56 protein-coding genes and 2 pseudogenes (1 of these 58 cut by a window edge) are annotated in these 55177 nt (G+C 67.8%); 24 read left to right on the top strand and 34 right to left on the bottom strand.

Annotation, left to right across the window (positions count from 1 at the left end; translation table 11 throughout):
- The 3 genes in view from ACJJVL_RS12675 to ACJJVL_RS12665 are tightly spaced (at most 60 nt apart) and all read right to left on the bottom strand, a layout consistent with a single transcriptional unit that may run on beyond the window.
- Positions 1 to 520 carry the 5' portion of a hypothetical protein gene (locus ACJJVL_RS12675; RefSeq protein WP_405219185.1) on the bottom strand. Its footprint begins 281 nt before the window's first position, so the window shows 520 of its 801 coding nt (coding positions 1-520); its start codon is at positions 518 to 520; its stop codon lies beyond the left edge, outside the window.
- A gap of 60 nt (positions 521 to 580) precedes the next feature.
- Positions 581 to 1480, bottom strand: a complete 900-nt coding sequence (locus tag ACJJVL_RS12670) for a transketolase family protein (protein WP_405219183.1) — start codon at positions 1478 to 1480, stop codon at positions 581 to 583.
- Positions 1477 to 2205, bottom strand: coding sequence for a transketolase (locus ACJJVL_RS12665; RefSeq protein WP_405219182.1), 729 nt, complete (start codon positions 2203 to 2205; stop codon positions 1477 to 1479). Before ACJJVL_RS12665 ends, ACJJVL_RS12670 begins: the two co-directional genes overlap by 4 nt.
- Positions 2206 to 2285: 80 nt before the next feature.
- On the opposite strand from ACJJVL_RS12665, the gene soxR reads away from it, so the two are divergent.
- Positions 2286 to 2765 carry a redox-sensitive transcriptional activator SoxR gene (soxR, locus tag ACJJVL_RS12660; RefSeq protein WP_405219180.1) on the top strand — a complete coding sequence of 160 codons (480 nt, stop codon included), beginning with the start codon at positions 2286 to 2288 and terminating at the stop codon, positions 2763 to 2765.
- A 123-nt stretch (positions 2766 to 2888) separates the two neighbouring features.
- Here soxR and ACJJVL_RS12655 read toward each other — a convergent pair whose 3' ends face one another.
- Entirely contained in the window at positions 2889 to 4352 is a 1464-nt protein-coding gene (locus ACJJVL_RS12655; RefSeq protein ID WP_405219703.1) for a SulP family inorganic anion transporter, read from the bottom strand.
- Positions 4353 to 4588: 236 nt separating this feature from the next.
- On the opposite strand from ACJJVL_RS12655, the gene ACJJVL_RS12650 reads away from it, so the two are divergent.
- A complete protein-coding gene (locus tag ACJJVL_RS12650; RefSeq protein WP_405219178.1) occupies positions 4589 to 5005 on the top strand; it encodes a MerR family transcriptional regulator in 417 nt (138 codons plus the stop codon).
- A 46-nt stretch (positions 5006 to 5051) separates the two neighbouring features.
- Here ACJJVL_RS12650 and ACJJVL_RS12645 read toward each other — a convergent pair whose 3' ends face one another.
- The 3 genes from ACJJVL_RS12645 to ACJJVL_RS12635 all read right to left on the bottom strand — a co-directional run bounded on the left by ACJJVL_RS12645 (position 5052) and on the right by ACJJVL_RS12635 (position 7966).
- Positions 5052 to 5819 carry a potassium channel family protein gene (locus ACJJVL_RS12645; protein ID WP_405219176.1) on the bottom strand — a complete coding sequence of 256 codons (768 nt, stop codon included), beginning with the start codon at positions 5817 to 5819 and terminating at the stop codon, positions 5052 to 5054.
- Between the two features lie 181 nt (positions 5820 to 6000).
- Entirely contained in the window at positions 6001 to 6195 is a 195-nt protein-coding gene (locus tag ACJJVL_RS12640) for a hypothetical protein (protein ID WP_405219175.1), read from the bottom strand.
- 268 nt (positions 6196 to 6463) lie between these two features.
- Positions 6464 to 7966, bottom strand: a complete 1503-nt coding sequence (locus ACJJVL_RS12635) for a PucR family transcriptional regulator (RefSeq protein ID WP_405219173.1) — start codon at positions 7964 to 7966, stop codon at positions 6464 to 6466.
- Between the two features lie 113 nt (positions 7967 to 8079).
- Between ACJJVL_RS12635 and ACJJVL_RS12630 the strand changes: the two genes are divergently transcribed.
- The 6 genes from ACJJVL_RS12630 to ACJJVL_RS12605 all read left to right on the top strand — a co-directional run bounded on the left by ACJJVL_RS12630 (position 8080) and on the right by ACJJVL_RS12605 (position 12502).
- The gene (locus tag ACJJVL_RS12630; RefSeq protein ID WP_405219171.1) at positions 8080 to 8988 is read left to right on the top strand and encodes an arginase family protein; all 909 of its coding nucleotides are present in this window, start codon (positions 8080 to 8082) and stop codon (positions 8986 to 8988) included.
- A 29-nt stretch (positions 8989 to 9017) separates the two neighbouring features.
- On the top strand, positions 9018 to 10457 hold the full coding sequence (locus ACJJVL_RS12625; RefSeq protein WP_405219169.1) for an MFS transporter: 1440 nt from the start codon (positions 9018 to 9020) through the stop codon (positions 10455 to 10457).
- 159 nt (positions 10458 to 10616) lie between these two features.
- Positions 10617 to 11378, top strand: a complete 762-nt coding sequence (locus tag ACJJVL_RS12620) for an LLM class flavin-dependent oxidoreductase (protein ID WP_405219167.1) — start codon at positions 10617 to 10619, stop codon at positions 11376 to 11378.
- Positions 11379 to 11460: 82 nt separating this feature from the next.
- Positions 11461 to 11730, top strand: a complete 270-nt coding sequence (locus tag ACJJVL_RS12615; RefSeq protein ID WP_405219165.1) for a DUF1778 domain-containing protein — start codon at positions 11461 to 11463, stop codon at positions 11728 to 11730.
- Entirely contained in the window at positions 11727 to 12239 is a 513-nt protein-coding gene (locus ACJJVL_RS12610; protein ID WP_405219163.1) for a GNAT family N-acetyltransferase, read from the top strand. Before ACJJVL_RS12615 ends, ACJJVL_RS12610 begins: the two co-directional genes overlap by 4 nt.
- A 104-nt stretch (positions 12240 to 12343) precedes the next feature.
- Positions 12344 to 12502 (top strand): ATP-binding domain-containing protein, encoded by a 159-nt coding sequence (locus tag ACJJVL_RS12605; RefSeq protein WP_405219161.1) that lies wholly within the window; start codon positions 12344 to 12346, stop codon positions 12500 to 12502.
- Here ACJJVL_RS12605 and ACJJVL_RS12600 read toward each other — a convergent pair.
- Complete coding sequence (locus tag ACJJVL_RS12600; protein WP_405219159.1) at positions 12468 to 13310, bottom strand: hypothetical protein; 843 nt, start codon at positions 13308 to 13310, stop codon at positions 12468 to 12470. The genes ACJJVL_RS12605 and ACJJVL_RS12600 overlap by 35 nt on opposite strands.
- 119 nt (positions 13311 to 13429) lie before the next feature.
- Here ACJJVL_RS12600 and ACJJVL_RS12595 point away from each other — a divergent pair, with 119 nt between their 5' ends.
- The 3 genes from ACJJVL_RS12595 (at position 13430) to ACJJVL_RS12585 (ending at position 16810) form a co-directional block, all read left to right on the top strand.
- Complete coding sequence (locus ACJJVL_RS12595) at positions 13430 to 13948, top strand: putative immunity protein (protein ID WP_405219157.1); 519 nt, start codon at positions 13430 to 13432, stop codon at positions 13946 to 13948.
- 103 nt (positions 13949 to 14051) lie between these two features.
- Positions 14052 to 15071: a hypothetical protein gene (locus ACJJVL_RS12590; protein ID WP_405219155.1), complete on the top strand. Its 1020-nt coding sequence runs from the start codon at positions 14052 to 14054 to the stop codon at positions 15069 to 15071.
- 284 nt (positions 15072 to 15355) lie between these two features.
- Positions 15356 to 16810 (top strand): hypothetical protein, encoded by a 1455-nt coding sequence (locus ACJJVL_RS12585; RefSeq protein ID WP_405219153.1) that lies wholly within the window; start codon positions 15356 to 15358, stop codon positions 16808 to 16810.
- 138 nt (positions 16811 to 16948) lie between these two features.
- Here the strand turns inward: ACJJVL_RS12585 and ACJJVL_RS12580 are convergent, their stop codons facing one another.
- Positions 16949 to 17557 (bottom strand): zinc-binding dehydrogenase, encoded by a 609-nt coding sequence (locus ACJJVL_RS12580; protein WP_405219151.1) that lies wholly within the window; start codon positions 17555 to 17557, stop codon positions 16949 to 16951.
- Between the two features lie 65 nt (positions 17558 to 17622).
- Between ACJJVL_RS12580 and ACJJVL_RS12575 the strand changes: the two genes are divergently transcribed.
- A complete protein-coding gene (locus tag ACJJVL_RS12575; RefSeq protein WP_405219149.1) occupies positions 17623 to 18114 on the top strand; it encodes a dioxygenase in 492 nt (163 codons plus the stop codon).
- Positions 18066 to 18649, top strand: a pseudogene (locus ACJJVL_RS12570) (hypothetical protein). Before ACJJVL_RS12575 ends, ACJJVL_RS12570 begins: the two are co-directional and overlap by 49 nt.
- Positions 18650 to 18852: 203 nt before the next feature.
- Here ACJJVL_RS12570 and ACJJVL_RS12565 read toward each other — a convergent pair.
- The 3 genes and pseudogenes from ACJJVL_RS12565 to ACJJVL_RS12555 all read right to left on the bottom strand — a co-directional run bounded on the left by ACJJVL_RS12565 (position 18853) and on the right by ACJJVL_RS12555 (position 23867).
- Positions 18853 to 22677 (bottom strand): WD40 repeat domain-containing protein, encoded by a 3825-nt coding sequence (locus ACJJVL_RS12565; RefSeq protein WP_405219700.1) that lies wholly within the window; start codon positions 22675 to 22677, stop codon positions 18853 to 18855.
- Positions 22678 to 23100: 423 nt separating this feature from the next.
- Positions 23101 to 23565 (bottom strand): annotated as a pseudogene (locus ACJJVL_RS12560) (serine protease); the annotation flags it as partial.
- Positions 23562 to 23867, bottom strand: a complete 306-nt coding sequence (locus tag ACJJVL_RS12555) for a CU044_2847 family protein (protein ID WP_405219147.1) — start codon at positions 23865 to 23867, stop codon at positions 23562 to 23564. The pseudogene ACJJVL_RS12560 and the gene ACJJVL_RS12555, both read right to left, overlap by 4 nt.
- A gap of 445 nt (positions 23868 to 24312) precedes the next feature.
- Between ACJJVL_RS12555 and ACJJVL_RS12550 the strand changes: the two genes are divergently transcribed.
- The 3 genes from ACJJVL_RS12550 to ACJJVL_RS12540 all read left to right on the top strand — a co-directional run bounded on the left by ACJJVL_RS12550 (position 24313) and on the right by ACJJVL_RS12540 (position 26763).
- Entirely contained in the window at positions 24313 to 25302 is a 990-nt protein-coding gene (locus ACJJVL_RS12550) for an IS481 family transposase (protein ID WP_405219146.1), read from the top strand.
- 182 nt (positions 25303 to 25484) lie between these two features.
- On the top strand, positions 25485 to 25661 hold the full coding sequence (locus tag ACJJVL_RS12545; protein WP_405219144.1) for a YjzC family protein: 177 nt from the start codon (positions 25485 to 25487) through the stop codon (positions 25659 to 25661).
- Positions 25662 to 25884: 223 nt separating this feature from the next.
- Positions 25885 to 26763: a hypothetical protein gene (locus ACJJVL_RS12540; protein WP_405219142.1), complete on the top strand. Its 879-nt coding sequence runs from the start codon at positions 25885 to 25887 to the stop codon at positions 26761 to 26763.
- On the opposite strand, the gene ACJJVL_RS12535 is transcribed toward ACJJVL_RS12540, so the two are convergent.
- From ACJJVL_RS12535 to ACJJVL_RS12515, 5 genes are all read right to left on the bottom strand, one after another.
- Positions 26760 to 26936, bottom strand: coding sequence for a recombinase family protein (locus tag ACJJVL_RS12535; protein ID WP_405219140.1), 177 nt, complete (start codon positions 26934 to 26936; stop codon positions 26760 to 26762). The two genes, ACJJVL_RS12540 and ACJJVL_RS12535, sit on opposite strands and share 4 nt — an antisense overlap.
- Complete coding sequence (locus tag ACJJVL_RS12530; protein WP_405219139.1) at positions 26937 to 27554, bottom strand: hypothetical protein; 618 nt, start codon at positions 27552 to 27554, stop codon at positions 26937 to 26939.
- A 114-nt stretch (positions 27555 to 27668) separates the two neighbouring features.
- A protein-coding gene (locus tag ACJJVL_RS12525) for an IS3 family transposase (protein ID WP_405219137.1) occupies positions 27669 to 28837 on the bottom strand; the annotation gives its coding sequence in 2 pieces (ribosomal slippage) (positions 27669 to 28550 and positions 28553 to 28837; 1167 coding nt in all).
- A gap of 235 nt (positions 28838 to 29072) precedes the next feature.
- A complete protein-coding gene (locus tag ACJJVL_RS12520; RefSeq protein ID WP_405219135.1) occupies positions 29073 to 30293 on the bottom strand; it encodes a hypothetical protein in 1221 nt (406 codons plus the stop codon).
- Positions 30290 to 30691 (bottom strand): hypothetical protein, encoded by a 402-nt coding sequence (locus tag ACJJVL_RS12515; protein WP_405219134.1) that lies wholly within the window; start codon positions 30689 to 30691, stop codon positions 30290 to 30292. The genes ACJJVL_RS12520 and ACJJVL_RS12515 overlap by 4 nt, the downstream gene beginning before the upstream one ends.
- Positions 30692 to 31095: 404 nt before the next feature.
- On the opposite strand from ACJJVL_RS12515, the gene ACJJVL_RS12510 reads away from it, so the two are divergent.
- Positions 31096 to 34206, top strand: coding sequence for a DUF3427 domain-containing protein (locus ACJJVL_RS12510; protein ID WP_405219133.1), 3111 nt, complete (start codon positions 31096 to 31098; stop codon positions 34204 to 34206).
- Positions 34207 to 34215: 9 nt separating this feature from the next.
- Here ACJJVL_RS12510 and ACJJVL_RS12505 read toward each other — a convergent pair whose 3' ends face one another.
- Positions 34216 to 34617 carry a (deoxy)nucleoside triphosphate pyrophosphohydrolase gene (locus tag ACJJVL_RS12505; protein ID WP_405219131.1) on the bottom strand — a complete coding sequence of 134 codons (402 nt, stop codon included), beginning with the start codon at positions 34615 to 34617 and terminating at the stop codon, positions 34216 to 34218.
- A 233-nt stretch (positions 34618 to 34850) separates the two neighbouring features.
- Between ACJJVL_RS12505 and ACJJVL_RS12500 the strand changes: the two genes are divergently transcribed.
- From ACJJVL_RS12500 to ACJJVL_RS12490, 3 genes are read left to right on the top strand one after another with little or no spacing between them, the layout of a single operon-like run.
- Complete coding sequence (locus ACJJVL_RS12500) at positions 34851 to 35837, top strand: methionine ABC transporter ATP-binding protein (RefSeq protein WP_405219130.1); 987 nt, start codon at positions 34851 to 34853, stop codon at positions 35835 to 35837.
- Positions 35834 to 36649, top strand: coding sequence for a methionine ABC transporter permease (locus ACJJVL_RS12495; protein ID WP_405219128.1), 816 nt, complete (start codon positions 35834 to 35836; stop codon positions 36647 to 36649). Before ACJJVL_RS12500 ends, ACJJVL_RS12495 begins: the two co-directional genes overlap by 4 nt.
- A gap of 10 nt (positions 36650 to 36659) precedes the next feature.
- Positions 36660 to 37487 (top strand): MetQ/NlpA family ABC transporter substrate-binding protein, encoded by an 828-nt coding sequence (locus ACJJVL_RS12490; RefSeq protein ID WP_405219126.1) that lies wholly within the window; start codon positions 36660 to 36662, stop codon positions 37485 to 37487.
- An 81-nt stretch (positions 37488 to 37568) separates the two neighbouring features.
- On the opposite strand, the gene ACJJVL_RS12485 is transcribed toward ACJJVL_RS12490, so the two are convergent.
- The gene (locus tag ACJJVL_RS12485; protein ID WP_405219124.1) at positions 37569 to 38795 is read right to left on the bottom strand and encodes an MFS transporter; all 1227 of its coding nucleotides are present in this window, start codon (positions 38793 to 38795) and stop codon (positions 37569 to 37571) included.
- A 184-nt stretch (positions 38796 to 38979) separates the two neighbouring features.
- On the opposite strand from ACJJVL_RS12485, the gene ACJJVL_RS12480 reads away from it, so the two are divergent.
- Positions 38980 to 40290 carry an MFS transporter gene (locus ACJJVL_RS12480; protein WP_405219122.1) on the top strand — a complete coding sequence of 437 codons (1311 nt, stop codon included), beginning with the start codon at positions 38980 to 38982 and terminating at the stop codon, positions 40288 to 40290.
- A gap of 122 nt (positions 40291 to 40412) precedes the next feature.
- On the opposite strand, the gene ACJJVL_RS12475 is transcribed toward ACJJVL_RS12480, so the two are convergent.
- The 5 genes from ACJJVL_RS12475 to ACJJVL_RS12455 form a co-directional block, all read right to left on the bottom strand.
- Positions 40413 to 40676 carry a type II toxin-antitoxin system prevent-host-death family antitoxin gene (locus tag ACJJVL_RS12475; RefSeq protein WP_405219121.1) on the bottom strand — a complete coding sequence of 88 codons (264 nt, stop codon included), beginning with the start codon at positions 40674 to 40676 and terminating at the stop codon, positions 40413 to 40415.
- A gap of 83 nt (positions 40677 to 40759) precedes the next feature.
- Positions 40760 to 41371, bottom strand: coding sequence for a DUF6596 domain-containing protein (locus tag ACJJVL_RS12470; RefSeq protein WP_405219697.1), 612 nt, complete (start codon positions 41369 to 41371; stop codon positions 40760 to 40762).
- On the bottom strand, positions 41284 to 41868 hold the full coding sequence (locus tag ACJJVL_RS12465) for a sigma factor (protein ID WP_405219119.1): 585 nt from the start codon (positions 41866 to 41868) through the stop codon (positions 41284 to 41286). The genes ACJJVL_RS12470 and ACJJVL_RS12465 overlap by 88 nt, the downstream gene beginning before the upstream one ends.
- Before the next feature lie 41 nt (positions 41869 to 41909).
- Positions 41910 to 42317 (bottom strand): YciI family protein, encoded by a 408-nt coding sequence (locus tag ACJJVL_RS12460; RefSeq protein WP_405219117.1) that lies wholly within the window; start codon positions 42315 to 42317, stop codon positions 41910 to 41912.
- Between the two features lie 108 nt (positions 42318 to 42425).
- Positions 42426 to 43484 (bottom strand): YhcG family protein, encoded by a 1059-nt coding sequence (locus tag ACJJVL_RS12455; protein ID WP_405219116.1) that lies wholly within the window; start codon positions 43482 to 43484, stop codon positions 42426 to 42428.
- An 84-nt stretch (positions 43485 to 43568) separates the two neighbouring features.
- Here ACJJVL_RS12455 and ACJJVL_RS12450 point away from each other — a divergent pair, with 84 nt between their 5' ends.
- The gene (locus tag ACJJVL_RS12450; RefSeq protein ID WP_405219114.1) at positions 43569 to 44243 is read left to right on the top strand and encodes a winged helix-turn-helix domain-containing protein; all 675 of its coding nucleotides are present in this window, start codon (positions 43569 to 43571) and stop codon (positions 44241 to 44243) included.
- Between the two features lie 19 nt (positions 44244 to 44262).
- Here the strand turns inward: ACJJVL_RS12450 and ACJJVL_RS12445 are convergent, their stop codons facing one another.
- Positions 44263 to 45687, bottom strand: a complete 1425-nt coding sequence (locus tag ACJJVL_RS12445) for a sensor histidine kinase (RefSeq protein ID WP_405219112.1) — start codon at positions 45685 to 45687, stop codon at positions 44263 to 44265.
- A gap of 180 nt (positions 45688 to 45867) precedes the next feature.
- Between ACJJVL_RS12445 and ACJJVL_RS12440 the strand changes: the two genes are divergently transcribed.
- Complete coding sequence (locus ACJJVL_RS12440) at positions 45868 to 46332, top strand: PepSY domain-containing protein (protein ID WP_405219111.1); 465 nt, start codon at positions 45868 to 45870, stop codon at positions 46330 to 46332.
- 11 nt (positions 46333 to 46343) lie between these two features.
- On the opposite strand, the gene ACJJVL_RS12435 is transcribed toward ACJJVL_RS12440, so the two are convergent.
- The 8 genes from ACJJVL_RS12435 to ACJJVL_RS12400 all read right to left on the bottom strand — a co-directional run bounded on the left by ACJJVL_RS12435 (position 46344) and on the right by ACJJVL_RS12400 (position 51644).
- Positions 46344 to 47243, bottom strand: coding sequence for a F510_1955 family glycosylhydrolase (locus ACJJVL_RS12435; protein ID WP_405219109.1), 900 nt, complete (start codon positions 47241 to 47243; stop codon positions 46344 to 46346).
- Between the two features lie 9 nt (positions 47244 to 47252).
- A complete protein-coding gene (locus tag ACJJVL_RS12430) occupies positions 47253 to 47843 on the bottom strand; it encodes a DUF305 domain-containing protein (RefSeq protein ID WP_405219107.1) in 591 nt (196 codons plus the stop codon).
- 91 nt (positions 47844 to 47934) lie between these two features.
- Positions 47935 to 48375, bottom strand: coding sequence for a DUF6153 family protein (locus ACJJVL_RS12425; RefSeq protein ID WP_405219106.1), 441 nt, complete (start codon positions 48373 to 48375; stop codon positions 47935 to 47937).
- Positions 48376 to 48385: 10 nt separating this feature from the next.
- Positions 48386 to 49177 carry a hypothetical protein gene (locus tag ACJJVL_RS12420; RefSeq protein WP_405219104.1) on the bottom strand — a complete coding sequence of 264 codons (792 nt, stop codon included), beginning with the start codon at positions 49175 to 49177 and terminating at the stop codon, positions 48386 to 48388.
- Positions 49178 to 49331: 154 nt separating this feature from the next.
- Complete coding sequence (locus tag ACJJVL_RS12415) at positions 49332 to 50093, bottom strand: ABC transporter permease (RefSeq protein WP_405219102.1); 762 nt, start codon at positions 50091 to 50093, stop codon at positions 49332 to 49334.
- Positions 50090 to 50902 (bottom strand): ABC transporter ATP-binding protein, encoded by an 813-nt coding sequence (locus ACJJVL_RS12410; protein WP_405219100.1) that lies wholly within the window; start codon positions 50900 to 50902, stop codon positions 50090 to 50092. The genes ACJJVL_RS12415 and ACJJVL_RS12410 overlap by 4 nt, the downstream gene beginning before the upstream one ends.
- Positions 50899 to 51264: a DUF1048 domain-containing protein gene (locus ACJJVL_RS12405; protein ID WP_405219098.1), complete on the bottom strand. Its 366-nt coding sequence runs from the start codon at positions 51262 to 51264 to the stop codon at positions 50899 to 50901. Before ACJJVL_RS12405 ends, ACJJVL_RS12410 begins: the two co-directional genes overlap by 4 nt.
- A 2-nt stretch (positions 51265 to 51266) precedes the next feature.
- Entirely contained in the window at positions 51267 to 51644 is a 378-nt protein-coding gene (locus ACJJVL_RS12400) for a PadR family transcriptional regulator (protein ID WP_405219096.1), read from the bottom strand.
- Positions 51645 to 51817: 173 nt separating this feature from the next.
- Here ACJJVL_RS12400 and ACJJVL_RS12395 point away from each other — a divergent pair, with 173 nt between their 5' ends.
- Positions 51818 to 53050, top strand: a complete 1233-nt coding sequence (locus ACJJVL_RS12395; RefSeq protein WP_405219094.1) for a sensor histidine kinase — start codon at positions 51818 to 51820, stop codon at positions 53048 to 53050.
- Here the strand turns inward: ACJJVL_RS12395 and ACJJVL_RS12390 are convergent.
- Positions 53037 to 55082: a cell wall-binding repeat-containing protein gene (locus ACJJVL_RS12390; RefSeq protein WP_405219092.1), complete on the bottom strand. Its 2046-nt coding sequence runs from the start codon at positions 55080 to 55082 to the stop codon at positions 53037 to 53039. The genes ACJJVL_RS12395 and ACJJVL_RS12390 overlap by 14 nt on opposite strands.
- Positions 55083 to 55177 lie beyond the last annotated feature (95 nt).

The following is a 55177-nucleotide window of genomic DNA, read 5'->3' as shown; positions in this document are numbered from 1 at the left end:
GGAGAGAGGTGAGCAGAGGAAGAGCGATGTCGACCAGGATCCAGGGCTCGGGATCGAACGCGAACTGCAGCGCACGCTGCATCCGCAGCCGGTCGGCCTCGACCCCGCTCGCGAGCAGACGCTGCTCCGCCTCGATGAGCACCGCATCCGCGAACCACGCGTGATCCGCGCTGAGCGACAGGGCTGCGTCATCGCGGTGCACACGCTGCGCATCGCGAGCGATCGGCTTCTTCAGGCTCGCCGACAGCGGATGGATCGCCCACAGCCACTGGTCGTCACCCTTGTGCCGGTCGGTGACGAATCGCAGCATGCTGACACCGTCTTCACGGTCGACCACGTCGACCCGGAGATTGCGCATGCGCACCCGGTTGTCGTGGTGCGCATGCAGCGAGACCTCGCCCGCGGTCACCCGGCGGGCGAAGTCCTCCAGAGCATCACGAGGAATGCTGAGACCGCCGTACGCCCGAATCGGCGCATCCGTCATGAGAATCCCGCCGGCTTTGCGCCACTCTGCATCCATGCTGCGAGCATGACCCGGGGCACCCACACGTCTGCGGTCGCGCACTTCCGAGTCGCCCGCTCAGCCCGTCCAGTCGCGGATCCGTCGCAGGATCCCGGCGGCCGTCAGGCCATGGGCAGCGGCGTGCTCGGCCGGCGTGCCGTAGTGCCGCAGCTCCCGCCGGGCGGTGCCGATCGCCAAGTAGCGGCGCGGGGCGTCGTCGAGCAGCTCGGCGACGGCACCGAGCGAGGTGCCCTCGAGCCACGGCTCGACCACGGCGACCTGCGGCCCGGCATGCCTGCGCAGCGCCGCCACGTCGAGCGGGCGCACCGTCGTCGCGGCGAGCACAGTCGCGTCGAGCTCTGCCGCGGCGGCGACGGCTGCGTCGCGCACCGGTCCGAGCGCCACGATCGTCACCGGGCCGCGCCCCTGCCGCAGCACGTGCATCCGCGCGAAATCCGGCAGCTCATGCGCATCGGCCTGCTCCGAGAGCCGCACGTAGTGCAGCCCGGTGTCGGTCACGGCGGCGCGGATCACCGCTTCGGCTTCCGCCGCCGTCGCCGGCGCGTGGATCACCATCGCGGGAACGGTCGCCGCCAGCGCCACATCCGCCGGCCCCTGGTGGGTGCGGCCGAGCGCCGACATGTCGAACGATCCGCCGGTGCTGACGAGCACACCCCCCATCCCTTGGTGCGCGAAGTCGAGCTTGATCTGCTCGAACGCGCGCTCGAGCAGGAACGGCGCGAAGGTGTGCACGATGGGCCGGATCCCGTTCAGCGCCAGGCCCGCCCCGGTGCTCACCAGCAGCTGCTCGCGAATGCCGACGTTGATCACGCGGCGCGGATGCGCACGCGAGGCGTCCTCGAAGTACTGGCCCGAGATCTCGGCGTAGACGAGCGCCAGGTCGTCCCGCTGGTCGAGCAGCTCGGTGACCACCTGCCCGAACCGGGCACGGGGCCCGGTGGCGGCAACCGCGCTCATGCGGCGGCTCTGTTCTTCGCTTCCACCTGCGCGACCACGGCGGTCGGCACCCCGTGCACCCGGCGTGCCAACGCATCCGCCAACTCGTCGTGGTCGCGCCCGTCGACACGGCGCGCATCCCACCCGTTGGCCGCCAGTCGACGTTCGATGCGCCCGTGCACGCCGTAGGAGGAGGAGTCGTTGTCAATCACCACCAGGGTGAGGCCCTCGAGCCCCACGGCGCCGGCGTACTCGACGGCCTCGATGGCGGAGCCCTCATCCACCTCGGCGTCGCCGGCGAGCACGATGACACGCGCGGGGCTGCCGCGTGCGGCGAGCGCGTGCGCGGCGCCGACCGCCAGCGGCAGTCCGTGCCCGAGCGATCCGCTCGAGATCTCGACGCCCGGGATGAGCAGGTGGTCGGGGTGCTGGCCCAGCGGCGAGTCGAAGGCGCCGAAGCCGTCGAGCCAGTCGACCGGGACGTACCCGTGCGCGGCGAGCGTCGCGTAGTAGGCCATCGGCCCGTGCCCCTTGCTGAGATAGAAGCGGTCGCGGTGGGGGTCGTCGAGCCGCTGCGGCGAGAGGTCGAGGATGCGGCCGTAGAGCACGTGCAGCACGTCGAGCGTCGAGGTGGCGGCGGCCGTGTGCTTCTCGTCGCCGGTCAGCCGCGTCATCAGCTGCGCGATGCGATCACGGGTGACAGACGAGGTGACGGATGCGGTGCCGGGCTTGGTGAGACTTGTCATGCGCATAGGTTCCAACCTCAAGGTAACTTGAAGTCAAGCGGCGAGTCGGGCCGCTCAGCCGAGACGAGGAGAGACGACCGATGGAGACTCCGCACGATCTGACGATCGGGCAGCTCGCCGACCGCTCGGGCGTCGCGACCTCGGCACTGCGCTACTACGAGGAGCGCAAGCTGATCCGCTCGCATCGCAGCACGGGCAACCAGCGCCGCTACGCGCAGGCGACGCTGCGGCGCGTGGCGTTCATCCGGGCGGCGCAGAACGTGGGGCTGAGCCTCGACGAGATCGGGGCGGCGCTCGCGTCGCTGCCAGAGGGGCGCACGCCGACGAAGCGCGACTGGCACCGGCTCTCGCGCGAGTGGCGGCCACGGCTCGAAAAGCAGGTGGAGCGGCTCATCCGACTGCGCGACAAGCTCGACGGCTGCATCGGCTGCGGCTGCCTGAGCCTCAAGGCGTGCGCGCTGTACAACCCCGACGACGAGCTGCGTGCGGAAGGCACCGGCGGCGTGCTGCTCGAGCCGGGCCACGACCGCGACGTGCGCGCCCGCCGCACCGGCCGCTGAGTGCTCAAACGCCCGCGTCCTTGCGCGACGCCCGCACTAGGCCTCGGGAGCGGCGGCGATGCAGGAGTCGTGATCGGCCATGCCAGCAACGTAGCCGACGAGGCACAATCGTGGCCGAGCGCGTCAGCCCTCGCCGCCGAGCTGCCCCGACATCCGCTCCCGCATCGACACCGAGGCGGCGTTCAGCCCGTGCAGCTCGACACGCTTGCCGAGCCGCTCGTACTTGGTCTCGATCGCGTCGAGGGCGGCGACGGTGGATGCGTCCCAGATGTGCGAGCGCGAGAGGTCGATGACGACGTGGTCGGGGTCGTCGGTGTACTCGAACTGCGTCGTGAGGTCGTTCGACGAGGCGAAGAAGAGCTCGCCCTCGACCGTGTAGTGCACGGCCGTGCCGCCGTCCGACGTGCGCACCTCGCGCGTCACCGACTGGAAGTGCGCCACCCGCCTCGCGAACGCCACCATCGCGGCGATCACGCCGACGATCACGCCGATCGCGAGGTTGTGCGTGGCCACGACGACCGCGACGGTCACGACCATCACGAGCGTCTCTGCCACGGGCATCCGCTTCAGGGTCGACGGCGTGATCGAGTGCCAGTCGAACGTGCCGACCGAGACCATGACCATGACGGCCACGAGCGCCGCCATCGGGATGAGCCCGACGACGTCGCCGAGCGCGACGACGAGGATCAGCAGGAAGAGCCCCGCCAGGAACGTCGAGATGCGCGAGCGGGCGCCCGAGGCCTTCACGTTGATCATCGTCTGGCCGATCATGGCGCAGCCGCCCATGCCGCCGAAGAGGCCGGAGAGCACGTTGGCGACGCCCTGGCCCCAGGACTCGCGCGTCTTGTCCGAGTGCGTGTCGGTGATGTCGTCGACGAGCTTCGCGGTCATGAGCGACTCCATGAGCCCCACGAGCGCCATCGCGAGCGCGGTCGGCCCGATGATGCCGAGCGTCTCGAGGTTGAGCGGCACGTCGGGGAAGAAGAACTCCGGCAGCGATCGCGGCAGCTCGCCCTGGTCGGCGACGTTCGGCACGCCCCAGCCGAACACCAGCACAGCAGCGCTCAGCAGCACGATCGCCACGAGCGGCGCCGGCACCACCCTCGTGAAGCGCGGCATCACGACCATGATCACGATGCCGACTGCGACGAGCGGGTAGACGAGCCACGGCACGCCCACGAGGTGCGGGATCTGCGCGAGGAAGATCAGGATCGCGAGCGCGTTGACGAAGCCGACCATGACGCTGCGGGGGATGAAGCGCATGAGCTTCGCCACGCCCAGCACGCCCAGCAGCACCTGCACGACGCCGGCCAGGAGGACGGTCGCGATGAAGTAGTCGAAGCCGTGGTCGCGCATGATCGGGGCGATGACGAGCGCGACGGCGCCGGTCGCGGCGGTGATCATCGCGGGCCGGCCACCGAGGAACGCGATCGAGACGGCCATGACGAACGACGAGAAGAGGCCGACGGCCGGGTCGACGCCGGCGATGATCGAGAACGAGATCGCCTCGGGGATGAGCGCCATCGCGACGACAAGGCCCGCGAGCGCCTCACGGGTGAGCAGGCGCGGATTGCGCAGCACGGTCATGACGGATGGGTTGTCTCGGTACCGCGCACGGCGGTCGAGGGCAGGGGTGCTGATGGCCAAGGGGACTCCTCGGTTCGGTGCTCGCGCGGGCGCACCGCGGCGAAGGGGACAAGGGTGTGGCGCGCGTCATCACGCGGGGCCGTCCAGCCGAGCGGGCCAGAATGGACAGCGGGGTCGCCGGAGCGACCACCATGAACTCTACCCTAACGTGACGGTAGAGTTGCAGAGGGAATCTCATGACCGACGACACCGCGCCCGAGTCCGCAGCCGACGACCGCGCCGCCACGATGCACATCGGCGAGCTGGCCGAGCGCACCGGCCTCTCGCTGCGCTCGCTGCGCCACTGGGATGAGGTGGGCCTCGTGCAGGCGTCAGGCGGCCGAACGGAGGGCGGCTTCCGCCTTTACACGCAGGCCGACGAGCAGCGCGTGCTGCTCATCATGAGCATGAAGGCCTTCGGCTTCTCGCTCGAGGAGCTCGCCGAGCTCGTCGACGCGATCGAGGCCTCCCCCGCCGATCCGCTCGCGGCGCTGCCGGCCGAGCGCGCCGAGTGGTTCCGCACCGAGATGCGCGCCCGCCGCGACAAGCTCGCGCGGCAGCTCGCCGCCGCCGACGAGGTGCTCGCGCGCGTGGAGCCGAAGCAGCAGGCCTGAGGCCAGGCGGGCGCCAGCACGCCGGCCGCGCGCGCGGACGGCTGAGTCAGCCGAGCGACTCGTGCCCGTGGTCGGCCGCGTAGGCGGCGAAGACCTCCTCGGTGGCCGTGCCCGAGCGCAGGAACTGCCGACGCAGCGCCTCGCCGAGCTGATCGAGCGCAAGGGTGAGCTGCGTCGCGCTCAGCCGCACCGCCGGCTCGGACCGGGCGTGTGCGGCATCGCGCAGCCGCAAAGCATACGGCAGGTGCCGGGCGAGGGAGAGCTCTTCGCTGCCCTCATAGAGGTAGAAGCCCTCGGCGTGCTGCTCGAAGTCCACCCGCACGGCCGCCACGTCGGCGGCGAGCGTGTCGAGCATCCGTGACAGCGACGTCGGGTCGACGCCGGCCAGCTCGTCGGCGTAGCGCACGTGCGCGAGCCGGTGCAGGCGCAGCGCGAGCGCCCGCCGCCGCGAGAGGGGCGGGTAGACCTGCGAGAACCACGCGAGCGCGGTCGTGAGCAGGGCGAATCCCGTCAGGGCCTCGAGCGGTGCGACGGCGCGGATCCACGGCTCGACGGCCACAACATCGCCGTAGCCGAGGGTCGTCAACGTGGTCACCGAGAAGTGCAGCGCCTCGCCGATCGCCGAGTAGTCGGAGCGCTCGACACCGGGGACGTACCAGAAGCCCTCGCGCATGTGCGGGAGGTAGATGAGCGCCCAGCCGATTGCCTGCGCTGCGATCCAGAGGCCGATGACGATCGCCATCCCCGCCGGACCTGCCGCCGACCCTCGACGATGCCGGGTCTTGCCCGAGAGCCACCAGGTGGCGGCGAGCACACGGCGACTGATCCCGCCGCGTTCCACCGGGATGGAGCAGCGTGTGGAACATGTCGCGCAGGCCCAGCACGATCAGCACCACGCCTGCGACCGTTAGCGCGATCTCCATGCGACCTCCTCGACGACATCGTCTTGGGCCATCGTGCACCCGTGCCGCCGCGGTCGCGCGCCAGCGGCGGCGTCAGTCCTTGCGGAAGTGCTTGCGGATGCGGTCGGCCTGCTCGGGCGTGAGGTGCCACTCGGTGCCGATCTCGTGCCCCTCGAACGGCCCCCCGCCATCGGTGGGGTTGCGGAGGAAGCCGCGGATCTGCCGCCCCTTGCGGTCCATGCCCAGCTCGCGCGACAGCTCCACCGGCGTGATCGTCGACTCGTCCATGCGCCGAGGCTATCGGCGCCGCCGGAGTCATGCAGAGCGTGACCCCGCCGTGCGCGGGTCGAAGTGCCCGTCAGCGCCTACTCCTGTGCTCGCTGGACCAGCGCCCGCGCGGCCCGTTGCGCACGTGCCAGACGCTCCACGGTGACGCGAGGCGCTCCGCGCCGGCAGCAGCGGCAGGGCGTCCTCGGCGATCTGGGTGAGGAAGCGGCGCTGGTCGTGACCGGGGCCGTGACAGACGAGGTGGCGGAATCTCGCCTAGGGCGCTCGACTACCTCGCCGGTGCAGCGCTGCGGAGCGCCAGCCACAGCGTTGCGCGGTCGTCGGGGTCGTCGAGATCCAACGCCAGGATGCGCTCCGCACGGCGCAACCGCACCGCGAGCGTCTGCCGGTGCACGCCGAGCTCGGCCGCAGCAGCCCCGGCATGCCCATTGCGGCGCAGGAAGGCGGCCAGCGCCCGCTCGAGCTCCTCGGCCTCAGGGCCCGCGGCTCTGGCGAGTCGGTCGCGGATGACCGAGCGCAGGCCGCTCGCCTGCTCGCGGTCGACGATCGCGGCCCCGTGCGACGACAGGAGCGCCGCCGCATCGAGCCGGGCCGCGGCCGCCCGCGCCGCCGCCCGCGCCGCGAGCTGCGCCTCTGCCTTCGCCGCAGCGAAGCGCTGCACGTCGACGGGGCCGCTCACTCCGGCGCTCCGACCGGCGGGCGGCTCCCAGGCCGCATCGAGCACGCCGGCCGGCAGCAACGCGACGACCTCTTCCTCGAACGCTGCCGCGGCGACCATGCCGGGCACGTGCAGCGGCTCGGCACCACCCGTCGCGTCATCGCGCCGAGCCGCACCTCCGAGCACGACCAAGACGAGCTCGGTGTCCCGCCCGAGCAGCCAACGCAGCAGTGCCTCGCGCAGCTCGTCCGACTCCGTGGTCCACACCTGCGCGAGCGCCTTCGCCCGCAGGTCGGCCAGGCGCTCGTCCGTCGCCGCGCGGCTCCGGGATCCGAGCTCGGCGATCGCCATCGACGAGCCGATGTACATCGACTCCAGCGCCGAGAATCGCTCCCGGCGCGCGAGCAGGCCGATGCCCTCTGAAGCCGCATCTCCGAGCCGCACCGCGCGCACGTACCACCCCGACGCCGCCACCGTCACGGCCGGCTGCTCGGCCTCGAGCAGCCGCAGCACCTGATCGCGCAGATGCTCGGAGGCGAACGGCGCATCCCCTGCATCGCCGGTCGAGGCCGCGTGCAAGCGCTCGAGCCGGTCGTCGGCAGGCAGGTAGACCGCGGCGTCTGCATCAAGCAGGACGGCGAGCCGTTCGGTGATCGCGGCCGCGCTCGTCGGAGCCAGGGCGAGCGCAGCGAACTCCGCCTGCTGCCGCAGCATGGCCTCTGCCCGACGGGCCTGCTCCTGCAGATCGCGGTCAGACACGAAGCGGGAGATGCCGATGAACGGCACCCCGAGCGGCACCTCGAGCAGCGGGATGCCGTGCCGCTCGGCCTCTCGGATCCAGGCCTTGGGCACCGCGTCGCTCGTGATGCCGACACCGAATCCGATGCCTGCCACGCCGCGACGAGCCAGCCGCCGGCAGAGCTCGGCGACGTCGGCGTCGTCGCGTCGGCCGAGGTCGACGGTGAGCAGAAACTCGCCGCCGGTCAGCCAGGGCGTCGGGTCGGTGGTCTCGAAGACATGCACCCAGTGCACCGGCGCGCTCAGGCCGGCATGGCCTGCGACGCAGGTGAGCCCCAACGCCGATCCCACGAGATCGGCCACCGTGACGCGCATGCGCTCCCCTTGCTCCGCCGAATGCGACACCTCGACAGATTGGTGAATCACCGCACCACGCTTCGACACATGTGACAGTACGGCATCGCCCGCACGGCACGCACAATCGGGGGATGGACCAGCCCAGCACCGACGTCGTCCGCAGAGCGTTCGAGCTGATCGGCGCGCCGTACGACGGCGCCTCGACCCTCGGCTTCCCCGGCTCCCGGTACGCGCCGGCGCGCATCCGAGAGGCCCTCGGCTGGATCACGATGCGTGTCGAGGACGGTCAGGTCTACTCGCTCGAGACCGGGGACCTGCACGCCGCACCCGTCATCGACGACGGCGGTGACGCGTCCGTCGTCGCCCACGACCTCGAGGCCACCCTGGAGCGCACGGCGGCGCAGATCACCGATGCGGTGCGCGCGGGGCGCGTGCCGATCCTGCTCGGCGGTGACGACTGCCTGCTGTACGCGGGCGCCAAGGGCCTGCACGACGCCACGGAGGGCTCGGTCGCGATCGTGCACTTCGACGCGCACCTCGACGTGATGGATGAGAACGAGCAGCAGGGCAGGTTCAGCCAGTCAAGCGGCATGCGACGCTCGCTCGAACTGCCGCGCACGAGCCGCGAGCACAGCATCCAGGTGGGGCTACGCCACTTCAACTTCCCGTCGTCGCGGCGCTACGTGCTCGAGGAGGGCCCGGCGCAGATCACGGCGCGTGCCTTCGACCGGATGGGCACGGACGCGGCGGTCGAGCGGATCCTGCAGCGCATCGAGGGCGCGGACCACGTGCACTGCAGCTTCGACATCGACACGATCGACCTCGCCTTCGCGCCGGGCTGCGGCGGCTACGAGCCCGGTGGGCTCACGTCCCGGCAGGCGCTCGACGTCATCACCGCCATCGCGCCGCACTGCGACTCCTTCGCCGTCACCGAGGTGAATCCGCTGAAGGACCACCAGGACATGACCTCGAACCTCGCGGCATACCTGGTCTACTACTTCGCCTTCTACGGCCAGGAACCGCCGAGCCTCGCGCACTGACCCGCCCTATCACAGAGAGCACCCACACCATGACGACGCAGTCCACCGATTCCGGGGCGCAGCAGCCTCGCCTCGACACCGGCACCGTGAACGTGATCCGGAAGCCCGAGCTGCGGCGCGCGGTGCGCGGCACCTTCGTCGGCAACGTCATGGAGTGGTACGACGTAGGTGCGTTCGGCTACCTGATCGTCACCCTCGGGCCGATCTTCCTCCCGGATGCCGACCCCTCGACGCAGGTCATCTTCCTGCTCGGCACGTTCGCTGCGACCTACGTCTTCCGGCCGCTCGGCGGCCTGTTCTTCGGCTGGCTCGGAGACCGCATCGGCCGCAAGCGCGTGCTGTTCCTGACCCTCACCCTCGTGGCTGCGGCGACCTTCCTCATCGGGCTGCTGCCCGACTACGGCATGATCGGCCTGGCCGCTCCCCTGCTGCTGGTGCTGCTCAAGGTGCTGCAGGGCTTCTCAGCCGGCGGCGAGTTCACCGGTGCCCTCACCTACATCGCCGAGTCGGCACCCGACCGGAAGCGCGGCTTCTACGCGGCGTTCCTCGACGGCGGCAGCTACCTCGGCTTCGCGCTCGGCGCCGTGCTCGTGACCGCCCTGCAGGTGGGCTTCGGGCAGGAGGCGCTCGAAGCGGGCCTGTGGCGCGTGCCGTTCCTGCTGGCCGGCCCGCTCGGCGTGATCGCGATCTACATCCGCCTGAAGCTGGCCGAGTCACCGCAGTTCACCGCGGAGCTGGCCGCGGCGGGCGTCGGCGAGGCGGGCCGCGAGCACCTGCGGGTGCGGCCGCTGCAGGTGCTCCTGGAGAACTGGCGCGGCATCGTGATGGTGATCGTGCTGGTCGCCGCCGCCAACAGCGCCGGCTACGCCTTCACCTCCTACATGCCCACCTACCTCGCGACTGTCGAGGAGTACGACGCGGTGCAGAGCAACCTGCTGACGGTGCCGCTGCTGCTGCTCATGGCCTGCTCGATGCCCTTCGTCGGCATGCTCTCCGACCGCGTCGGCCGCAGGCCCGTGCTCTTCATCGCATCCGCCTGGGTGATCCTGCTCAGCATCCCCGCCTTCCTGCTGATCGGCAACGGCTCGACGCTCGGCGTGCTGCTGGGCCTCGCGCTCGTGGGCGCGCCAGTGGCGCTCTACATGGGCACGCTCGCCTCGACCTACCCGGCGCTGTTCCCGACGCGTTCCAGGAGCACGAGTCTGGGCGTCGCCTACAACATCTCGATCGCGGTGTTCGGTGGCACCGCGCCGCTCGTGATCGACAGCCTCATCCGCTGGAGCGGCGACGACCTCGCCGCCGCCTACTACCTGATCGGCATGTCGGTCGCCGGCCTGCTTGCCGTGTGGTTCCTGGCCGAGAGCGCGCGCAAGCCGCTGCGCGGCTCGGAGCCGAACGTCGAGACCGAGCTCGAGGCTCACCAGATCCACAAGGGAAGGCTCGCCGTACAGCGCTCGTCGCGCGCTTGACTCTGCGCTGCCCTGGCTGGCTACGCTGGCGACCGACGCGGCCTGACGAAGGCGACCGCCGTCGGATGGCGCGCGCAGATCGAACAAGGCCCGCGGCGGTCATCACCACTGCCGCGGGCCCTGAGTCGCTACCGGGCCGAGCTGGCCCGCAGGTCACTGTTGACGGGCCATCGCGCTCACGAGCTCGTAGACGGCCGCTTCATCCTGGGCGTCGGCACCGGCGAGGCGCTCAACGAGCAGGCGATCGGCGTGCCCTACCCCGAGCTGAAGGAGCGCTTCGCGCGGCTGCGCGAGGCCGTGCGGCTCATGCCCGCGCTCTGGGACGGCGAGCGGGTCGACTTCGACGGCGACTACTACAGCCTGCAGGGCGCGACCATCTACGACCGACTGGACTCCGAGGACCCGGCGCAGCGCATCCCCATCTACGTCGCCGGCGGCGGCCCAGCCACGTCCAAGTACGCCGGCCGTGTCGCCGACGGCCACATCTGCACCTCCGGCAAGGGCGACGACTACTACACGCAGGCGATCGTGCCCAACCTCGAGGAGGGCATAGAGCTCGGCAAGCGAGACGATGCGGATGTCGACCGCATGATCGAGATCAAGGTCTCCTACGACCGAGACCCCGAGGCGGCGCGCGAGAACACCCGCTTCTGGGCGGCCCTGTCGCTCACGCCCGAGCAGAAGCAGAACATCCACGACCCCGCCGAGATACAGCGCCTCGCCGACGCCCTCCCCATCGAGCAGGTCGCGAAGCGCTGGATCATCAGCTCAGACCCCGCCGAGACCGCCGCCGCCATCAGCCACTACATCGACATCGGCTTCCGCCACCTCGTCTTCCACGGCCCCGGCCACGACCAGCGCCGCTTCCTGTCGCAGTTCGCCGACGACGTCATGCCGCTGCTGCCGACACGGCAGCCGTAAATGGCTGACGCCCCGCGCAAGCAAAGTCAGTGCCAGATGGGCCGCATTCGCGGATGCCGGCGTTTTGCCGTACATTGGGGACGTGTCTGTTGCCAAAGAGCGGATCGAAGTCCGCGTAGACGCCGACCTCAAGGAGTCCGTCGACCGCGCCGCGAGCATCCGCGGTACGACTGCGGCCGCCTTCATCAAGTCGACGCTGCGAGACGCCGCCGATCAAGTGATCGACTCTGAGCGGCGCGTCGCACTCGAAGAAGCGAGTTGGGAGCGCGTCCGCGCAATGCTGGACGAAGAGCCGGCACCGATCCCCGAGATGGTTGAGCTGTTCCGACGCAAGTCGGTCTTCGAGGCTTGAGCTTCAGCCTGCCGGCGCCGCTCACGGCCGAGCACGACCTCGATCGGTTCGAGTGCGGCAACGCCAGCATCGAGACGTGGTTGCGTGGCCAGGCGCTCAAGAACGAAGTCAAGGGCTTCTCGCGCACCTTCGTCACGCTCGATGAGACGGGCGAGGTTGCCGGCTTCTACACGCTCTCGAGCTTCGCGGTGGAGCGAAGGCTTGCAGGCAAGGATGGCACGGGAGGGCCGTCCCCGATTCCCGCCATCTTGCTCGGCAAGCTCGCCGTCCACCGAGATCACCAGGGCCGAGGGCTTGGGTTCAGTCTCCTCCAACACGCCGTGGTCCAGGCCGTGCGCGCAGGCGAGATCGCCGCAGCGAGAGTGATGTTCGTGCATGCGGCTGACGAGGAGGCCGTGACGTTCTACCGCAAGTTCGGCTTCCGCCCGGTCAACGGGGAGGCCCTCTCCCTGATTGCCGCGATCGACGATCTCCGGGAGTCGATCATCGAAGCGCAGCACGGCGCCTGACCGCAGGAGCACAGCGCCGCGACTCGGCGGCCCACTGCGCCTTCGGGGAGACGACGGATGCGTCACCGCAGCCCGGCGCGACCCACGGCATCCGTTGGGGCACCGTGCACCGCTACAAGGGCCTCGAATCCCCGATGGTGATCGTCACCGACATCGACGGCGCCTCGCCGGACGGGGAGGACCTGCTCTACGTCGGGATGACCCGCGCCACCGAGCGGCTGATCGTGCTCACCTCGCTCGAGGAGCTGCACCAGCAGATGTGAACGGGCCGTCCGACGGCGGCCACGTACTGCTGCGCTCGTCCCAGAGCGTCACCGGCCCGGACACGCTCGACGAGGCGGCGCTGTTGAGGAACGCCGCGACCGCTTGGTCGAGTGACTCGATGGCTCGCTGCGCCACAGCCTCATCGGCAGTGACCACAACGGCTGTCACCGCTCTGTCGCCGTCGGTGATCCTCACATTGACGACGGTCGCCGCGCCCGTGTCCCCGTGCGCAGGCGTGGTGCGCCCCGCGAAGAGCGCCTCGATCGCACCCCACACCCTGCTCGCTCCGACCGAGGTGAGCAGTGGCAGAACGATGTCGACGTAGATCCGCGGGTCGGGAGCGAACTCGAACTGCAGGGCTCGCTGCACCTGCAGCCCGTCGGGCTCGACCCCGCTCGCGAGCAGACGCTGCTCCGCCTCGATGAGCACCGCATCCTCGAACCACGCGTGATCGGCGCTCAGCGACAGGGCTGCGTCAGCGCGGTGCCCACGCTGCGCATCGCGAGCGATCGGCATCTTCAGGCTCGCCGACAGCGGATGGATCGCCCACAGCCACTGGTCGTCCCCCTTGTGCAGGTCGGTGACGAATCTCAGCAAGCTGACACCGTCTTCACGGTCGACCACGTCGACCCGGAGATTGCGCATGCGCACCCGGTCGTCGTGGTGCGCATGCAGCGAGACCTCGCCCGCGGTCACCCGGCGGGCGAAGTCCTCCAGCGCATCACGGGGGATCCTGAGACCGCCGTACGCCCGAATCGGCGCATCCGTCATGAGTATCCCGCCGGCTTTGCGCCACTGTGCATCCATGCCGCGATCATGGCGCCGGGCGCCCACACGCGCTCGCGCGTGCACGCTGCTCGACCGGGTGACCGGCCCAAGCCATCCCTCCCTCGGCGCACCCAGCCGCGTCCAGCACAATTGGCCGCATGCCGATCCTGCCGAAGGAGCGCGATCTCCGCCTCATCACCGTCCGCCGCGGCGGGAGCCTGACGGATGCGCACCACCGGCTGCTCGCCCATTGGTCGGTGATGTGCGCCGAGCGCGTGCTGCCCTTGTTCGAGCGCGAGGCGCCTGGCGACGCGCAACTGCACGAGGTGCTCGAGGTGGCACGCGCCTGGATCCGCGGCGAGGTGCCGATGAAGACGGCGCATCAGGCGGCGTTCACCGCGAACAGCGCGGGTCGCGACCTGCCCGACCCTGCAAAGTTCGCCGCGCTCTCGGTGGGCCAGGCGGTGGCAGTGGCGCATGTCGCGGCGCACGATCTCGGCGCGGCTGCCTATGCGATCAGGGCCACGGCCGCGGCAGCGCCGGAGGCCGAGCGCGAGGCCGTCCGGCTGGCCGAGCGCGATTGGCAGCGCGAGCAGGTGCCTGACGAGCTGCGCGGCCTCATGCTCGAGGACCAGGCCGCCCGCAGCGCGATCTGCTGGCACGTCTTCGACGACTGAGCCACGTGCCGCGCAGCGTTCGCCACTGCGGCACTGGCCCCTCCTCGCCCGCCGGCGCTACGCTCCGAGCAGCACGCCAGCGCAGCCGAACGCAGGAGAATCCATGGCCCGCGACATGCCGCCCGAAGAAGTCGCGGCCATCCGCCGCATCGCGGCTTCGCCGACCCCGACCGAGGCGCTGTTCGAGATGCTCGGCAGCCCAGTCACACTGATGCACGACTTCGTCATCACACTGCTCGACCGGGTTCCCGACGACGACCTCCCGGGGCTCGCCGAGGCGGTCGCCCAGCACCTACCCGAAGAGGTCGCTGACGAGCTCGGGCAGCAGCTCATGCTGCAGGCGCCGCACCTGATCGACGAGCACCGCGACCGCCTCTCCGACGACGAGCCCTACCTCTGGCTCGAGCAGCGATGGGACGGCGACCGCGATCTCGTCGCCTTGCCCGCCCACCACATCGTGCTGCAGCGCGGCCTCGGCGACGTCTCCAAGCCGTGGATGAACACGCCGCCATGGCAGGCCGATCAGTGGCCGGCGCTCGAACTGCCGGACCCCACCTGGCACCCTTCGGCCCCTGCGGTCGGCGAGGGCCGCGTCGGGGGCGAGGCCGAGGGCGACTGCTCCGCCTGCGGCTGGCAGCTGCAGCGGCTGCTCGACTTCGGCACCTACCCGGGAGTCGCCGACGGCACCGTGCCGCGCGAGACATCCCTCTGCCCCCGTTTCGACTGCATGTGGGACGAGCAGTTCTTCTCGCATGCAGATGGCACGCCGAGTTCGCTGCCACGGCAGAGCAGCGGGGCCTCCGACGGCATGCCCGTGCCTGAGCCGTTGCCTGTGCTGCCCGTCACCTTCCACCCGACGCCGCCCCGCTGGCAGGTGCAGGACTGGGGCGGCAGCAACGGCAACCAGAACCTCAATCGCGTCGGCGGTGCCGGGAGCTGGATCCAGGACGCGATCTACCCGCGGTGCCTCACCTGCGACCTCCCGATGCCGCTCGTCGCACAGCTCGACGCCTCCACGCCCCTCGAGGACTCACCCGGCTGGGAGCAGTGGACCGAAGGCATCATCTACGCCTTCTGGTGCCGCAACTGTCGCGTGAGCGCGGTCACCGCCCAGCAGACCTGAAGACGAAGACGACGGATGCGTTGCAAGGCGAAGTCGTCGGATTCAGAGCGACCCTCCACGGGCAGGCGAACGGCGTGCCCGAGCACGAGCGCCGATCCGCGTCGCCGGCGGCGGCCCCGCAACCCAGAACGACCCCTTCGCCGCGCGCAGGCTCGCGAACGAGCAGACGTCTACGGTTGCATCTGGCGAGCAAGCGAGAGAACGGAGCGTCGGTGGCGAATCAGCCGGAGAGTCGCGAGCGCCGAGACCCGCGATGCTTCGTGCAGGTCAGGCAGCGTCCCAGCGTGGGCGTCGAGACCTCCACGCGCCGCGCCTGGTTGGGCCTCGAGGTGGAGGTCGGCCACGGCTACGGCGATGCGCTCTTCTCCCTGACCGAGGAGCAGTACGCTGCGCTCCTCCGACCAGAAGCGACGAGCGAGCCTCTCGAGCGCGAGTTCCGCCGCGGCGAGCATGACGCCCAGCAGCTGTTCGATCCGCGCCGTGGGTCCGTCTGGCCCGAGCAGTGGCACCCGAGCCGCACTCGGATGCTGCGGCCGAGATTTCCCGGGGAGCTCTGGTGGCACGTCGACGCCCTGGGCGCGGCAGTGGAGAGCGACCTCGGCGAGATCTCCCGCGCGCTCGCCGCGGGCACGGGGCGCGTCTCGACCGACGCCGACGGGCACGTCGACAGCCTGGCGTTCCCTCTCGTCGGCGACGGCGCCTACCCTCGCCCTGCGGCACTCATCGGGGGCCTCGACGCGGGCAGCGACCGCGAGCGGGTGCGAGCCGTGCTCGGTGAGCCCGTGGACGCATCCGATGACGTCTTCGCGATCGAAGGCATGCGGATGCGCGTCACGTTCGTCGACGACCGTCTCGTTTCGGTCGCGCTCGAGCGCGCCGAGAGCCGGCAGGTGCCCGGCGGAGCGCTGGGCGTGCTCCTCGCGGCCCTCGGGGAGCCCGAGGAGGGCCCCAGATTCCGGGCCGCGGCCCGGCTCTCGGGCGCCAGCAGGCAGCGATGGATGATGTCGTCGGGTGCCGACCGCCGCCTGCTCGTCTTCGACGACGGGGTCGAGATGCAGGTGCAGGACGATCGCGTGCTGAGCGTGCGCATCGGCCTCGGCACCGGCACGGCCGAGCCGACCTACCGTCGCGCTGCCGAGCTGCTGCCGGGGCTCGAGTGGCCGACGACACGCGCAGCGCTGCGCGAGGCGCTCGGTGATCCGGCCGACGCGCGTGACGGCACCGACCTGCGCCACTACGGCGATCGCGAGCTGCTCGTCAGCTACGGGGGCGGCCCGAGCGGCGAGGCTCCCACCGAGATCACCGCGGTGCTGCGCGGCATCACCGTCTCGCACGGGTTCAATCGCTGGCGCTCGGGCGAAGTCACCACCTACATGGATGCGCTCGGTCGCGAGGCCTCGAATCCGCTCGTCGCGCATGTGCGCGGCCTGCCGGGCGTGCAGGTGCGGATGCGCGGCGGAGTGGTCGCGAGCATCGACCTCAGCGGCGAGGGCCTCGTCGGCTTCCTCGACGGGATCGAGCGCGACCCGAGACGCAACGAGCTGCGGTTCGGCGGCCCCGCCGAGTACGGCGCGCGCGATGACCTGTGGCCGTTCTCGCAGGGCTGGGTGCACGCGCGCTCGACGTGGCTCGGCAAGGTCAAGCGCATCGTGGTGAGCGCGGCGAAGCCGGCCGGGCTCGCGGTGCGGCCATGGGAGTTCGGTCGCGACCGCATGGACGATTGGCGCGCACTGTCGTGACTCCGGTGAGCCGCATGTCCGCTTCGTGGCATCGCAGCGCGGTCAGCACATCGTCCCGCCCGCCGGTCGAGGCGGCCGACGCCATCGCTTCGTAGGGTGCGCACCTCACAGGTGCACACCCTACGTTCACTCAGACCGTCACGCGGGCAGCGTCGCGTACAACCGCCCGGCAACCTCTCCGCGCTCGAGGCGACCCAGCCCATCTGGGATCTCGTCGAAGCCGATCTCCTCTGCACGGATGACGAGGTCACCCGCGGCGATCATGTCGATGACGGCCTGCAGGTGCTCGGGCTTGCCCTGCGGCGTCGAGCCCTGCAGCGTGATCGCCCGGCTGATGAGCTCGTACGAGTTGAAGCTGAACTCCGTCTTGCCGAGGCCGACCTGCGAGACGCGGCCGCCGGGCTTGACTGCCTTGATGGCACCCGCGGTGGTCGTGCCGAATCCGGCGAAGTCCACGACCACGTCGAGGTCGAGCCCTTCGAGCTCGGAGGCATCCTTGAACACTTCGGTGACACCCTGCTCGCGCGCCGTGGCCCAGGAGGATTCCTTCGGCTCAACACCGAATACGGTCGCGCCGGCGATCACTGCGATGCGCGCGCCCGTCATGCCCAGGCCGCCGAGGCCGATGATGCCGACGCGGTCGCCCGCCTTGACGCCACCATGGATCATGACGCCGATGTAAGAGGTCACGCCAGCGTCGGTCGCCGCGGCGGCCTGGCCCCACTCGATGCCGCCGGGCAGTTTCACCCGCTGAGCCAACCCACTGCACGGGTGCCTACGCATCCGCCCATGAACCCGACGAAGGAGTCGACATGACCATCGAGACCACCGCGCCCACCTGCCCTGTGCCGATTGGTACCGCTTCGCTCCGGCCACGAGGGCACGCGCACCGTCACGGTCTCCGCCGAGCAGGCTGCGCGCGAGCAATCGCTGGTGGAGGCCGTGATCGCATCCTTCGCAAGCACAGATTCGGCTCGGCTGCGGCAACTCATGCAGGCACTCGTGCGGCACATGCACGCCTTCGCCCGCAGGTGCGTCTGTCCGAGGCGGAGTGGGAGACCGCGATCGAGTTCCTGACCAAGGCCGCCCACATCACCACCTACACCCGCCAGGCTTTCGTGCTGCCCTCCGACGCCCTCGGGCTGTCGATGCAGACGATCACGATCAATAACGAGTCCGTCGGCGACGCGACAGAGGCGACGGTCTTCGGTCGCTTCTTCGTCGACGACGCCCCCAGATCGAGAACGGCGAAGACATGGCGTTCGGCACGAACGGGCAGCCCTGCTGGGTCGAGGGTCGTGTGACCGACACCGACGGCAACCCGATCGCCGGCACTCGCATCGAGGTCTGGGAGGCAGACGACGAGGGTTTCTACGATGTGCAGTATGGCGACGGACGCATGGCCGCGCGCGCTTTCCTCTTCAGCGAAGACGACGGCAGTTACCGCTTCCGGGACATCAAGCCCACGCCCTACCCGATCCCCACGACGGGCCGGTCGGCGCAATGCTGCAGGCCGGCGGCCGGTCACCGACGCGCCCCTCGCACCTGCACTCCATGGTCTCGGCCGAGGCCCAGCGCACGCTCGTGACCCACATCTTCGTCGAGGACTGCGAGTACATGCGCAGCGATTCGGTCTTCGGTGTGAAGGAGTCGCTCATCACGCAGGTCGAGGTGCAACCGGCCGGCCCGTCCACCCCCGTCAGTCCCGACATCGGCGACGTCGACTGGGTGAGGGTGCGCTTCAACATCGTGTTGGCACCGGCGATCGACATCGGCGACGACGACGTCGCGATCGTCGCCGTCAGCCCTGGATCGTGCCAAATCGGCCCAACTTCGTGACCTGATCGAGATGATCGAGTACGAGCGGTATCGCTCACTGCCTCGTCCCCTCCGGGATCTGCATCGCCATGGTAGCAATCTTCCTTGCAACCTCGAAAGTAGCCGGCATCAAACCGGGGCCGTTTCACTGACGCAAATCCGTACCGGCATCGGCACCGGTACCTACCGGCTTTAAGACACGACGCGCGATTGTGAAAAGCAAGCTAATCGCGCTCCCGAGAAGCCCATTGCTCGGCGAACTTCGAGAAGCGTCGCCAGGCCTCGGTTCTTCGCCGCACGGGGTCAGGAACAAAGTCCGCACAAGCGACAAATTTGGACATCACTGTCGATGAGTCCCAACCAGGATCCAAACTCTGACGAACCTCGGCCAGCGAGATGAGCTGATAAGGTCGCAGCCGCGCCCAATACTCATCTCCGCTATCCAGTGCCGAGCACACCCGCTCGAACGCGTCAGGTGCTAGTAAAGTGAGTTCACGCATCATCCGATCTCGCGACAGAGCGAAAGCGTTCAAATCGGCATTCTTGGCGATCTCGCGAGCAATCGGTAGGATCCGTGACGCCGCGTTGACAACGAGATCAGGCATCACTCGATCGAATCCATGTTGGCGAAGCATGGTCAAGCGGACTAACTCGCGCTGCGCCAACCACTCGCGCTCACCGCTTGTTGAAAACATCGAGTGCATTCCGATCAATGCCGACCATACCGTCACACCGGTGTCCGCAAGCTGAAGCGCGGCCCCCGCAAGCACAACTTCATGACAAAGCGCCGCGGAACCAAGAAGCCTACCTAGAATCTGTGCCGAGTCTGAATGGCGCGGTTCGCTCAGGCGCGGCAGTAACCCACGCAAAGTTGCGTAGTCACCAATACCGAACGCAGCGTCCGTCATTAGGGACAAATCTATCGAACTGTCCGGTAGGACTGCAGCAAGCCGGGAGACTTCATTGAAAGCGCGCTTGTTAAGCATTTCGCGGGCGAGAGCGCGAATATTACCGACGGAAGTGTAGGGCCGGGGAGAAGCTGCCCCTATGGCCAGGTCGATGCTGCGCTCCGGCGACCAAAGGTCCTCGCGGATCCCCGGGTGCACCTCAAAAGCCATCACTGCTGGCCCAGAAGCCGCAAAAAGTAACCCCTTGACTTGCGCCAAAGAGGAGACCGATTCTGCAGTTGGCAGCGCGTGAATGATCTGCTGCTCGATGTTGTTGACCTGAAGTCCGGCTGCTGATCCCGACGTGATAACACCAACATCATCGCCCAAGCTCACGACTGCTAGGCCACGCACGGCTCCTGTGGCGGCAGAGACCATTCGAGGCTGGTCCCACCGTTCCGAGCGCCAGAGAGTCGTGGCGGAGTACCCGCCGGCGGCGAGATGCGTCGTGTCGCCCGTGGCGAGCACCGCCAACTTTCGTACTGCACCCCCGCGGTTACGAAGCGTAACGAGGGCATGTCCCGTGCTGTCCCAGACGACAACGCGGCCGTCGCGCCCACCCGACGCGAAACCTGGTGTCCCGTTGTAGTCGAGTGCAGCGACAGATGAGGCGTCTCGTTGATGAGCATCTGCGATCGTGGAGGGAGTTCCTGTAGGCAGGTCCCACATGTGAAGGCTTCCATCCTTGGCCCCCACGACGACTACACCAGCCGCGTCGTGCAATGCGACACTGAGCAATTTGCTTGCAGAAAATGAGTAGTTCACCACAAACTCGCCAGTGTCGGCCTTGCAAATGTTCAATTGGGACCCCGATATTGAAGCAATCAAAAGACGATCGCTCATGTTTCCTAGCGCTAGTCCGCGCACGGGTCCCTTATGCAGCGATCGACTCCTGATGTGCTGGCCGTGCTCGTCCCATTGATGCACAACGCCATTCGCATCGCCAGCCACGAAGATGGGTCTCGCGTCAACACCGGTGCCGGCGCTGACGCTTTGAATCTGGGCGCCCGCGCCACCACGACGCAAGACTTCAGTCGCACCCCGCCATATTCGACCAGTACCGTCAAGACTTCCGGAAACCACGGCCGAGCGACGACCGACCCGTCCAATCGCGAGGGCTGATATTGAATCAGAGTGGCCCCGCAGCGGACGTGATATTCGCGTCCCCTGCTCGTCAAAAATGGTGACTTCTCTGGCTGAACCGCCCACTGCGATGGCCGGCGAACCGCGCAATTCGCCAATCGAAATCGCCCGAACTGATCCACTAAGTTTATGAGCATGCCGCTGCAGCTCATTGTTCTCTTCCACCTTGATAAGTGAGACTGCACCGTTATAGCTACCGACAACTACGAGCATCGATCCGAGTGCTGGTGCCACCGCGATCGTCTTCGCGAAGTTTGAAAAGGAAACAGTCTGAATGGGGTCAGTCCGGGACCACTTCGCGAACTGCGCACGACGATTACGAGCTACAATGACAAGATTCGCTCTCGCATTAAAAGATGAGACCGACTTTCCAACACTCCAAGATTCAAGGACTTCGCCCGCCCGAGAAATCGTTTTGATGCCGGCTCGCGTTGAAATCGCGTAGGCGGACTGGTCTCCCATTACCGCAACCGCGCGCGCGCCAAACCGCCCTTCTACCAGCCAAGTTGTCTCGCATCCGCCGATATCGAGTGCCGCCACAAATTTATCCCCGCAAGCAAGTACGGAACCAGGAGTCTCGCCTCGTGCGAGACCCAGCACCATGCCGGGAAGCACGACCAAACCGAGTTGCTTCCCATACTGATCCCAGACACGAACTGTGCGGTCAGCCCCACCGGTCACAACGACCTCTTGGCCAGCGCTCGTCTCATCGATGTGGACAGCCGTGACTCCTGCGACATGCCCGATCAACTTCACATGATCGAGGTCGAGGGGAGTCCCCCACCGTGGAGTGACCGGTGCACCAAGTGGCAGACACGACGCCGAGAACGCAGCCAACCCGGCGTGCATCGCCGCGCCGCTGAGTAGGAGCCGTCGGGAAACCTCATTCATCTGAACAAGTCGAGAACCCTCATTCTCGACGAGGCGTGCCAAGGGAGAGGACAGGCTATGGATCCGCGCGTCGACGGCTTCAACAAGTCGGACGGGGTCGGCAGCTACGATAAACCCCTCGGTTTCCAACAGATCGTCGATCGCGCCATCGCCTGGCGCGTGTTCAATCGCGAAGGTTCGGGCGTAATCGTCTGCTTCTACCCATCCTCCGGCGACCGCGACATTCTGCAGAATCGATCGAAACACCATTGTCCGCGCTCTCGTGCTCGCTGTGCGCGCGAGTTCATCGGCTAGAGCCTGATGGAACAGCTGGATCCTCTGCTCACCGGACTCACCACTGGAGGCGATGAGATAGTTCGATGCGCGCGATTTTGAGAACGACTCCAGCCCCTCTTCGCTTATCGGGACACCAAGCGCCGCCGAGAAGCGTTGCCACTGAGCGATGGATATGCCGTTGCCTTTTGCCAAGGCCAGGGCGGTGAGGAGCGTCGTAGCCTGCGGCTTCGCCTTGTGTCCAAGAGAGTCGAGGTATTTGCTGAGCGCTTCACCGACACTCGTCGGAAGGGATCTCGCGTCGAAAGAACTACTCCTAGGATCAGTCACTTCGGTCGCGCCAGAGAGAGCTGTTGCAGACAGTGCAGCGACTAGGAAGTTCCCGTCTGCCATACGCGCTATCGCCTGCGCTAGGAGCTCCGCCATCTCTGGCTCTAGTCGATAGGTAATCCACGCCGCTCCTGCGGGACCAGGAAGGTCAGAGTCCTCTTGTAGAAGTGCCGAATGAGCGAAACCTTGTACGGCGCTGTCGTCCCGATAAGTACCGTCATCAAGGTCGACGACCAGGTGCGCTCTGTCATCGACGCCCAATCGCTCTGTGATGCTTTGGTGCGTTCCTATCTCCCGACGCGTCCCTACCACCACCCGGATCTTGGGCAATGCGGCAAGTTCGAGAATGTCATCACAGACCTGAAGGGCCTCTTCTGCGGTGGGGGCTTCATCAAGCGCGTCCACAAAGAGATGTAGCGGTCGATCGACCGCTTGCAGGCCACTGACGAGTTCAGCAATGCTCACCGGAGTCGGTAGTCCCACAGTGGCGGCAACGCCGTCTAGCAGTTGATACTCGGTTGCACCCCGAGCATGGAAGATAGCGCCGAAGACAGACGCTGATTCTTCAGAAATTAATGCGCTTCGCGCGACAACTGCAGACTTACCACATCCAGGAGCGCCTACAACAACGAGAGGTAGGCCAGGTGAGTTGGGACTCGTAAGATAGTCGTCCACTGCTTTGAGGGCCCGATATCGACCGCGGAAGAGATCTCCACCGCGGCGGCTGTTTCGTTGACCCCGCGCACGTCGGTCGAAGTGACCTTCGGCATCTTGCCCGATTGCGGCCCAGGGACGAGGTAGTTCCGCCCAGGCCTCTTCAATGAGGTTGCAAGGCAAGAATCGGTCGAACGCGCCTTCTTCAGATCCACTGAGAATAATCCCGATCAATCTGCCCTCGCTGTCAACGACCGGCCCACCACTTTGTCCTCGTAGCGTACCTGACCCGTCGGACCAACTCACTTGGACGAATCCGCCCGACGTAATCCCGGTAAGCCGAAAGCCTCGCCAGATACCTTGCGGGTCAGTCTCGAGTAGAGGAAAGCCGAACGCGAGCGCGTCAGCCGGCAGCCGTCGCTTAGGTGAGACAGCGATAGCCTTCGGCAAAGTTATCGAAGCAGGTACATCTATGGCGAGTACGAGCAGATCCGTACGCTCAATCCGGAGAACCTCGTCCACCTGCTGACGAGGCGAAGCGAGGAGCGATGGGAACTGGATTTCAATGCGGCGTCCGGGCGGTGCAACATGAGCAGCCGTGATGAGGCGATCCTCGGAGACAAGGATGGCCGAACCGGACAACTTGCCGTCCACAAATACGCGCGCCGTAGCCGTGGCAGCGCGATGAGTTTGAATCATTTTGCGGCGGGAGTATTCCAGACCAGCGAGAGTTTTATACTAGCTTCGACCTGTGACTTCGCAACAAACCAACCAACCTCTGCGGACAGGCCGATTCCGACTTCCATTGCGAACTCATCTGGGCTGAGTTGCGACCGAAGACTTTTGCCAGCAGCCGCTACTGCTTTTGCTATCGGAGTTAGGCCTTCAACGGCTTCGATCGCCGCCTCCGCAACCCCGCCATGCTGCTCCACGAACGAGGTGTCGGTCGTCTCGAAAAGCACTTCCGTGCCGTCCTCCGTGCGAAATGAAGCGAACTGCATCAGAAGTCCTTCCAGCGGTGCCACCTGCCGGGTGGGCGAGTGCCCCAATAATAGGCATACACGGTCCCGGCGGGGCCAGCTGTGGGACGCGACAAGCTGGCGCGAGTTTCAGGAGCGCTGACTTGTTCCTCCGGCTTGAGGAGAGGACCGACGGATGCGCTCAACTGGGGATGGAGCTCTCCCACCTATGTAGGGCGAGGCCAGTCCACAGCTCGCGCCCCTCGGGACGCCGTTCCGAGCGGCATCCCGAGGGGCGTTCTCGCGGGTCGGGGTCGCGCACAGTGCGCGTCGCACGAGGTCGAGGTCGAGTTCGAAGTCGACACATATATCAGGCGAAGCTGGCGGCTAGTTGTTCTTCCCCGGGAGGTTGTGAGGGCGTGAACTGAGCGAAGGCCTCCATGGAGGATGTGGGTAACCACACTCACGTCCAACCACGGAGACCTTCATGACTCACGCTAACGCCCCTTTCGCCGAGCTCGGCAGACTCAAGCTCGCGCAGCTCGTCGTCGACGATGGTTGGCCCGTCGAACGGGTCGCGGACCGATTCCAGTGCGCGTCCGGCACGGTCCGCCGCTGGGCCGCACGGTACCGAGCGGGCGAGCCGATGACGGACCGCTCCTCGCGGCCGCTCTCGTCGCCGCATCGGACACCGACACGGCTGGAGCGGCGGATCATCGCGCTGCGCTTCACCCGTCGCTGGGGACCGCACCGGATCGGCTACCACCTGGGCATCGCCCGCTCGACGGTCGGGCGCGTGCTGGCGAGGTTCAAGATGCCGCTGCTGCGCGCCATCGACCAGGCCACCGGACTGCCGGTGCGGAAGGCCAAGCCCGTCCGCTACGAGATGTCACGACCGGGCGAGCTGGTGCATGTCGACATCAAGAAGCAGGGCCGGATCCCAGACGGCGGCGGGCATCGCAAGCTCGGCCGCACGGCCGGCAACCGCAACAACGGCAAGCGGGGGCTCGGCTACGCGTACCTGCATCACGCGGTCGACGATCACACGCGCGTCGGCTATTCCGAGAGCCTCGACGACGAGAAGAAGGAGACCGCCGCCGGCTTCTGGCAGCGCGCGAACGCGCACTTCGCCTCGATCGGCATCGAAGTCACCGCGGTGATGACCGACAACGGCGCCTGCTACCGCTCCCACGCCTTCAAAGACACGCTCGGCGAGGACATCAAGCACCGCCGCACACGCCCATACCGGCCGCAAACCGACGGCAAGGTCGAGCGCTTCAACCGCACCCTCGAAGAGGAATGGGCCTACGCGAAGACCTACCGCTCAGAACCCGAACGCATCGCCGACTACCCGACCTGGCTGCATCACTACAACGACGGTGTTCCTAGATCAGAGTTCAAAACGCTCGAAGTTGTCCAGAGACTGCGGCACACGCCCAATGATCCCAGCATTGAACTACAACGCTGTCATTCATAGCCGGTAGACTCGTGCACGACCGAAAGACCCCGGAGCACAAGGCTTCGGGGAAGAAGCAATGGCAGTCCAGGGCCGGCCGTTACTGGGAAGGCAACGACACGACCCTAGACCCGACCCCGAGCCGTCGACGAACCTCGTCGGCGTGTCGGCGCCGGAGACTGCCTCGGTCGGAAGGGCCAGAGATGGCAAGCAAGAATGTCGTGAAGCCGGGTCAGAAGACCCCGGTGAGTGGTCAGTACCTCGAGGTCGGTCCGCGCGGCGGTCGCACCAAGAACGAAGTCACGGCGGTGAAGGGCAAGCCGATGCGACCCACTTCGAAGTCGGGCAACGGCTACATCCTGGTGGATAAGACCAAGTAAGAACTCGGTCACCCTGGGCCGGGGCGCACCCGGCCCAGGGTTGCCCACTTCGAGAGACAACAGCATGAATCGACAGAACTCCTCACCGCACGTACCCTGGTATCACCGGGGCCTCTGGGCGGGGCTCATCAGCGGACCCATTTGGGCCGTCCTCTCATACCTCGGTGGCCTGGTCGGCCCGGCTCTCTTCACGGAAAGCGTCGACCCTAGGGCGTACGCGGCAGTGACAGGACTGATCCTGATCGTGCTGGCGTTCATCATCGGCCCGATCAGGCGCTGGTGGCTCGCGTTCTTTCGCAGGCTTCTGAGCGTGCGAATCACGACGTCCGGGCGCATCGCGATGAAGGTTCAGAACGCGCTAAGCGAGAGACCCACGCACGACGAGGTGAAGGCCGCATTCAAGCGCGGACAGAGCCTGGGCCGCGTCAGCATGCGCTCGGAGATTAACGAGCTCCAGGACACCATCGATGAGCGCGACGGCGCCCTGGCCAAGGCGAAGCAACGAATCGCGGACCAGGACCTTCGCCTCGCTGACGCTCGCCGGAACGTCCGGAAGGCGGAGTCGGGGACAGCGAACGCGGCCCAGCTGATTAGCAGCCTTCGAGAAGAACGCGACCAGATGCGTCACCGCGCACTTGCTGGTGAGCGCGCGGCGAAGAACTCAGAAGAGAGCATCACGAAACTTCGTAGCGAAGTCCAGCGCGCACACAACGAAGGCCTGTCCGAAGGACGTGAACTGGGACGGCAGATAGCAGCCGCGCGCGCGGCCAAGGAGACGCGATTGCCGCGTCCGGCTCCGCGTTGGAGTGTCGAGCGCGTCGGGCCGACTCACTGGGCGTTGCGAAATCTCGTTCCGCGCAGCATCGCGCGTGAGGTACGGATCGAGTCCGACAGTGACCTCACGATCGTTGACGCCGGCCACTGGCCGGATCTGTCTCCTGCAGGCAAGCCAGCGGCGGAGGGACTCTTCCAGGGCCACGTCACGTCAAGCGGCCTGGCATTCGGGGTCAAGTTCACGATCACGTGGTACGACGAGGCAGGCAAGGCGCACCAGGGGTCGACCTACATGAAGGGCTCGGACGAAGCGGTCCAACTGGCTTAGCAGTGCCCCCGTTCAGGAAGCCTGCCGGCAAGCACGGCCTGAACGGTCTGATGCGTCCACGATGCTGCACACTGAGCAGTCGGCATGGCACCCGCGGTCAGGTCACGAGCGATGGCGCGTGTCGACATTCTTTCGCTCGCCTCGCGCAGGATGGAGCGAGTACCGCGCGACACCTAGTCGGCGGAAGCCGTTGACTCTTCCTCAGCTGTATTGGAAACATGCCCGATGTCATGCATGCGAAGGAACAGCGGCATGGTAATCCGACCGATGCGAGCCTGCAGGCTTTCCAACCAGGCGACGAAAGCTGCGACGTCGACGTCGATGCCAAGCGAGTGGAGCGTGCCAGTCGTCGGGTCGTAGTTCAGATAGCGCCTCGTATCCTTCAGGAGCACTCCCCCGCCGCCCCACGCAAGCAGCGGCGCTGTCGGGTTATCGAGGTACAGCTCCTCCATCCGTTCGTCAACGTGTGCGAGGTCGTTCCGGATGCTGTCCAGCTGGCTGAATTCCGCTTCGGGCAGCCCTAACAAGTGCCGCAAGTCACGGGCGCGATTCGGAAATGCACTTGCGACGGGCTTCCTCCCGCGGCCGGGAGACGGCCAAAAGAAGTCGCCCACTACGCCTGCGGAAAACAGGAACGCCGATGCGGTTTCAGGAGAATAGGTACCCCCGATTATCTTTTGGCCCGCCGTGCTCCCCACAGCGACCTGTGGAGCGAGTTGCGAGACCAGGAGGAAGAGCAACTCTCCGGGCGTGTTGATGGTCTGCCACTCGACATGCCAAGTGTCCGTCATGCAAGCACGCTATCTCTGCTTCGACGCAGCCATGCGGCCTGGCATGGTATATGGGAGCTGAAGACCTCCTTCGCGCCTCGCTGGGTCTGCTGCACGAGTAGGTGACAGTTTCGGTTAGGCCGCAAGGGCCAGGTTCTTGGTCATGATGGTCTCGTACTCGACGGGCGTCAAACGGCCAAGGCGTGGCTGCCGGCGGCGTCGGTGGTAGGTCCGCTCGATCCAGGTGACGATCGCGATGCGCAGCTCTTCCCGGGTGGTCCACGCCCGCCGGTCGAGGACGTTCTTCTGCAGCAATGAGAAGAACGACTCCTTTGCGGCGTTGTCGCCGGCCGCGCCGACCCTGCCCATCGATCCGACCATGCGGTGACGGGCCAGCGCGCGGATCGCCTTCCGGGAGCGGAACTGGCTTCCTCGGTCGCTGTGCACCACGCAACCGGCGACGTCGCCGCGCAGCGCGGCCGCGTTGTTGACGGCGTTCACGACCAGCCGGGACTTCATCCGCGAGTCGATCGAGTAGCCGACGATCTTGTTGCTGAACACGTCCTTGACCGCGCAGAGGTAGAGCTTGCCCTCAGCGGTGCAGTGCTCGGTGATGTCGGTCAACCAGAGCCGGTTAGGAGCATCGGCAACGAACTCGCGCTGCACGAGATCGTCGTGGACGGGCGGGCCGGCCTTCTTGCCGTTCCCGCGCGCCTTGCGCTTGCCGAACGCCGACCACCAGCCGTGCCGTGACGCGATCCGCCACGCCGTCCGGTCGGCCATCGGCTCCCCAGCGTCTCGGGCCTCATCGGCCAGCAGACGATGTCCGAACTCGGGATCGTCGCGGTGAGCGTCGAACAGCGCGTCCGCACGATACGCCTCCACCAGGTCAGCGGCCGTGACGGGGTTGGCGAGCCAGCGGTAGTAGGGCTGGCGGGAGAGCTTCAGCACCCGGCACGTCACCGCAACGGGGACCCCGTCGGCGGCGAGCTCTCTCACGAGCGGGTAGGTCATTTTCCCGGCAGATGCGCCTGTGCGAAGTACGCGGCCGCGCGGCGCAGCACCTCGTTCTCCTGCTCCAGCAGCCGCACGCGCTTGCGCAGCGCACGCGCCTCGTCCGCTTCGGCCTTGGTCGCGCCAGGCCTCGCGCTGACTTCGATCGCGGCCTGGCGGACCCAGTTCTGCAGACAGGTCTCGCTGATCCCGAAGTCGGCCGCGATCTGACGCAACGGAACACCGGGCTCGCGGTTCTGAGCGACGCGCACGACGTCCTCACGGAACTCGCGCGGGTAGGGCTTGGGCATGATGACATCCTCCCAGCGGCACCTCACGGCACCACAGATCAGGTGTCACCTATCCGTGCAGCAGACCCGCTGACCACCCACGACTGAGTCGTTACGGCTTAGAACGCCGCGCCCGCAGCGACACGCGGCTGGTATGACCCACACTCAACGGCGAAGGTCCACCCAACGACAGGCGGGGTCGCGTACCTCGATGACGGTTGTGGGTCCGGATTCGGCCAGAGAACCTTGCTGTCGTTCAGACGGGCGAGGCGGCGACGAAAGGAGCGATCCGCTCCAGTCGATATTGCATTCGATCGCTCTCGTCCCCCGTGAATTGCGTTACGGAGAGGATTGTCGCGGTTACGAAACTCTCGTCGCCGACCTTGAGACCGTTCGCGTCAGCCGCAGCCCCTTCGGTCATGTAGCCAGCAAACCTGTCGGCCGTGGCGAGGTCGGTAATCTCAAAGCGATTCGTGCGCGTATTGAGCCCCACCAGCGCACCCCGGCGAACCTCGATTGTGTCTTCCTGAGGCTTGACCTGGGCGATCGCCCGCGCTGCCTCGCGGACCTGCTGTGCCGTGACCGTTGTCGCTTCGACCGCCTGCGAGAGGGCCTTGGCCGTCCACAGGGTGACACCGCTGCCGACCTCGGTGAGAGGCTTCAGCAGGTCGACGAATCGGTTTCGCACGCGAGATCCACCACCTTGAAGCCGACTAATCAGCTCGGATTTGTCTGGTTCCGCCGCTGCGCGAAGCATGCCGTTCAGGTCATCGAACACTTGAAACGTAATCTCCGTAGGCTCAAGCATGCGATCGCGAGAGTCAATGGCGAAGATGAGCACAAATGATGCAGCCTTCAAACCGATCACGGCGGGCTGCATGTCCTGGAGCACCTGCGCCGTAGCAGAGTGCTTACGCGCGAGTGCTTCGATCTCCTTGTGAAGTGCAACTTGCAGTTCGCCCGCCTGCTTCGCGGGGAACTGAGTTGTATGGTCACCGGCGGATTCGACCTCGATCGCAAAGATCGTGCGCCGCTGGGCTGCTGAGAGGGCGACGAGGTAATCGGCTTCGTAGCGCTCCACGGTGTCAGTGGGGAGATCCAGTAATGCCCGCTCTGTGGGCAGCCACCGCTCGGGCAGGTCACTTCCTCTCATGGACGAGATCTCAGCACGCATCGATCCGTGATCGTCGCTCCAACGCCAAGTGATCAGGCTCAGCCGGTTCCAGTTGGCCTCGGTGAAGACCTCTCGGAACGGCACCAAGCCTCCCCGCACCGCGCGGAATCGCTCGCCGCTCACGCCCACTGCCAGCGTGGAACGGGTGCCTTGATCTTCGTCTTCATCGACCGTGTTGACAAAGTAATAGAGGTCTGGGATGTCGCGTGAGCGCAGCGCGAAAGTGAGCGGACCCTGGTAGTAGACGTATGTCTCGACGAGGTCGAAAGGGGCACCGAAGAGATCGAGATTCTCGTAGTTCATTCCGAACACTTCGCTTCGATGACCGTCGCGGCTGGGATCAGGTCATATGGATCCGTCCACCAGTCGTGGTGGCTGTCGCCCAGATCGGCAGGTGTGTGCTTCAGCCACCCATCTTCCTGCCCCACCGAGACTTCGGCGATCGCCTTCCTGCGGGTCCAGGGGGCGATGTCGCGCGCACGGTAGAGGTCTCCTACGTCCTTGAAGACCGAGAGAGCGTTCGCGTCGATGTTCGAAGTCTGGCCCGCATAGTCCCCCGTCCGCTTCTCGTACGGGCGCTGCCAAGTCATGCGTCCTGTGGCGTCGCCGGGCTTCAAGTTGCCTTCGGCCAGCACGAAGAAGTCTCCCTCCATCGGGAATGTGTCATCAGGCGGACAGCCCTGGGGGAAATCAACAATCACTAGAGCAGTCAACCGGAAGATCGCTCATCACATCTACCGTCAGCGGCCCACAAGCCGGTTTTGCCTCGGGCTGGTTCGCTTCTCTGATGCGGCTGGCACCCAGCATCCGTACACGACGATGAGCCCGAAAACGAGGGAGCCGACCGCTTCGACCGCATCCGGCATGTGATTGCATGTCCGACTCCACCGGCGAGGTGCGTGGCTCTCTCAACGCTGAGCCCCCAGCGCGCGCGGGTGCGCGTGCCAGCGACCGTCGGTGGTGCCGTTCCGGCAGCAGCTGGCACGAGCGCGTCCAGATCGAGCTCGGTTTGCCCGCACAGCTCTGGCAGCAACCTTCGCCTCGTGCCGCAGCCTCCGAAGCAGATGCGAGGATGTGGGAAGTCGATCCGTAGGGGAGCCGTAATTTGGACGACGTTGCGTTTGGAGTTCACGACTCGCTGCTGACCACAGAGCTGCGCAGTTCACTAGGTGAGCTATCTGAGGAGTTCGCGCAGGCGCGGTTCGGTTTGCTTGAACCTGCGACACTCACTGATCGCCTAACGCGGCACATCAGTGTTGCCGTCTCGCGACACTTGCACGGACTTGACAGCGACAGTGACCGTGTCGCTGCAGCGAACGCGATCATTGCCGGGCTTGACCTTGACGCCGTCGTGACGAGTGGAGACGAGGTTCTCGCAGGGATCGTCCGCCCGGTTAACACGTTCCGAGATGTGGACGTTTCTCGTCGGCCCCAGATTGGCTTCCACGACAACGCCCTCATCACGAACGCACCGAAGGAACCGAGTCTCGCCTCGCAGTTGAATTCGGAGTTTGCCACAGCCGAGAGCGTCGATCTGCTGTGCGCATTCGTGAAATTCTCTGGCATACGGCTCATCGAAAAAGACCTTCGTCGCGCAGTCGAGCGGGGTGCCCGAGTCCGCGTCATCACGTCGACCTATCTCGGGGCATCTGACCCGGCTGCAATCAATCACCTGACCAACTTGGGCGCAGAAGTGCAGGTCAACTACAACACCGCATCCACCCGACTCCACGCGAAGGCTTGGCTGTTCGACCGTCATGGGAGCCTCTCGACTGCATACATCGGCAGCAGCAACCTCTCTTCCGCAGCGATCGTTGATGGACTCGAGTGGAATGTCCGCCTCTCGGACTCCACTAATCACGACCTCGTCCGCAAGTTCCGCGCGACTTTTGAGTCGTACTGGAACGACAGCGCGTTCGAACGCTACGACCCAGCTATCGACTCGAAGCGGTTGAACGATGCTGTCGCCGCTGCGCGTGGGTACGGTGAGCCGCGCTTCGGCTTCGACAATTCCGCAGACACTCTCCCGGCACTCGACATCACTGCACTCCCCCATCAGATGGAGATCCTTGAGGACCTTGCCGGGGAACGTCTGCGCGGGAATCATCGCAACCTGGTCGTCGCGGCGACCGGAACTGGCAAGACCGTGGTCGCTGCGCTCGACTATCGACGACTGTCACTTGAAAACGGCGGACGACGGCCCAGACTCCTCTTCGTCGCTCATCGACGGGAAATCTTGCACCAAGCCCGGGCGACTTTTCGCGCTGTACTCCGCGACGGCAGCTTCGGCGAGATCCTCATGGGCGAACTGCGACCAACCGACTTCGAACATGTCTTCGCGAGTGTGCAATCTCTTCACGAGGAGCGACTGAAAACGATTGATCGCGACCAGTTTGAGGTCGTGATCCTCGACGAGGCACACCACGTAGCAGCACCGGGATGGCGACTCGCTGCCAACCACTTCCGATCCTCCGAGCTCGTTGGCTTGACAGCTACCCCGGAGCGTGGGGACGGACAGTCCATCCTTGATATTTTCGAAGGCCGAGTTGCCAGCGAGCTCCGCCTTTGGGATGCATTCAGCTCAGACCTTCTTGCACCGTTCCATTACTTCGGAATCGCAGACGACGTGGACCTGTCCAGCGTGCGTTGGACGAAAGGTGGCTACGACGCGAGGGAGCTGTCCGCGACGCTCGCAACAAATGCGCCGCGCGCAACAAAGATCATCGAAGCCACACATCGCTACCTCGGCGACACGTCCGCGATGAAGGCCCTGGCGTTCTGCGTCTCGGTAGAACATGCAACTTACATGCACCAGGCATTCACCGCTGCTGGCTACCGGAGCGTCACAGTTGTCGGCGACACGCCTCGTGCCGAGAGAGAGAGCGCCGTGCAGCGATTGCGCCGAGGAGAGGTCCAGATCATCTGCTGCGTTGACGTCTTCAACGAAGGCGTGGACATTCCCGAGGTTGACACCGTGCTCTTTCTCAGGCCGACGGAGAGTGTCACAGTTTTCCTGCAACAACTCGGCCGCGGTCTGCGACGCGCCCCGGGCAAAGCTGTCCTCACAGTGCTCGACTTCGTGTCGAAGCAGTCGGAGCGATTCTCCTACGCGGAGCGCTTCCGAGCTCTCACCGGCGTCGGCCGCCGACACATTGAGCGTGAAGTCACCCACGGATTCCCGACAGCTCCGCCCGGTAGCCAGATCATCCTCGACCGGGAATCTCAGGAGACCGTATTGGAGAACGTCCGCCGAGGGATCCGAGCGAGCAAGAAGACGATGGCTGCCGATCTGCGAGAGCTTGGATCGCCACGGCTCAAGCCCTTCCTTTCTGACAGTGGATGGCATGTGGAGGACGTCTACCGGAGCAAAGGCACATGGACCGACTTGCAACGTCTTGCTCGTCGAGAAGAGAGCACGATCGAGACTCGCACACGAGAGCTTCTGAGCCGTGTGCGCGCGCTTGCCCATGTAGATGACCCCGAACGAGCGGATGCCTATTCGCGCATCCTTAGGGGTGAAGCTGGCCACTACGACGACATGAATCCGCGCGACAGCGTGTTTGCGGAGATGCTCTTCTTCTCGGTGTGGCCGGGTAACACACCGCGTCACGACTCGTTTGAGGCCGGCTTGTCAACGCTTCGAGCGGATCGGCTACTAGTGGATGAAGTCTTGAACTTGCTCGAGGCAACGGTGGCCGAGAGCCACCTTGGAAACACGCCGGCGATCCGAGGTCGTGGACACCTCGCCCTCGCACTACACGCTAGGTATTCACGCGAGGAAATCCTCACAGCGATCCGCTACTCCAAGTTCGACGCCCGCAAACCCAACTCAATGAGGGAAGGTGTCGTCTTCTCGACGGACGAGCAACTCGATGCGTTCCTCGTGACCCTAGTGAAAGCTGAGAGCCAATTCTCGCCGACGACCATGTACAACGACTACGCGATCAGTCCTTCGCTGTTCCATTGGGAATCGCAGGCTGGGACCCGGGCGGCAAGTCCTACAGGGCAGCGCTACATCCGCCATGAGGAACAGGGGTCAGCGGTCTCCCTCTTCGTCCGCGAGGAGAAGGAGGGCGTGATCGGCACCAGTCCATATGTTTGCCTAGGTAGCGCCCACTATGCGAGTCACGAAGGAGAGCGCCCCATGGCCATCAAGTGGAAGCTGGACGCTCCAATGCCTACATCGCTCCACCGACTGGCAGCCGCGGTGGGCTGATGAGTACGGTCAGCGGACACGAGTGAAGTTGGACCGGATTCGGCGCACTGCTGGCACATCAGCGGGCGCCCACTCAAGTGTTTCAAGGTCGTGCGGCGCACGCCACATCACGGCGGAGTGCTCGGTGAGCTTCGGCTCGCCAGCAATTAGGTAGCAGTAGAACGTCGTCAGCATGACAACGCCGAAGTCGTACTCATGCGTCGTCGTCTCGACATGATCGCCGACCTCCACCCTGCACCTGAGCTCTTCATCGATCTCGCGTTCTAATGCGTCCTGCGGCGTTTCGCCGGGTTCGATCTTGCCTCCGGGAAACTCCCACATGCCTTGCAGTGTGCCTGGGCCTCGCTGCACACAAAGGATCTCGCCATCGCGGACGATGACAGCTCCCACAACGTTGATCTGCTTCTTCACGGACGCCTCCCCCGTTTGCTCTCCACCCTAGGCCGAGCTAGTGACTTGGTTCCGATACGCCGCGCGTTGCGCGGCCACTCATCCGGCGGAGCGCGGCCAGCGGCGAGCGTCACGGGACGTCACATGCTCGCACTTGCAACGCATCCGCGAGACAATGTCTGATAGCCCGTCGTCGGAGACGGGCACCACCAGACCACAGCCAGGGCGTCGGCCGCGCCCCTACTTGGAGTTCCATGATCTCGATCGAGCACGTCAGCCGCCGCTTCGGCGACGGCCCCGACGCCGTCGTCGCGCTCGACGACGTGTCGATCGAGGTGCCGCGCGGCTCGATCTTCGGCGTCGTCGGGCAGTCGGGCGCCGGCAAGTCCACGCTGCTGCGCACCGTCAACGCGCTCGAGCGGCCCGACAGCGGCCGCGTGGTCGTCGACGGTGTCGAGGTGACCGCGCTCGAGGGCAAGGCGCTGCTCAAGGAGCGCCACCAGATCGGCATGGTCTTCCAGCACTTCAACCTGGTCGGCAACCGCACCGTGGCGCAGAACGTCGAGTTCGCGCTCGAGGCCGTCGGCACACCGAAGGGCCAGCGCCGCCCGAAGGCGCTCGAGATGCTCGACCTCGTCGGCCTCGCCCACCGCGCCGACGACCGCCCCGGCCAGCTCTCCGGCGGCCAGCGGCAGCGCGTCGGCATCGCCCGAGCCCTCGCCTCCGGCCCCGACGTGCTGCTGAGCGACGAGGCCACGAGCGCGCTCGACCCCGAGACCACCCGCTCCATCCTCGAGCTCATCCAGCGGCTCAGCCGCGAGCTCGGCCTCACCGTGCTGCTCATCACCCACGAGATGGATGTCGTCAAGCGCATCTGCGACGCCGCCGCCCTCATGGAGCACGGCCGCGTCATCGAGCAGGGCTCGCTCGAAACGCTCATCCGCACGCCCGGCTCGGCCGTCGCCGCCGAGCTCTTCCCCGTCGGCGAGGCCCACTACATCCCCGGCCACCGCATCATCGACATCACCTACACGGGCCTCAGCGCCGACCGGCCGATCATCGCGCAGCTCACGCGCGACTTCGGCCTCGACGTCTCCATCCTCGGCGCCGCTCTCGAGACCATCAACGGCCACCAGGCCGGCCGCACCCGCCTCGCCGTGCCCGGTGACGCATCCGTCGCCCTCAAGGTGATCGACTCGCTGACCGCACAGGGCGTCACCGCCTGGGAGGTGCTCGCATGATCGACGTCAACTCACCCGACTTCTGGCCCAACCTGCTCGAGGTGATGCTCGAGGGCACGTGGGAGACCATCTACATGACGGCCATCGCCATGGCCATCACCTTCGTCGTCGGCCTGCCGCTGGGCATCGTCCTGGTGGGCACCGAGCAGGGGCGCTTCCTCGAGGCGCCCGGCGGGCAGCGCTGGCTCGGCACCGCCATCAACCGCGTGCTCGGCTTCATCGTGAACCTCGGCCGCTCGGTGCCGTTCATCGTGCTGATGATCGCGCTCATCCCCGTCACCCGCTGGCTGCTGGGATCGTTCATCGGCTCCGGCCCCGCGATCGTGCCGCTCACGCTCGTTGCCATTCCATTCTTCGTGCGCGTGGTCGAGATCGCCGTGCGCGAAGTCGACCCCGGCCTGTTCGAGGCGGCCGACTCGCTCGGCGCCTCCCGCTGGCTGCTCGTCAAGCGCGTGCTGCTGCCGCAGGCGTGGCCGGCGATCCTGCTCGGCACCGCCACCACCATCACCTCCGTCATCAACTTCTCGGCGATGGTCGGCGTGGTCGGCGGCGGCGGCCTCGGCAACGTCGCCCTCACCTACGGCATGCAGCGCTACAGCGTGCTCCACATCGTCGGCGTTGTCATCATCCTGTTCGTGCTCGTGCAGGCCATCCAGTGGGCACTGACCGTGCTCGCCAAGCGCCTCGGCGCCGTCCCCAATCGTCGCGGCCCCAAGAAGGACGCGACGGCGGATGCGCAGGCGCACCTGGATGCCGACGTCGCACCTCCCAACACCCGAGCCACGACGCATCCGTCTGGCCCTGACTTCTAAAGGAAGCCCCATGCACCTCACCCCGAAGCGCCGCATCGCGGCCACCATCGCCGCCGGCCTCGCCGTCGCCACGCTGGCGGCGTGCTCGTCGGCCGCACCTGCCGAGGCACCCGAGGACGGCTCGCTCGGCACCATCCGCGTCGGTGCCCTGCCGGTGCCGGCGGGCGACATGCTCACCTGGGTCGACGAGAACCTCGCCGAAGAAGCTGGCCTCGACATCGAGTGGGTCGAGTTCACCGACTACAACACGCCCAACCCGGCGCTCACCGATGGCTCCACCGAGGCCAACCTGTTCCAGAACTCCACGTTCATGGAGACCTACAACTCGCAGGCGGGCGGCGAGCTGGTCGCGATCGGCGAGGTCTACCTGCCGGCAGCCGCGTTCTACTCCGAGTCGCTCACCTCGCTCGACGAGCTCGAGGACGGCGCCACCATCGCCATCCCGAACGACCCGACGAACGAGGCGCGCGCGCTCGAGATCCTCGCGGCCGAGGGCCTGATCGAGATCGCCGAGGGCACCACGAACCTCGACGGCATCACGTCGAACCCGCAGGACTTCGCGTTCACCGAGGTCGAGAACGCCACGCTGCCGCTCGCGATCCCCGACAACGACGCCGTCTTCGTCACCGCCTCGTTCGCGCTGCCCGCCGGCCTCACGGGCGAGCAGGCGATCCTGGTCGAGGGCAACGACTCGAACTACTTCAACTCGCTCGTCACCACGCCAGAGCTGCAGGACGACCCGCGCGTGACCGCGCTCTACGACCTGCTCACGAGCGAGGAGACGAAGGCCTACATCCTGGAGACGTGGGGCGGCCTGATCGTTCCCATCGCCGAGTAGCGCTGAGCGGCCGACGCAGCCGCAGCCGGGGCCCGTCCGCCAGCCAGTGCTGGCAGGGCGGGCCTTTGGGCTGCGGCGCGACTACGCGTTCGGCCGCGCGTCGCGCAGCATGCCGGCGACCACGAGCGCCGCAGAGCCGACGAGCACGAGCAGCCACAGGCCGAGCGCGTACGAGTTCGTCTCGGCGTGGTACGTCGCACCCATGACCAGCGGCGGGAAGTAGCCGCCCAGGCCGCCCGCCGCGGCGACGACGCCGGTGACGGCGCCGACCTTGTCCGGCGGGGTCGACGGGCCGATCCAGGCGAACACGGCACCCATCCCGAGACCCATCGCCGCCGCCATCAGGATGAACAGCGCCCCCGTGAGCACGCCCTCGGGCGGCTGCTGGCCCACGCCGTACGCCGTCACGAGGATGCCGGCCAGCGAGGTGAGCGCGACGACCTTCGGCCCGACCCTGTCGGCCAGCACGCCGCCGATCGGGCGCGCGACCACGGCCGCGGCGGCGAACAGCGCCGTGCGCGTGCCGGCGCCGATCGGGTCGACCTCGTCGGGATAGATCGTGATCAGGTACTTCGGCAGGTACGTCGAGAACGCGACGAAGCCGCCGAAAACGATCGCGTAGAGGAACGACATCTTCCACGTGATGAGCAGCCGCAGCGCGCCGACGACCTTCGGGATGAGCTTCTGGTGGCTCGAAGCCCACGCGGGCGACTCGCGCATGCCGAACCACACCAGGAGTGCGAACAGCACCATGACGGCGACGATCACCAGGTGCGTCGGCCAGTAGCCGATCCACGCCACGAGCCGCGGCGTCAGGAATGCCGACACGGCCGTGCCGATCATGCCCATGCCGAACACGCCGGTCGCGAACCCGCGACGCTGCGGCGAGAACCAGGCGCTCGAGAACGGGATGCCGACGGCGAAGATCGTGCCGGGGATGCCGAGGATGAACGCCCCCACCAGCAGCAGCGGATAGCTGCCGATGCTGCCCGCCAAGGCGACCAGCAGCACCGCCGGCACGCCCATTAGCAGCAGCGCGCTGAACATGATGCGGCCGCCGAACCGGTCGGTCATCGCCCCGACGACGATGCGGCCCAGCGCGCCGACGAGCACCGGCATGGCGAGCAGGATCGACATCCGGCCTTGATCGAGCTCCATCGACACGGCATAGATGTTCTGCAGCGGAGCGATCGCCATCCAGGCCCAGAAGCCGACGGTCGAGGCGAGCGTCGCGATGACCACCTGCGTCATCCCGCCGCGCAGGTCCGGGGCGGCATCCGTCGGGGCAACCGGGGCGGTCGTCGACATCGTCGGCTCCGTTCGTGGGACGTGAGGGGCGTCAGGCTCACGGTAGTGGCGCGGATACGCGGTTGTCACCTGTCGCGATCGACCCGGGTTGCGGACGAAGCGCTCGCACCGCTCGCGGTCTCCGGGTCGCGAGAGAATGGGCTGTGCTCGACCCCGCTCCCGCTTACCCGCTCTTCTCGCCAGCGTGCTCACACCCCGGGTCCCGGCGGCATCGATCGACCCGAGCAGCGACGTGACGTTCTCGGGCGAGCCGACTCCGGCCGCGGGCATCGGGCTCGGCGGCCATGGCGTGCCGCCCGCTGGCGCGAGCGCGTCGCGGCAGATGGGCGGGCCCCGCCAGCTCGCCGCCTCCGTGCCGATCCGCGCCGCCGCCAGCGGCGCGCAGATCGCGATCCCGATCCTGGCGGTCGAGGTCACCGGCGACATCGCACTCGGCGCCGCGCTCGTCGCCCTCGCGCTCGTGCCCGGCATCGTCGCGGCGCCGCTCGTGGGTGCGCTGCTCGACGGCGCGCGCCGGCCGCGCGCGCTGCTGATGGTCGCCGCGGCCGGCACCGGCATCGCCTACGCGATCGCGGCCGGGCTCGGGCCCGTGCCGGTGTGGGCGGTGGCGACGGCCCTCATCGTGAGCGGTCTGCTCACCCCCTTCGGCTTCGGCGGGCTGTCGAGCTTCGTCGCCCCACCGGGGTCGGATGCGCGGCGCGCGTACACGCTCGACGCTCTCAGCTACAACGTGGGCGGGGTCACCGGGCCCGCGCTCGTAGCCGTGCTCGCCCCCACGGTCGGCGCGCGCTGGGCGCTGCTGGCAATGGCCGTGATCGCGCTCGCCTCGGTTGCGGCGTACGCCCGGCTGCCCGTGCAGCCGCGCGCCGCCGAGCGCAAGCGGCTGCTGCGATCGATGAGCGCCGGTATCGTCGCGCTCTCCACCCACCGTCCGCTCGCGGTCGTCACCACCTCCGGGACACTCGCCGAGCTCGGCCGCGGCGTCATGCCGATCGCTGCGATCGGGATCGCGCTTGCAGCCACCGGCGACGCCGCCATGAGCGCCTTGATCGTGGCCGCCTTCGCGGTCGGCGCGCTCGTCGGCGCGGTGATCGAGCCGCTGCGCCCCCAGCGCATCTCCCCGCAGCTGACGATGGCGATCGGCTTTGCGCTCACGGGGCTCGCGACGCTCGCCGCCGCGCTCGACATCGGCCTCGGCTGGACCATCGCGCTCGTCGGCCTCTCGGGGCTGTGCACCGCGGCTCCGACTGCCGCGATGCTGCTGCTGCGCCGCACCGAGAGCCCCGACGACGTGGTCGCGCAGGTGTTCACCGTCGGCTCTGCGCTGCGCACGGCCGCGGCCGCCGCCGGCACCGCGATCGCCGGTGCGCTCGCCGGCGTTGAGCCGCTGCTGCTGCTGGCCGGCTCCGGCGCGGTCTGGCTCGTCAGCGCCGCCGTGATGCTGGCGTTCCCGCGCCGGTCGGCATCGGGATCAATCGGTCATGTTCGGCGGTAAACGTCCCGGTCGTGGATCGTGGCCGAGTTCAGCGATCCATTTGAGAACGCGGACCCGGATCGCGCGTTCGAGCTTCCGGATCTCGCGGGCGGCCGATGTGGTGAAGTCGACCGTGGAGTCGGTTACTCAGAGAGCTCGGCGGTCAGTTCGTCGAGCGAGACCCGAGTGCCAGGGTCGTCGGCCTTCGCTGCGCGGAACTCGGCACGGTCGCGGGCAGCTTCGAGATCTTCGAGCAGTTCGAGGTCTTCGACGCTGATCACCACTGCCGCGAGCTTGCCATGGCGCGTCACTCCGATGCGCTCGCGACCGTAACTCACGCGCCCGACCACATCCGACAATCCATCGCGCAGTTCGCGCGAACTGATGCTGCGGTTGACGCTCTTCACGTGCCCACCGTAGTGCATTGTGTACACAATCGGCAGAACGTACCAAACGCTTCGGGACGACGCGAGGCAGCGCCTGACCGGGCTCACCCGGGGCTCTGCCTTGCGCGGAGGCGTTCACCCTCGCGCAGCAGGTGCTGCTGCTCGAGGGTGCTGGTGGCGCGGCGCGCGGCCTCCGCGTACTCGATGGCCGCTGCCTGCACATCACCGACCCGTTCGTGCAGGTATGCGCGCGCAGCGTAGTAGCGCGGCACGTCACTGCCGACAGCGTCGAGCGCTGCGAGCCCTGCGCGCGGCCCGGCTGCCTCACCGATCGCGACGGCGCGGGCGAGCCGGATCACGGGTGACTCGCCCAGCGCCAGCAGCTCGTCGTACCACTCGACGATCTGCACCCAGTCGGTCTCGGCGGCAGTCGGCGCATCCGCGTGCAGCGCAGCGATCGCGGCCTGCGCCTGGTACTGCCCTCGCCGGTCTCGGGCGAGGGCCGTCTGCAGGATGTCGATTCCTTTGGCGATCGCATCCGCGTCCCACAGGCCGCGATCCTGCTCGCCGAGCGGCACGAGCCTGCCGTCGACCACACGGGCGGGCCTGCGAGCATGGCTCAGCAGCATCAGGGCGAGGAGCCCGTGGGCCTCCGGCTCGTCGGTGAGCGAGGCGAGCTGCCGCGTGACGCGGATCGCTTCGGCGACCACATCGATCTCGCCGGAGTAGCCGTGGTTGAACAGCAGGTAGAGCACGCGCAGCATGCGGGAGAGATCGCCGGCTGATCCAGCGCGACGCCGACCAGCCGCTGCTTCGCACGGCTGATGCGCTGCGCCATCGTCGCCTCGGACACGAGGAACGCATCCGCAATCTGCCTCGTCGTCAGCCCGGCGACCGCGCGCAGCGTCAGCGCGATTGCCGACGTCGAGGTGAGTGCCGGATGCGTGCACAAGAAGTAGAGCGCGAGCGTGTCGTCACGCTGTGGCACGGCACCGGGTTCGGGCTCGGTCGCAACCCGTTCCTGCCGCGCGGTGCGTGCCGCATCGCTGCGCACCTGGTCGATGAACGCATGCCAGGCAACGGTGACGAGCCACGCCCGCAGATCACGCGCCCCCTCGAGGTCCGATCGCTCGAGAGCGCGCACCAGCGCCGTCTGCACGGCATCCTCGGCCGACGCGAAATCTGCGCCGCGTCGGACGAGGATGCCGACCACGTCGGGGATGGCGCGGCGGAGCGCCGTCGCATCCACCCGCGTCACCCCGCGTCAGCCGGCGGCGCGCTCATCACCTCACGCAGCTCCAGCCATTCACCAAGCGGCGTCCCGCCGGCCCAGGGTGCCGCCGACAGCTCGGACGCGAGCTCCAGTGCTCGGTCGTAGGAGTCGACCTCGACGAGCATCCATCCCGCGATGAGGTCCTTGGTCTCGGCGAACGGACCGTCTACGACGGGTGGCTTGCCGTCGCCATCGAAACGAACCCACGCGCCACCCATCGACAGTCCCTCCGAGGAGACCATCTCCCCCGAGGCGATGAGCCGCTGCTCCATGTCCTGCATGTACTGCACGTGTGCGTTCCACTCATCGGGCGTGAGCTGGTCCATCGCGACATCGTTCACCGCTGGGCGCCCGCCTCGGTAGTGCTTGAGCATCAGGTACTTCGGCATGTTCAGCCTCCTGTTCGGTGCGGCCCATTCTGGCCGCTTCAGGGAGGTGACGGATCTGGCGAACCGATCTCGACATCCGTTGGCGAGATTCGCGGTCGCGGTGCGCCGCTACTGCTCAGACTCGTCATCGTGCCGAGGCTGCGCACTGCCAAGCCCGTCAAGCGCACGACTGATCGTCTCCGCGTCGGGCAGCGCCTGCTGCTCCGCTGGCGGCAGCGTCTCGTAGGTGTAGGACGAGACGGCCAACGGTCCCGCCGAGGCGCCGAGCGCATATCGCACCACTGACTCGTTCTTGCCGCTGCACAGCAGGATTCCGATCGACGGCGCATGCTGCGGCCCACGGATCAGGTCGTCGACGACAGCGACATAGAAGCCAAGCTGCCCGGTGTACTCGGGCTTGAACTTGCCGGCCTTGAGCTCAAAGACGACGTAGCGCAACTGCTCGGTGTGGAAGAAGAGCAGGTCGATGGTGAAGTCGTCGCCGTCGATCTCGACGTGCTTCTGCCGGTCGACGAAGGCCCAACCGGGACCGAGCTCACGCAGCACGTCGACGATTTGGTCGATCATCGCCTGCTCGAGGTCTCGCTCTGCGGCACCAGCTGCGAGGCCGAGGAAGTCGAACACGTAGGGATCGCGGGAGATCGCCTGGGCAAGCCGCGCATCACGCTCCTCGAGCTGGCCGTTGAAGCTGCTCTGTGCGGCGCCTGTGCGCTGCCGCAGCTGGCCCATGATGTTGTGCTCCAGCACTGCCCGGGACCAGCCCTCGTTCACCGAGCGCTCTGCGTACCAGTCGCGGTCGTCGCGCCCGGTGAGCTTGTCGATCAGCAGGCGGATGTGGCCTGAGGGCAAATGTCCCACAGGCTGCGGGACAATTGAGAATCCGTCGGGCCACGCTTCCGCGAAACTTCGCATGTACAGCAGATTGGAGCGCGAGAGACCAGTCATCTCGGGGAACTCACGTCGCAGATCGTGGGCAAGCTGCTGCACGACCTTCCCACCCCAGCCAGCCATGCGCTGCTGCTCGAGGATGGTGTGGCCGATGTGCCAGTAGAGCCCGATGAGCTCGGTGTTCACGGCCCGCTGCGCACGCAGGTGTGCGCGGTGCACGCGTTGCTTCAGCTCGGCGAGCACCTCTCCGTACCGATCCGGCAGCTCGATCTCGGTCATGCTCTCGACTCCAGTGTCTGCATGGCCGCACCGTAGATCTCGCCACCCACACCGCGCGCCTCACGCTCACGCCAGAATGGAGGAGTGCGCGTGCTCCTGGTGGAAGACGAACGACGGCTCGCTCAGGCGGTGCAGCGTGGGCTGACGGCCGAGGGCTTCAACGTCGACTGGGTCGACAACGGCGTCGACGGGCTCTGGAAGGCGAAGGAGCAGCAGTACGACGTCGTCGTGCTCGACATCATGCTGCCGGGGCTCAACGGCTACAAGGTGTGCGAGAGCATGCGGGCGGCGGGCATCTGGACGCCGGTGCTGATGCTGACCGCCAAAGACGGCGAGTACGACCAGGCGGATGCGTTCGACCTGGGTGCCGACGACTACCTGATCAAGCCGTTCTCATTCGTCGTGCTCGTCGCCCGACTGCGCGCCCTGGTGCGCCGAGGCGGGGCGGCGCGGCCGGTCGCACTGCAGGTCGACGACCTCACCCTCGACCCGGTGCGGCATCGCGTCGAGCGCGCGGGCACGGAGATCTCGCTCACGCCGCGCGAGTTCGGGCTGCTGGAGTTCCTGATGCGGCATCCGGGCGAGGTGCTGACGAAGACGCAGATCGTCGAAGCCGTCTGGGATGCTGCGTTCGACGGCGACCTCAACGTGGTGGAGGTCTACATCGGCTACCTGCGCAAGAAGGTCGATCAGCCATTCGGACGCAGCTCGATCCGCACCGTGCGCGGCGTCGGCTACCGGCTGATGGGGCGCGAGTGACGCGCTGAGCTGGTTCGACTCATCCGTGCTCGACGCGCTGCGCCGGCAGCGAGACGCGGAACGCCGCACCTGTCTCGCTCTCCACCACCTCGACGGTGCCGCCGTGGGCGAGCACGACCTCCCTGACGATCGCGAGGCCCAACCCCGTGCCGCCCTCGTCGCGCGCGCGGCTCTCATCCAGCCGCACAAAGCGCTCGAACACGCGCTCGCGATCGGCGGCCGGGATGCCGGTGCCGTCGTCGCGCACCTCGAGCACCGCCCTACCGCCGTCCGCACGCACGCTGAGCACCACTTCGGTGCGGGCGTGCCGCACCGCGTTGTCGACGAGGTTGCGCACGGCCTGGCCGAGCTGCAGCGGCGACCCCGAGACCCGCACCGGCTGGATCGACGCGTCGACGCGCAGCGAGGTGGTCGAGCGGATGCGGTCGCGCTCGGCGCGGAGCAGGTCGTCGAGGTCGACGTCCTCGCGCTCCTGCGCCAGCCCCAGCTCGTCGGCCCGCGCGAGCAGCAGCAGGGCGTTGACGAGCCGCTCCATGCGGGTCGCCTCGTCGACGAAGCCCTCTGCCGTTGCCGCGTCGAGCGCGCGGTCCGGATGCGCGACGGCCGTCTCGCCCATCGCCTTGATCGTGGCGATCGGGCTGCGCAGCTCGTGGCTCGCATCGGCCACGAACCGTCGCTGCGAGCGCTGCGAGGCCTCGAGTCGCGCGAGCATCCCGTTCATGGTGGTCGCGAGCCTGGCGATCTCATCCCTCGCCGCCGGCACGGGCACCCGCTCCTGCAGCTCCCGCCCGCCGATCGCAGCCACCTTGGCGCGGATCGCCTCGACCGGCCGCAGCGAGCGACCGACGAGCCAGAAGGTCGACGCCGCGACGACCAGCAGCAGGAGCGGGAGGCCCACCGCCAGCAGCGGCAGCACCGCCTCGGTGCTCTCCTGCACCGGCTCGAGCGACTGCGCAACGAGCACCGTGAAGGTGCCGGAGGGCGTCTCGACCTCCTCGCGCAGCAGCCGGTAGCGCTCGTCGTCCTCGTCCGGCAGCACGGTGTCGCGCCATTCCGACTCGCCCGCGTCGCCCGCGACGTCGAGCAGCGGCCCATCGCCGTCGAGGTCGTCGGATTCGGCCACCACGCGGCCGCCGGCATCAAGGATTTGCACCGCCGTGCTCTGCCGCGACGCTGCCTCCACCGCGTCCCTGAGCGTGCGGGGCGGCTCGGCAGCGTTCGAGCCCGCGGGGAGCGCCTCGAGGACTGCCCCGACCTCCTCGGCACGATCCTCGATCGAGGTCTCGATGCCCGCGGTCAGCGACTGCTGCAGCGCGATCACGAGCGCCGCCGATCCGACCGCGAGGGCAAGAGCGACGATGAGCGTCGCCGCGAGCGCCGCTCGTGCCCGCACACCGATGCCGCCACGGTGCCGCGGGGCGCGCGTCGCATCGACGCCCGTCATCGCCCCGCCTCCGTCATGGCCGAACGATATCCCAGCGAACGGGGCCGGATGCGCCTGCCTGAGAGCGCTCTCAGGTTGTCTCAGAGTCGCCACAGTGCCCGAGCAGGAGCATCGTCATATCGGCTCGATCCGCGGGTCGGTCCGGATCGACTTCGACCCGGCGACCGAACAGGAGCACTCATGCAGAACAAGAAGAAGTACGCCGTCGCGACCGGCATCGTCGCAGCGACGCTCGCCCTCGGTGGCGCCGGCATCGCCATGGCGACGAGCGACTCGGAGGACACCGCGGTCACCGGCACCGTGGAGGCGCCGCCGGAGGAGACCGCAGCCGACGGCACCGAGGTCGAAACGACCGACGCCGAAGAGGATGCCACGCTGCGGGACCTCGCGACCGTCACGCCCGACGAGGCCGAGGCAGCAGCGCTCGCCGCCGTTCCCGGCACCATCCGCGAGGTCGATCTCGACGACGAGGACGGCTTCGTCGTCTACGAGGTCGAGGTGACCGCCGCCGACGGCACCGTCACCGGGGTGCTCATCGACGCCGGCGACGCCAGCGTGCTGGCGCAGGAGGCCGAGGACGCGGACGACGACGGTGACGACGCCGACGACGACGCCGACGACGACGACACCGAGGACACCGACTAGGACTGCCTCACTCAGCCGAAGGGCGTCAGCACCACCGCCTCGTCTTCGGTGAGGTCGACGATGCCGCGGTCGTCGACGGCCAGGATGCGGTCGTCGCCGACCACGCCGAAGGCGCCGGCAGCGCCGACGACTGCACCGAGCTGCTCCCAGCCATCGGGCGTCTGCCGCTGCACGGCGCCGTTCGTGTCGACGCCCACGAGCGAGCCGTCGGCGAGCACCTCGACCGCGTACAGCAGCGGTGCGCCTTCGAGCGTCGCGAAGCTCGCCCCGCCGTCCTCGCTGACCTGCAAGCCTCGCTCGGTCGCGGCGAACAGCCGCCTGTCGGTGGCCGCCATGTCGACCGCCTCGAGCTGACTCCCGGTCGTCCAGCTGACGCCCGCGTCGGTGCTCGAGAGCACCTCGGGCGATCGCGTCGCGATGCCGTGGAGGGTGCCGTCGGGGCTCGCGGTCAGCACGTGGAAGTCGGCCTCCGAGGTGAGCGAGACCGGCGACCACGACTGCCCGCCGTCATCGCTGCGGATGATGCCCAGGTTCGGACTCCCGAGTTCCGCTGGAGTGTGCGAACCGGGGTGCCCCGATGCGAAGAGCGTGCTGCCGACGACGGTGAAGCCCATGCCGTCGAAGTCGTCGCCACCGACCGGTCCGTCGAGACCGCCGGTGTCGTCGAGCCGGTACAGGCCGTGGTGGCTGGCAAGCAGGATCTCACCGCTCGCTGTGCTGTCGATGGCGTGGATGTGGCCGAGTTCCTCGAGGCTCGTGCCGCTGGACTCCGCATCGGACGGGGCGGTGCTGGGCGGTGCGGTGTCGGCATCGGCAGCACCGGATGGTGCGGGCGCGCCACCCGCGCCGCAGCCGGCGAGGCCGAGGGCGAGAGCAGTCGCGATGACGGCGATGACGGGTGTCGATCTCATGGGTGACCGTCAGAGCTCGGTGAGCAGCTGCTGCATCGTGAGGATCTCCGCAGCCTGGTCATCGCGCATCTGCTGGGCGAGCTCGAGCACGTCCGGGTGCTGGCCGTCCTCGACCTGCATCTCGGCCATCTGCACGGCGCCCTCGTGGTGCACGATCATCTGTTGCAGGAAGAGCCGGCTCGCGTCATCGCCGGTCGCCTCCTCCAGGTCGGCCATGTCGTCCTCCGACATCATCCCGTCACCGGCCCCGTGACCCATGCCGTGGTCCCCGTCGGGCAAGTACGGCACGCCCCACTCCTCCAGCCATCCGAGCATCGTCTCGATCTCGGGCGCCTGTGCTGCACGGATCTGCTCCGCGAGCTCGAGCACGCGTGCGTCGGCATCCGTCTTCGAGAGCATGAGGTCGGCCATCTCGACGGCTTGCTGGTGGTGGGGGATCATCATCGTGACGAACATCTCGTCGGCCTGATTGGCCGATGATGATGCTGCCGATGCGGGGGCGCTGGCAGCTGCGGGTGCCTGTTCGGCTGCGCTGCAACCGGTGATGGCGAGCGTGAGGGTGAGCGCGCTGACTGCCAGCGCGCGACGGTACTGCTGCATGGTGGTGGTTCCTGTTCTCGATCGATTGGTCGGTCTGACGGCACCGCGGATGCGGTCGCCGTGCGGCCTGGCCGGGGGCCAGGCAGACCGATCAGGTTCGACTGATCGAGAGCTGGATGAGCGATGGCGTCGGCGACGGGACCTGTGTCCAGCCGGCCGCGAGCGCGGTGATCGCCGACACGGTCGGCAGCCAGGCGCGTGCGATCGAGCGGGGCGGCGTCAGCAGGAGCAGCCCGGCGAGCAGCGCCAGCACGCAGGCGACAGCGGCGTGCTCGTGACCGAGCGGGGCGGCGCACGCCTGGGCGCACTCGGGATCTGCATGCGCGGCCGCCGCCTCGACCGAGGTGCTGCCGTGCGTGCCGCCGCTGTGGGCTGCGACGGATGGGGTGTGCCCGCCCGTCGAACCGGCCAGCGCATGCATGCCCAGCAGGCCGACGATGAGCAGCACCACGAGCGTGCTGAGCAGCAGCAGCGCGCGCAGCGGGATGCCGCGCGCACCCGCACGGGCCGGCCTCAGCTGCCAGGTTGCCATCGGCTCCAGCCTACGGCTCGACGCCCGGGGGCATCGTCGTGGGATCGACAGCCGTGAGCTCGAGCTCGGCCATCACGTCGAGCGCCGCCACGACGGCGGCGCTGCCGAGCAGCTGCTCGGCCTCCGCCTGCGAGCCGACGAATGGCTGATCATCACCCAGCAGCAGCATCGTGAACGTGTGGTTGCGCTCCACTCCCGGCAGCACGAACTCCGGCACCGGCTCCGTGCCCGCGGAGGCCGCGGTCGCCACCGCCGCGTGCACGAAGTAGCGGCCCGAGTCATGCGCCCACCACGACCGCGCGGCGACGCCGTCGGCGACATCCATCGGCCGCTCCTCGACCACGCCGAAATCGGTGCGCGTCAACCCGACGTTGCTGCCGAATCCGTCGTAATAGGTCAGCAGCGTTCCGTCGGGCGAGGTGAAGTCGATGGCGTTCTCCCACCAGGGTTGGCCGCTGTGATCGGCGGACAGGCGGCTCTGGTCGTCGACGATCCAGCCCGCCGGAACCGGCAGCCGCATGGTGCCGTTCTGCGTCTGGAAGACGTTGCCGCTGGGCTCGCTGCTCGCTGGCGTTCCCGGCGGAGCGGTCGAGGGCGCGGGCGACGGCGTCATGGTCGGCGTCTGCGCGGGAGACGACGTCACGGTCGCGGTCGGCATCGGCGTCGCGGTCGCGGTGGGCGGTGCGGTCGTGGCGCCGGGCGGCGCGCCGGACGGTGCGCAGCCCGCGAGCGTCCCGATCGCGAGGATCAGCACGACGGTGGGAGCGGCGGCTCGAACGATCGAGCGAGAGCCGTTGTGCATGGCGTGCTCCTCAGGGTCCACGTGGACCGGCACCAGCATGCGCCTGATTCGGGCCATCGAAACGTCACAAATCGGTAACGCACGTGGGCCGGCCGCACGTGGACCGAACGCGAGCGTCCAGCGGCCGGATCAGTGCCGTCTCGCGCGGGTGTCGTCAGCGCAGCCGCCTGCGGTAGACGACCATCGCGAGCGCGTAGACGAGCACCAGGATGCCCACGAGCCAGGCGAGCGCGATCCAGATGCTGCTGCCCACCGGCTGCTCGGCGAACAGCGCGCGCAGCGCGTCGACGATCGCCGTCACGGGCTGGTGCTCGGCGAACCACGCGACGGGCGCCGGCATCGACTCGGTCGGCACGAACGCCGAGCTGATGAACGGCAGGAAGATGAGGGGATAGCTGAAGGCGGACGCACCGTCGATCGTCGTTGCCGACAGGCCCGCCAGCACGGCCAGCCACGTCAGCGCGAGCGTGAACAGGATCAGGATGCCCGCGACGGCGAGCCACGCGCCGATGCCCGCGCCGGTGCGGAAGCCGATCAGCAGCGCCACCCCGAGCACGCTCGCGACCGCAACCAGATTGGCGACGAGCGAGGTGAGCACGTGCGCCCAGAGCACGCTCGAGCGTGCGATGGGCATCGACTGGAAGCGCTCGAAGACCCCGCCCTGCTTGTCGAGGAACAGCCGGTAGGCGGTGTACGCCACGCCCGACGCCACCGTGATGAGCAGGATCCCGGGCAGCAGGTAGTCGATGTACGAGCCGCCGCCGATGTCGATGGCACCGCCGAACACGAACACGAACAGCAGCATCATCGCGACTGGCGTGAGCGCGGTGGTGACGATGGTGTCCGGGCTGCGAACGATGTGGCGGAGCGAACGACCGGTCAGCACACCGGTGTCACGCACCAGATGGGTGGTCATCGGTCGTCCTCTCGGGGATGCGGGGCCGCGTCGGGCGAGTCGGCGTTGCCGCCGACGAGGGCGAGGAAGACCTGTTCGAGCGAGGGCTGCCGCTCGACGTACTCGACCGTTGCTGCAGGCAGCAGCCGCTTGAGCGCTGCGAGAGTGCCGTTCTGGATGATCCTGCCCTTGTGCAGGATGGCGATGCGATCGGCGAGCTGCTCGGCCTCATCCAGGTACTGGGTGGTGAGCAGCACCGTGGTGCCACCGGCGGCCAGGTCGCGAATCGTCTGCCAGACCTCGATGCGCGACTGCGGATCGAGCCCGGTGGTCGGCTCGTCGAGGAAGATCACCGGCGGGTTGCCGATGAGGCTCATGGCGATGTCGAGGCGCCGGCGCATGCCGCCGGAGTAGGCCGCCGCCTTGCGTCCGCCGGCCTCGAGCAGGTCGAAGCGCGCGAGCAGCGTGTCGGCGACGGCGCCTGGCTTGGGCAGGTGCCGCAGCCGCGCGATGAGGATGAGATTCTCGCGGCCGCTGAGTCGGTCGTCCACAGCTGCCGTCTGACCTGCGAGGCTGATCGACTCCCGCACCCTTGCTGCCTCGCTCGCGACGTCGAATCCCTGCACGGCCGCGCTGCCAGCATCCGCGCGCAGCAGGGTCGAGAGGATGCGGATGAGCGTGGTCTTGCCGGCGCCGTTCGAGCCGAGCAGGGCGAGGACGCTGCCGGGCTCGACCTCGAACTCGACCCCGCGCAGCACCGGCACGCCCTTGAACGACTTCTCGATCCCCGCGACGCGGATGGCGGGCGCGCGGGAGGTGGCGGAGGTCATGGTGTCTCTCCGACGGCCCGGTCGATCGCGTCGTTGAGGCGCGCGCGCTCCCTGGCGATCCACTGGCCGTCGCGATAGTTCTGCATGAAGGTGTCGGCGAACTCGACCGGATCGTCGCCGACGATGTCACGGATGGCGGTGCCGTCGGCGACGGCACCCTCGAACAGCTCGAGCAGATCCTCGTTCATGCGCATGAGCACGTCGCCGTTCGTGATCGAGCCGGAGTACATCAGGTAGCGCTCGAGCCCGTCGATCGCGGCGCGGTAGCCGCCGGGGAGCTGCGCCTTGCGAGACGTGTAGGCGCGCCAGCGACGCTTGCCATCGAGCGAGCCGGTGATGCTCTCGATCCAGTTGCGGGCCATGGTCAGGCTCCTTTCGGGGTGCCGGTGGGAGCGGTATCGGGAGGTGCGGCATCGGTTGATGTGGCACGCAGGTGCTCGATGTGACCGACGAGGAAGCTCCACGTGCTCCAGAACTCGGCCAGGGCAGCGCGCCCCTGCACGTTGAGCGAGAAGACCTTGCGCGGCGGCCCCTTCTCGCTCGGCACCCGCTCGACATCCACCAGTCCGCGCTGCTCGATGCGCAGCAGGAGCGCGTAGATGGTGCCCTCGGCGATCTCGACGAAGCCCTCATCGCGCAGTCGAGCCGTGATCTCGTAGCCGTACGCGGGGCGCGCTGCGAGGATCGCCAGGATGATGCCTTCGAGCGTGCCCTTGAGCATCTCGGTCATGTGCCTGCCCATCGCCCACCCTTTCGCTACCCAGTGACGCTGGCTACTAGTACATAGTAACGCTGAGTAGCGAACGTGCAAGAGGGTGATGTGCGCGTCTCGTCCCCCGCGAGAAGGAGCCCGCCTCGGCATCCCCGCCGTGCGGGGGAGGCCGCGCTGGGCGCCCGCCGCCTACGCTCGGATGCATGCCCGTGCGCCCCGCCCCCGACGCGAGTTCCCTGCGCGCCGACGCCCTGCTCGCCGGCGCCCTCGCGCTCGTCGGGTGTGTGATGGTCGCCCTCAGCGCGATGACCGGGCTGCAGTTCGTCGACGTGCCGATCTGGCAGCCGATGCTCGCCGCGGCGCTGCTGGCTGCGCCGCTGGTGCTGCGCCGGCGGCATCCGGTTGCAGTCTCGATCGCGCAGGCCCTCGTCTACATGGTCGCGGGCGAGCTGGGCGTCATGGAGCTCTACGCCTCGCAGGTCTCGCTCTTCATGGGCTTCTACTCGATCGGCGCGTGGGACCCGGACCGCAAGCGTGCCCACTGGGTGCGCCTTGTGATCGTGATCGTGATGGCGGGATGGCTCGCGTCATCGGCGGTGCGCGGCTTCTTCGACCCCGAGACCGGCGAGCGCGGCGTCTCGGCGTTCTTCGCGCTGCTGATGATCCAGGTCGTCATCAACGTCGCCTACTTCGGCGGCGCCTGGCTGTTCGGCAACCGCGCCTGGGCGAGCGCGCTCGAGCAGGAACGGCTGGCGGCGGCACACGCGGAGATCCAGGCGCAGCAGGCGCAGCTGGCCGAGCAGGCCGTCTCGCTCGAGCGGCTGCGCATCGCGCGAGAGCTGCACGACGTCGTGGCGCATCACGTCTCGGCGATGGGCGTGCAGGCCGGCGCCGCTCGCCGGATGCTGACGGTCGACGCCGATCGCGCGGCGGATGCACTGCGGCACGTCGAGCAGTCGGCTCGCGATGCGATCGGCGAGCTGCGGTCGCTGGTCGTGACGCTCCGCTCGGAGGACGACGGCACCTCCTCGGCACCGGGACTCGACGCGCTCGCCTCGCTCGTCCAGGCCGCGACGACGAGCGGCCAGCGAGTGGCGCTCACCGAGATCGGCACGCCGCGCGCGGTCTCGCCGATGGCGGGCCTGACGGCGTTCCGCACCGTGCAGGAGGCGCTGACCAACGCGCGCAAGCACGCCGGCCCCGTCGCTCAGGTCGACGTGCGGGTGCGCTACCTGCCGGACGAGCTCGAGGTGGAGATCACCGACAACGGCCACGGCGCGGGTGCCGGCGCCGGCCAGCATGGCGCGGGCGCCGGCCTGGTGGGCATGCGCGAGCGCGTCGGCGCGATGGGCGGCTCGCTCGAAGCCGGCCCGCGCTCGCGCGGGGGTTGGCTCGTGCGGGCTCGGATGCCCGCCCCCGACCTCAGCCGCAGCTGACGTAGCGGGCGCTCGCCGTGCCGATCGTCGGTGGGCCGCCGAGCACGACCACCTGCTCGGGCATGGATCGGATGAGCGCGCTGCGCGTCTGCGATGGCATGCAGTCCCTGCCGGTCAGCAGCAACGGCGCGCCTCGCGCACCGGCGGCGGCCGCACCCGCCAGGGCATCGGCGAACCCCTGGCCGCTCGCGAGGTACGCGGTGTCGACATCGCCGAAAGCTGCAGCGAGGGCTGCCGCCGTCTCGTACCGGTTGCTGCCCGCATAGCGAACGACCTGAGCACCGGTCGCGCCGATGCCTGTGGCCATCCCCGCCGTCACCGAGGCCGTATTGCCCACGACGCCGACCCAGCGCACGCCCAGGCGCTGCAGCGTCGCACGGGTCGCCGCATCCAACGACGGCTTCGTGCCATCGACGAGCAGCACCGGGCCGTCGCGGCGAGCTGCCGCGGGGCCGGCCGAGAGCGCGTCCGGGAAGCGCAGCCCCGTGGCGACGAACGCCGAGGCGGCCCGGTCGAAGGCATGCTCAGCGATCAACCTGCTGGTCGCGTACCGGTTCGCACCACCGAGCCGCAGCACGCCGGTGGTGGATGCATCCGGCTGCGCAGCGGATGCGACCTGGGCATCCTCAGGCGCCTGCTCGCTGGGCGAGGGCGTCGGCTCGAGCGCCGGGTCGGTCGTGGCAGGTTCGGTCGTGGCAGGTTCGGTCGTGGCAGGTTCGGTCGTGGCAGGTTCGGTCGTGGCAGGTTCGGTCGGCGACGTCACCGAGTCAGGGGCAGCATCGGTCGGCATCGGTGTCGGAAGCGGCGTCGGCTGAAGCCCGTCGTCAGTGGGTGTCGTCGACGGTGTCGTCGCGGGCTGGGGCGTCGTTGCCACGCTCGGCGCAGTCGGCAGCGCCTCCTGCTCCGTCACCGCCGTGCGAATGCCCGGGACGAGGGACTGGACGGCGGCTTCGACCCGCGCCGAGACCGACTGCACGTCGCCGACGATCACCACCTGGCGCGGCCGCAGCCGCACGATCTCGTCGCGCACGCTCTGCGGCAGCGAATCGCGCGACGTCAGCAGCACCGGACCCCCCTGGTGCGCAGCCGCGGCGCCGGCGGAGAGCCCATCGGGGAACTTCGCACCACTCGCGAGGTAGACCACCGGCACCCCCGGCGCGAAGACGCTGCGGGAGACCGCTGCAGCGGTCTCGTAGCGATTGGCGCCAGCAAGACGCTTGGCGCTGGGCACGGTCAGGGTCGGGTCGCCGAACCAGTCGGTCCACATGCGCCAGGTGTTGCGGTTTCCGTAGGTGGAGCAGGCATCGCCCGTGCCATACAGATTGTTGAGAGCGGCCTGATTCGGGCGATACGGCGTGTAGTTGTACAGGCCAGCGGTCGCCGCGTTGCGAATGAAGATCGAGCTGCGCCCGCACGCCGTGTTCGGATGCCACCACACCCAGTTCTGTACGCCCGCCCGGTGCGCCCACTGCTCCGGGTGCGCGGCATAGCGGTTGAACTGCCGCGCCGCGAAGTAGACCTGGTAGTAGAAACCGCCGAGCGCCGGGTCGCATGGCGCGGTGTCGGGGCAGGCGAAACCGGTCGCCTTCTCGTAGCGGGCCGCGCTGGGGCTGGGGTGGGTGACGAGCGACTGCTCCTTCTGCAGCAGCACGAGCAGATAGCGCTGCGAGATGTCGCAGGCAGCACCGACGCGGGCGATGATGCTCGCGGCGGTCTCGTTCGACCGGCCGGTGAGCTGGTCGCAATAGGCGTCGGCGGGCATGGTGGAGGTGCGCTGCGCGTAGGTATCGAGGCAGATGTAGCCCGCCGAGCAGCCCGGGTGCTTCTCGTCGATGAAGGCCTGCACCTCAGTCGCCGTCATCGCTCCGCCGTCGTAGAACTGCTGGTCGGAGACCAGGAAGCCGGGGTCGAAGTTCGCGGCATTGGCGGCGCTGGCCGCACCGTCGGGGCCGGTCGGCGGCATGACCGTCAGCAGTGTGCCGACGAGCGCGGTCACGACAGCGGCGACGATCAGGCGGGGGCGCGAGCGCATCCTGCAGCCCTTCATTGGGAGCGACGGTTCTGCCACAGCGTACGTGCTCGCAGGCCCTCACGCGCCCCCTCAATCTCCCCCTCCGCCCCTCCCCT

It is taken from the genome of Agrococcus sp. Ld7 (genome assembly GCF_045064095.1).
In the GTDB taxonomy this organism is placed as follows: Bacteria; Actinomycetota; Actinomycetes; order Actinomycetales; family Microbacteriaceae; genus Agrococcus.
Note: the sequence above shows the minus strand (reverse complement) of the source record. Positions and strands in the feature narration are given on the sequence as shown.

What these genes read in the sequence shown, in the direction of transcription:
- ACJJVL_RS12400 (WP_405219096.1), bottom strand. Translation starts at nt 51,644, where the DNA reads ATGGGCAGGCACATGACCGAGATGCTCAAGGGCACGCTCGAAGGCATC.
- ACJJVL_RS12485 (WP_405219124.1), bottom strand. Translation starts at nt 38,795, where the DNA reads ATGTCGACGACCGCCCCGGTTGCCCCGACGGATGCCGCCCCGGACCTG.
- ACJJVL_RS12520 (WP_405219135.1), bottom strand. Translation starts at nt 30,293, where the DNA reads ATGAACTACGAGAATCTCGATCTCTTCGGTGCCCCTTTCGACCTCGTC.
- ACJJVL_RS12670 (WP_405219183.1), bottom strand. Translation starts at nt 1,480, where the DNA reads ATGAGCGCGGTTGCCGCCACCGGGCCCCGTGCCCGGTTCGGGCAGGTG.
- ACJJVL_RS12545 (WP_405219144.1), top strand. Translation starts at nt 25,485, where the DNA reads ATGGCAAGCAAGAATGTCGTGAAGCCGGGTCAGAAGACCCCGGTGAGT.
- ACJJVL_RS12630 (WP_405219171.1), top strand. Translation starts at nt 8,080, where the DNA reads ATGGACCAGCCCAGCACCGACGTCGTCCGCAGAGCGTTCGAGCTGATC.
- ACJJVL_RS12600 (WP_405219159.1), bottom strand. Translation starts at nt 13,310, where the DNA reads ATGGATGCACAGTGGCGCAAAGCCGGCGGGATACTCATGACGGATGCG.
- ACJJVL_RS12405 (WP_405219098.1), bottom strand. Translation starts at nt 51,264, where the DNA reads ATGGCCCGCAACTGGATCGAGAGCATCACCGGCTCGCTCGATGGCAAG.
- ACJJVL_RS12495 (WP_405219128.1), top strand. Translation starts at nt 35,834, where the DNA reads ATGATCGACGTCAACTCACCCGACTTCTGGCCCAACCTGCTCGAGGTG.
- ACJJVL_RS12410 (WP_405219100.1), bottom strand. Translation starts at nt 50,902, where the DNA reads ATGACCTCCGCCACCTCCCGCGCGCCCGCCATCCGCGTCGCGGGGATC.
- ACJJVL_RS12420 (WP_405219104.1), bottom strand. Translation starts at nt 49,177, where the DNA reads ATGCACAACGGCTCTCGCTCGATCGTTCGAGCCGCCGCTCCCACCGTC.
- ACJJVL_RS12500 (WP_405219130.1), top strand. Translation starts at nt 34,851, where the DNA reads ATGATCTCGATCGAGCACGTCAGCCGCCGCTTCGGCGACGGCCCCGAC.
- ACJJVL_RS12440 (WP_405219111.1), top strand. Translation starts at nt 45,868, where the DNA reads ATGCAGAACAAGAAGAAGTACGCCGTCGCGACCGGCATCGTCGCAGCG.
- ACJJVL_RS12390 (WP_405219092.1), bottom strand. Translation starts at nt 55,082, where the DNA reads ATGCGCTCGCGCCCCCGCCTGATCGTCGCCGCTGTCGTGACCGCGCTC.
- ACJJVL_RS12595 (WP_405219157.1), top strand. Translation starts at nt 13,430, where the DNA reads ATGCCGATCCTGCCGAAGGAGCGCGATCTCCGCCTCATCACCGTCCGC.
- ACJJVL_RS12490 (WP_405219126.1), top strand. Translation starts at nt 36,660, where the DNA reads ATGCACCTCACCCCGAAGCGCCGCATCGCGGCCACCATCGCCGCCGGC.
- ACJJVL_RS12455 (WP_405219116.1), bottom strand. Translation starts at nt 43,484, where the DNA reads ATGACCGAGATCGAGCTGCCGGATCGGTACGGAGAGGTGCTCGCCGAG.
- ACJJVL_RS12635 (WP_405219173.1), bottom strand. Translation starts at nt 7,966, where the DNA reads ATGCGCGTCACGGTGGCCGATCTCGTGGGATCGGCGTTGGGGCTCACC.
- ACJJVL_RS12590 (WP_405219155.1), top strand. Translation starts at nt 14,052, where the DNA reads ATGGCCCGCGACATGCCGCCCGAAGAAGTCGCGGCCATCCGCCGCATC.
- ACJJVL_RS12650 (WP_405219178.1), top strand. Translation starts at nt 4,589, where the DNA reads ATGACCGACGACACCGCGCCCGAGTCCGCAGCCGACGACCGCGCCGCC.
- ACJJVL_RS12555 (WP_405219147.1), bottom strand. Translation starts at nt 23,867, where the DNA reads ATGCAGTTCGCTTCATTTCGCACGGAGGACGGCACGGAAGTGCTTTTC.
- ACJJVL_RS12655 (WP_405219703.1), bottom strand. Translation starts at nt 4,352, where the DNA reads ATGACCGTGCTGCGCAATCCGCGCCTGCTCACCCGTGAGGCGCTCGCG.
- ACJJVL_RS12575 (WP_405219149.1), top strand. Translation starts at nt 17,623, where the DNA reads ATGACCATCGAGACCACCGCGCCCACCTGCCCTGTGCCGATTGGTACC.
- ACJJVL_RS12425 (WP_405219106.1), bottom strand. Translation starts at nt 48,375, where the DNA reads ATGGCAACCTGGCAGCTGAGGCCGGCCCGTGCGGGTGCGCGCGGCATC.
- ACJJVL_RS12530 (WP_405219139.1), bottom strand. Translation starts at nt 27,554, where the DNA reads ATGACGGACACTTGGCATGTCGAGTGGCAGACCATCAACACGCCCGGA.
- ACJJVL_RS12435 (WP_405219109.1), bottom strand. Translation starts at nt 47,243, where the DNA reads ATGAGATCGACACCCGTCATCGCCGTCATCGCGACTGCTCTCGCCCTC.
- ACJJVL_RS12625 (WP_405219169.1), top strand. Translation starts at nt 9,018, where the DNA reads ATGACGACGCAGTCCACCGATTCCGGGGCGCAGCAGCCTCGCCTCGAC.
- ACJJVL_RS12445 (WP_405219112.1), bottom strand. Translation starts at nt 45,687, where the DNA reads ATGACGGGCGTCGATGCGACGCGCGCCCCGCGGCACCGTGGCGGCATC.
- ACJJVL_RS12460 (WP_405219117.1), bottom strand. Translation starts at nt 42,317, where the DNA reads ATGCCGAAGTACCTGATGCTCAAGCACTACCGAGGCGGGCGCCCAGCG.
- ACJJVL_RS12665 (WP_405219182.1), bottom strand. Translation starts at nt 2,205, where the DNA reads ATGACAAGTCTCACCAAGCCCGGCACCGCATCCGTCACCTCGTCTGTC.
- ACJJVL_RS12550 (WP_405219146.1), top strand. Translation starts at nt 24,313, where the DNA reads ATGACTCACGCTAACGCCCCTTTCGCCGAGCTCGGCAGACTCAAGCTC.
- ACJJVL_RS12640 (WP_405219175.1), bottom strand. Translation starts at nt 6,195, where the DNA reads ATGGACGAGTCGACGATCACGCCGGTGGAGCTGTCGCGCGAGCTGGGC.
- soxR (WP_405219180.1), top strand. Translation starts at nt 2,286, where the DNA reads ATGGAGACTCCGCACGATCTGACGATCGGGCAGCTCGCCGACCGCTCG.
- ACJJVL_RS12430 (WP_405219107.1), bottom strand. Translation starts at nt 47,843, where the DNA reads ATGCAGCAGTACCGTCGCGCGCTGGCAGTCAGCGCGCTCACCCTCACG.
- ACJJVL_RS12395 (WP_405219094.1), top strand. Translation starts at nt 51,818, where the DNA reads ATGCCCGTGCGCCCCGCCCCCGACGCGAGTTCCCTGCGCGCCGACGCC.
- ACJJVL_RS12415 (WP_405219102.1), bottom strand. Translation starts at nt 50,093, where the DNA reads ATGACCACCCATCTGGTGCGTGACACCGGTGTGCTGACCGGTCGTTCG.